This window comes from Herbiconiux sp. VKM Ac-2851 (assembly GCF_013205105.1).
Taxonomy (GTDB): domain Bacteria; phylum Actinomycetota; class Actinomycetes; order Actinomycetales; family Microbacteriaceae; genus Herbiconiux; species Herbiconiux flava.
Genome location: NZ_JABMLJ010000002.1, coordinates 1,296,471 through 1,342,178 on the forward strand (window position 1 = coordinate 1,296,471; position 45,708 = coordinate 1,342,178).

Genomic DNA, 45,708 nt, shown 5'->3' on the forward strand with positions numbered 1-45,708 from the left:
CGACGCGTCGGCCGACCCGGAGACGATCGCGGCGAGCATCCGCACCCGCGTCGCGCCCCTGCTCTGACCCCAACTCACACGACAGCCTCGGTCACCGGCACGCTGCCCGAGCGCAACGGCCGCGACCGCCGAGCGGCGCACTGTCAGGGGCGGCCGATAGATTGGACCCATGACCGTCTGGAGCGACCTCACCGGCCAGTCGGCCGCCATCGAGGTGTTCCGCGCGGCCGCTGAGAGCTCCCTGCGCCCGCGCACCCAACCCCAGGGCGAGCAGCACAAGCAGGGCGAGCAGGCCATGGATGCTCGGGGCCCCGCCGACTCCATGACGCACTCCTGGCTCATCACCGGCCCGCCCGGCTCGGGCCGCTCGAACCTCGCCTACGCCTTCGCCTCGGCGCTGCTCTGCCGCTTCGGCGGCTGCGGAGTCTGCCCCGACTGCACCCAGGTCGCCGCCCGCACCCACCCCGACCTGGCCGTGCTCGCCACCGAGCGCGTCATCATCTCGATCGACGAGGTGCGCAAGCTCGTCTCGTCGTCGCAGTTCTCGCCCTCGGTCGCCCGCTACCGGGTCGTCGTCATCGAAGACGCCGACCGCATGCAGGAGCGCACCTCGAACGTGCTGCTGAAGGCGCTGGAGGAGCCGCCCGAGCGCACGGTGTGGATCCTGTGCGCCCCGAGCGAGGCCGACCTGCTGCCCACGATCCGCTCCCGCGTGCGCTCGGTCCGCCTGCGCGTGCCGAGCACCGACGACGTGGCGAGCCTGCTGCAGCGCCGCGACGGCGTCGACGCCGCCACCGCCGAGCGGGCCGCCCGCGAGTCGCAGAGCCACATCGGCATGGCCCACCGCCTGGCCACCAACGACGACGCGCGGGCCCGCCGGGTCGAGACCCTCGACCTGGCCCTCGGCATCCGCTCGGTCGGCGACGCCGTGCGCGGGGCCGCCCGTCTGCTCGAGATCGCCGGTGCCGACGCGCAGGCCATCACCGAGGAGCGCGACGCCGAGGAGCGTGCGAGCGCCCTGCGCTCGCTCGGCGTCGAGCCCGGTCAGGCCGTGCCGCTCGCCCTGCGCGGTCAGATGAAGGCCCTCGAAGACGACCAGAAGCGGCGTGCGACGCGAAGCCTCCGCGACGGCATCGACCGCATCCTCACCGACCTCCTGTCGCTCTACCGCGACATCGTGCTCGTGCAGCTCGGCGCACCCGAGAGCGTCGAGCTCGTGAACGAGGCCATCGCCGATCGCGTGCGCGAGGTCGCCGCCGGTGTCGAGCCCACCCAGACCCTCGCGGCGATGGACGCCATCGCCGACGCACGCCGTCGCATCGCCGCGAACGTCGCTCCCGCCCTCTCCCTCGAGGCCATGCTCATCACGCTGGCCGAGGCCGGCCGCACCGCCGCACGAAAGGTCTCCCCGTGAGTCGTCCCCGCCCCGCCCGCCGAGCGTCCCGGCGCGTCACCGCGTTCGTGGCCGTCGCCACGGCCGCCGTCCTCGCCCTCTCGGGCTGCGCGACCTGGTTCACCGGCGACTACGCGAACGGCGGCACCGGCGCCGGCGCAGGCGGCGGCACAGGCGGCACCAGCACCTCGACGCCGACCGCCGAGGACGTGCCCGCCGAACTCCAGCCCTTCTACGGCCAGATCCTCGAGTGGGAGTCCTGCAGCGGCTCGTTCCAGTGCGCCACGGCGAAGGCCCCGCTCGACTGGTCGAACCCCGGGGGAGACACGGTCGACCTCGCGCTGATCAAGAAGCCGACGTCCGGCACCAAGCAGGGCAGCCTGTTCGTGAACCCCGGCGGCCCGGGTGGCTCGGCCTACGACTTCGTCGAGCAGTCGGCCGACTACGCGGCGCACCCCACGCTGCAGAGCGCCTACGACCTGATCGGCTACGACCCGCGCGGCACCGGCCACTCCGACGCCGTGAAGTGCCTCACCGACGAGGAGCGCGACGCGTACCTGTACGACCTCATCCCGGGTGAGCGCGGCTCCGACGAGTGGCTCGCGGCCTACACCGCCGCGGCGAAGGACTTCGCCGACAAGTGCGCCGAGAACACCGGCCCGCTGCTGGAGTTCATCGACACCGACAGCACCACCCGCGACCTCGACATGCTGCGCGCGGTCGTCGGCGACCCGAAGCTGAACTACCTCGGCTACTCCTACGGCACCTTCCTCGGCGCCGAGTACGCCGAGAACTTCCCCTCCAAGGTGGGGCGCATGGTGCTCGACGGCGCCGAAGACCCGTCCTCGAGCGGCTTCGACATCAGCATCTCGCAGGCGGCCGGCTTCGAGCAGGCCCTGAAGAACTACCTCACCGACTGCGCCGGGCGAAGCGACTGCTGGTTCCAGGGGTCGGCCGATCAGGCGCTGACGGGCATCCAGAAGCTGCTCGCGAAGGTCGACCAGAGCCCGATCCGGGCGAGCGACGGCCGCGAGCTGGGTGCCTCGAACCTCCTCACCGCGGTCTTCTACCCGCTCTACAACCAGGAGAACTGGTCCTACCTCGACACGCTCTTCCAGACGGTCGGCGACGGCCAGGCCGACTTCGCCTTCCAGCTCGCCGACGCCTACAACAGCCGCAACGCCGACGGCACCTACGCCGACAATCTGATCGAGTCGTTCAACGCCATCAGCTGCGCCGACTACCCGGCCACCACCGACCCGGCCGTCATCGCCGAGCAGAACGAGAAGATCGTCGAGGCCTCCCCGACGGTCGGCCCGTACTGGACCTACAGCGACATCTCCTGCTCGCAGTGGCCCTACCCGAGCCGCCGCGTCCCGGCGCCGGTCACCGCGGCGGGCTCCGGCCCGATCCTCGTGGTCGGCACCACGGGCGACCCGGCGACGCCGTACAAGTGGGCCGAGGCGCTGGCCGGCCAGCTCGAGAACGGCCACCTGGTCACCTTCCAGGGCGAGGGCCACACGGCCTACAACTCCTCGACCTGTGTGGCGGATGCGGTGGACGCCTACTTCCTCGAGGGCACCGTTCCGGCCACCGACCCCGACTGCACGAACTGATGCACTCCGACTCAGCCACCGACGTGGTGCCCGGCACCGGTGCCGGGCCATCACGCGGTGCCGCCGCCGCCGATGCCGACCTCGGCCTCCGGGAGCGAAAGCGCCGCGCCACGCGCCGCAGCATCCAGGTTGCGGCCCTCCGGCTGATCGCCGACAGCGGCCTCGACCAGGTGACCGTCGACGACATCAGCCGCGAGGCCGGCGTCTCGCCCCGCACCTTCTTCAACTACTTCCCGTCGAAGGAGGCCTCGCTCACCGGCGACCTCCCCATCCTGCTCAGCGACGAGGTGGCGGCCCGCTTCGAAGACGCGGGGCCGGGCGGCGATCCGCTGCGCGACCTCGTCGACATCATGGCCGAGCAGGCCGCGAGCGACGGCACGCTCGACCCCGAGCTGCATCAACTGCGGCGATCGGTCATCCACGAGTATCCGCAGATCTCGGCGATGCGCATGGACCGCATCCGCTCGTTCGAGCTCGAGATCGCCGACTCGGTCACCCGTCGACTGCAGGCGGATGCGCGCAAGCGCGGCCTCGACGACGACGACCCCGAGCTTCCCGAGCGAGGGCGGCTCACCGGTGTCGTCATGCTCTCCCTGGCCCGCGCCGCCTGGGTGGCGTGGCTCGAGCACCCCGACGATGTCTCGCTGCCCGACCAGCTGCAGCGCAGCTACGGCCAGCTGCGCTCGGTCGTGGGCGGGGCATCCGGCGACTGACCGGCCGGCGCGGCCGACCTGCACGCGAGCCCTCCCGGGATCGGCTATGCTTTGTTGCTGTGCCGCGCGCGAAAGCCGCGGCCAGGCCGCCTTAGCTCAGTCGGCAGAGCGATTCACTCGTAATGAATAGGTCCCGGGTTCGATTCCCGGAGGCGGCCCTCGCACCACCCTCGACTGCTGAAGCCCGAAAGCCCAGAGCGCAGAAGGCGAAAGCTCAGAAGCCCGGACATCCGGGCTTCTGCTCGTTGCGGGGCGGGCGGGCTCGATGAAGGAGACGACGATGTCGAAGACGGTTCGCTGGGGCATCCTGGGCACGGGCGGCATCGCCCGCGCGTTCGCCACCGATCTGAACGCCGTGGGCCTCACCATCGCGGCCGTCGGCTCGCGCAGCCAGGAGTCAGCCGACCGCTTCGCGGCGGAGTTCGGCATCCCGACGGCGTACCCGAGCTACGAGGCGCTCGTCGCCGATCCCGACATCGACGTGATCTACATCGCGACGCCCCACACCTTCCACGCCGAAAACGCGCTGCTCGCGATCGGCGCGGGCAAGAACGTGCTGGTCGAGAAGGCGTTCACGATCAACGCCGCCCAGGCGAGGCAGATCCAGCAGGCCGCCGAGACCGCCGGCGTCGCCGTGCTCGAGGCGATGTGGACGCGGTTCCTCCCGCACATGGTGCGCCTGCGCGAGATCATCGCCGCCGGCACCCTCGGCGAGGTGCGCACGGTGCTGGCCGACCACGGACAGCGCCTGCCGTCCGACCCGTCGCACCGCATCAACGACCCGGCGCTCGGCGGCGGAGCGCTGCTCGACCTCGCGATCTACCCCGTGTCGTTCGCGATCGACCTGCTCGGCCTGCCGACCCGCATCCTGGCGAGCGCCACGCTCGGCGACACGGGCGTCGACCAGCAGACCGCGCTGATCTTCGAGCACGAGGGCGGCCGCCAGTCGGTCTCGCACAGCGCCATCGACACCGCCGGGCCCGTGCGCGCCTCCGTCATCGGCACCGAGGCCCGCGTCGACATCGACCGCACCTGGTACGCGCCGACCTCCTTCACCGTCACGAACTCCGAGGGCGAGGTGCTCGAGCGCTTCGAGCAGCCCGTCGCCTCGCGCGGCATGGAGTACCAGGCCCTCGAATTCGAGCGGATGCTCACGGCCGGCGAGCGCGAGAGCCCCCTCCTGCCCGTGGCCGAGTCGGTGGCCATCATGGCCGTGCTCGACGAGGTGCGGGCGCAGATCGGCCTGCACTACCCGGGCGAGTAGATCGCCGGCGGCCCTCTCCGCCGCGTCGATCGACCCGACGAGTGCGCTCGCAGCGGCGTCCATCGACCCGACGGGTGCCACCCTTCCGGGGGTAGCATGACCAGATGGCCGAGCCCGACGACCCGATGACGCGCCGCGCGGCGCCGGTTGGCGCGCACCGCCCCGTGCCGCTGCCGGCGCATCGCGCCGCGCCCGGCACGCGGCCGGCGGGGCTGCGAAGCCACCCGCGCGCCTGGGGCTCCGCCGCGGCCGTCGCCGCCATCGTGCTGCTCGGCGGCGCGGCGTTCGGCGCCGGAGCAGCCGTGGGATCAGCGGGCGGAGCAGCCCCGGCCGACGCGATCGCGGCGCCTACGGCATCCGTCACCGAAACCCCCACGAGCACCCCGACCCCCACCGCGGCCCCGCGCCCCACCCCGCAGGCCGTCGCGGCCCCCGCCCCGGTGCGCACCTGCTCGGTCGCCGGCCTCGACACCGACCCGCGACTCGGCACGATGCTCGCCGCCGTGCGCAACGCCGCCACGGGCGAGCTGCTCTTCGACCGCGCCGCCACCACCCCCGCCCGCACGGCCAGCGTGATGAAGGTTCTCTCCAGCGCCGCCGCCCTCGCCGTGCTCGGCCCCGACCACCGGGTGCCCACCACGGTCGTGCGCGGATCCGAGCCCGGCCAGGTCGTGCTCGTCGGCGGCGGCGACATCACGCTCGCCAGCCAGGGCGAGAACATCTACCCCGGTGCCGCGAGCCTGCCCGACCTCGCCGCGCAGACGCAGGCCGCGTGGGACGCCGACCCCGCCACCGCCGGCACCCCGATCACGAGCATCGTGCTCGACGCCAGCGTCTTCAGCGGCGACCGCTGGCAGCCGAGCTGGAACCGCAAGGAGCTCTACGACGGCTACTCCTCCGAGGTGACCGGCCTGCAGGTCGACGGCGACCGCGCCGAGCCCTCGGCGAACGTCTCGACCCGCAGCGAGAACGCGGTGCAGAGCGCCGGGCAGGCCTTCGCGATCGCCCTCGGGGCGACGGATGCGCAGCTGACCGAAGGCGTCGCCCCCGCCGGTGCGGCGCAGCTCGGGCAGGTGCTCTCGGCACCGGTCGCGACGATGGTGCCCGACGCCCTGCTGCGCTCGGACAACACCGAGGCCGAGATGCTCGCCCGCCTCGTCGCGGTCGAGCTGGGCGTCGGCAACGACTTCGCTGCGCTCGACACCGCCGTTCCCCAGGCCCTCGCCACCTACGGGCTCGACACCTCCGCGCTCACCATCGTCGACGGCTCGGGGCTGAGCGACGACAACGGGGTGCCGCCGCAGTTCCTCACCGAGCTGTTCGTCAAGATCCAGAACCGGGAGGGCAACCTCGGCGTGCTGCGCGACGGCCTGCCCATCGGCGGGGTCAGCGGCACGCTCGCCGGCCGCTACGGCGACTCCCCGGCCGCCGGTCACGTGATCGCCAAGACCGGCTGGATCGACACCGGCTACACCCTCTCCGGCATCGTCGAGGCGGCCGACGGCACCGTGCTGACGTTCGCCGTCTTCGCGCTCGACGACGTCGGCGACAGCGCCAAGGCCGCCATCGACGCACTCGTCACCGGCTTCTACGAGTGCGGGAACGGGCTCGCGAACGGGTGAGCCGCGCGTGAAGGCCGGGGTCGGCGGGCGGATGCTCGAGCGGCACCGACCCGCGACCGCGCCGCCGCGCATCCGCCCCTAAAATAGCCGTGACACCGACGCTCAGGAGGCGACCGACGATGGCCAAGGCGCTGTTCATCATCGACGTGCAGAACGACTTCATCGAGGGCGGTGCGCTCGCGGTCGAGGGCGGCACAGCTGTGGCGGAGGGCATCTCGCGGATGCTCGCACGGAACCCCGACGCCTACGAGTTCGTCATCGCCTCGCGCGACTGGCACGACCCCGACAACGACAACGGCGGCCACTTCGCCACCGGCGCCGAGCCCGACTTCGTCAGCACCTGGCCCGTGCACTGCGTCGCCGGAACCCACGGCGCCGAGTACCACGACGAGCTCACCACCCGCGCGATCGACCACCACGTGCGGAAGGGCATGGGCGAGCCGGCCTACTCGATCTACGAGGGCACGACCGAGGAGGGCGGCACGGTGCACGAGCTGCTCGACAAGAACGGTGTCACCGAGATCGACATCGCGGGCCTCGCGACCGACTACTGCGTGCGCGCCTCGGCGCTAGACGCGATCGAGCACGGGCGCAAGGTGCGCATCATCACCGACCTCGTGGCGGGGGTCTCGCCCGAGGCCTCGCGGGCGGCCATCGCCGAGCTGGCGCACGCGGGCGCCGACCTCATCACCTCGGCCCACGTCGCGAAGTAACGGGGCGGATGCGCGGCGGCACCGTCGCGGACGAGGCGCCTGAGGCGGCGAGCAGTGCCCAGAGCTCGGCGCGGGCGGGGAAGGTGTCGAGCGCGAGGCCGAGGGCGGCGCCCAGGGTCTCGATGCGCAGGCGCAGGCTGTGGCGGTGCAGGCCGAGCTCGCGGGCGGCCGGGTCCCAGTGGCCGTTGTGCCGCAGCCAGACGTCGGCGGCGTGGAGCTGCTCGCGGCCCTCGGCGGTGCGGCGGAGCGGTGCGAGGCGCGCTCGTGCGAGCTCGCGGGCCGTCGCGGTGCCCGGAGCCGACCCCGCCCCGAGGAGCCCGAGCAGGCCGTCACCCGTGAGCTCGTCGAACCCGGTCGAACGGCCCGGCTCGGCGCGGTCCAGGGCTCGGAGGGCCTGGGCGACGAGGGCGTCGAGCTCGTCCCAGCCGCCGGGTGCCGAGGCGCCGGCGGGCGCGAGGGCCTCGTCGAGCATCCGGCGCTCGGTCACCGCCGCCTCGGCGTCGACCAGGAGGATCAGATGCGTGCCGCGCGCCACCGCGAAGCGCGCGCCGGCCGGGGAGCTGCGGCGCTCGAGGCGGTCGCGGAACGCCGGCGTCAGGGAGGTGAGCGGCACCGCGACGACAGTCAGCGGCTCGGACGGCAGCTCGATCCGCAGCACCTCGGCCGCCCGGCGCACGGCGTCGACCCGTCCTTCGCGCAGGAGCTCGAACAGCTGCTGGAGGATCGAGCGGTGCCCCGCCCGTAGATCGTCGGCGTGCTCGAGCGCGAGCTCGGCCAGCGCGGCGAGGGTGCTGACCACCGACTCGGCGGGCGCGTCGAGCGGTTCGCCCCGGGCCACGGCGACCGCTCCGGGGTGCCGCCCCGATGCCCCCAGGGTCTGAACGAGCAGCGTCCCACCCCCGAGCGGCTCCCGGATGCGCGCCCGGCGCCCCCGCGCGAGCACCTCCGCGGCGACCTCCGCCGCCGACCGCTTCGCGTCCCGCCCGCCGTCCTGAGCGGCGTCCCGCCTGCCGGCTCCACCGGCGAGCTCGCGGGGTGTGCGGCCGGCGTGCTCGAGCACGCCCGCGTCGGCGTCGAAGACCCAGATCTCAGCCGCGAGGGCCTCGGCCGCCGCCGCGACCGCCGCACTCAAGCCGCCGCGGCCCACCGCGCGGGTCAAGGCGTCCTGCGCCGCGAGCGCCCACTCCACGCGCTCGCGGGCGGCCGCCGCCTCGCGGTCGGCGATCGCCCGGGCGACGGCGATGAACGGCGTGCGGTACGGGATCTCCACCAGCGGCAGCCCCGATGCCGTGCACGCGGCGACGAGCTCGGGCGGGGTGCCGGCCCGCACCACCTCGGTGCCGAACCCCAGCGCGACCACGCCCGCCGCGACCAGCCGGTCGACGTACGAGCGGTAGTCCGCCGCGTCGTAGCCGTCGAACTGCCGCCCCGTCGTCAGCAGCAGGTGCCCGGGCGAGAGGAACGGCGTGGGGTCGTCGAGATCCGACCCGTGGGCCCACTCGACCGCGCGCGCCGCCCAGCTGTCGCCGGTCGCCATCGCGGCCGCGTCGACCGTCCGAGGCGATCCGTGGGCAGGAACGAGCAGCGTCAGCCCCAGCTCCGGCAGCGCCACGATCTCGTCGAGGAAGGTCGCCATGCCGTCAGTGTAGCCGCCACTCCGGCAGGCCCAGGTCGTAACGATGCCAGAACGGCAGCCGCGCATCCGCCCCCCGAGGATTAGCGTCGGAGCACGCCGTCGAGAGGACCCGCCATGACCGTCACCGCCGAACCCGAGACCGTCCGCGGCGGCCCCGGACTGCGCCAGCAGCGTGAGCTCGTCACCGCCATCCCCGGCCCGCGCTCGCAGGAGTTGCTCGCCCGCAAGTCGGCGGCCGTGCCGAAGGGCGTCGGCCTGACCCTGCCGATCTTCGTCGAGGCCGCCGGCGGGGGAGTGCTGCGCGACGTCGACGGCAACACCCTGATCGACTTCGGCTCGGGCATCGCCGTGACCGGCGTCGGCAACAGCGCCCCCGCGGTGGTCGACGCGGTCACCGCCCAGGTCGCGCAGTTCACCCACACCTGCTTCACCATCACCGGCTACGAGGGCTACGTCGAGGTGGCCGAGGCGCTCAATCGCCTCACTCCGGGTGACTTCGACAAGCGCACCGCGCTGTTCAACTCCGGTGCCGAGGCCGTCGAGAACGCCGTGAAGATCGGCCGGCACTTCACCGGCAAGCAGGCCGTCGTGGCCTTCGACCACGGGTACCACGGCCGCACCAACCTCACCATGGCGCTGACCGCCAAGTCGATGCCCTACAAGAGCGGCTTCGGGCCGTTCGCCCCCGAGGTCTACCGGGCGCCGATGTCCTACCCGTATCGGGATGCGCTGCTGATGGGCGAGGCACAGGCGAACGACGGTGCCGCCGCCGCCCGCCGCGCCATCCTGCAGATCGAGAAGCAGATCGGCGCCGCGAACCTGGCCGCGCTCATCATCGAGCCGATCCAGGGCGAGGGCGGCTTCGTCGTCCCGGCCGAGGGTTTCCTGCCGACCCTGCTCGCCTGGGCGCGCGAGAACGGCGTCGTCTTCATCGCCGACGAGGTGCAGACCGGGTTCGCCCGCACCGGCGACTTCTTCGCCTGCGAGCACGAGGGCCTCGAGCCCGACCTGATCGTCACCGCGAAGGGCATCGCCGGCGGCCTGCCGCTCAGCGCGGTCACCGGCCGCGCCGAGATCATGGACTCCGCCCACGCCGGCGGCCTCGGCGGCACCTACGGCGGCAACCCCATCGCCTGCGCGGCGGCGATCGCGACCATCCGCAGCTTCGAGGAGGACGGCCTCGTCGAACGCGCCCGCGCCATCGGCGAGCAGTTCCTCGCGCGACTGACCGAGCTGAAGAGAGCGGATGCGCGGGTCGGCGACATCCGCGGCCGCGGCGCCATGGTGGCCCTCGAACTGGTCGACCCCACCACCGGCGACCCCGACGCCGCGCTCACGGCCGCCGTCGCCGCGAAGGCCCACGCCGCCGGAGTGGTGCTGCTCACCTGCGGCACCTTCGGCAACGTCATCCGCTTCCTGCCGCCGCTGACCATCGACGACGCGCTGATCGCCGACGGCCTCGACGTGGTGGCGACGGCCCTGGCGGAGACCGCCAGCTGACCCCGACCGCGCCGCACGCGCATCCGGCCGCCCCGCGCCCCGCCGAACCCCGACCACCACCCCCACCCCCGGGCGAACCCCGCCCACCGAGAGCATGATGTACACGACGAACCACGAGGGAGACCACCAGTGACCACCGAGAACGAACTCCTCGCCGGAGTGCCCGACCGCCTCTTCATCGGCGGCCACTGGGTGGCCGGCAGCACCGGCGCCACGCTCGACGTCAACGACCCGGCCACCGGCAAGGTCATCAAGACGATCGCCGACGCCACCCCCGAAGACGGCATCGCCGCCCTCGACGCGGCCGTCGCGATCGCCGACGAGTGGGCGGCCACCGCTCCCCGCCAGCGTGGCGAGATCCTCCGCGGAGCCTTCGACCTGCTGCAGCAGCGCAAGGACGACGTCGCCCTCCTGATGACGCTCGAGATGGGCAAGCCGCTCGCCGAGGCGAAGGGCGAGGTCGCCTACGGTGGCGAGTTCCTGCGCTGGTTCAGCGAGGAGGCCGTGCGCATCACGGGCCGCTACGGCTCGAACCCCGAGGGCACCGGCCAGATGATCGTCTCGCAGCGCCCGGTCGGCCCCTGCTACCTGATCACGCCCTGGAACTTCCCGCTCGCGATGGCCACCAGGAAGATCGCGCCTGCGCTCGCGGCCGGCTGCACCGTCGTGGTCAAGCCCGCGGCCCTCACACCGCTGACCACCCTCTACGTGGCCCGCCTGCTCGAGGAGGCCGGACTCCCCGGCGGCGTGCTCAACGTCGTCACCACCACGCGATCGAGCGCCGTCTCCGAGCCGATCATCGCCGACCCGCGCCTGCGCAAGCTGAGTTTCACGGGCTCGACCCCGGTGGGCCGCACGCTGATGAAGCAGGCCTCCGAGAACGTGCTGCGCACCTCGATGGAGCTCGGCGGCAACGCCCCGTTCGTGATCTTCGGCGACGCCGACCTCGACAAGGCGGTGGACGGCGCGATGGCGGCGAAGTTCCGCAACATCGGCCAGGCCTGCACCGCCGCGAACCGCTTCATCGTGCACTCCAGCGTCGCCGCCGAGTTCGCCCGCAAGATGAGCGAGAAGGTCGGCGCCCTGCGCATCGGCCGCGGCACCGAGGAGGGTGTCGGCATCGGCCCGCTGATCGACGACAAGGCGGTCGACAAAGCCGACGAGCTGGTGCAGGACGCCGTCGGCCGCGGCGCCACCCTCGTGGCCGGCGGCCACCGCGTCGACGGCCCGGGCAGCTTCTACGAGCCCACCGTCGTCACGAAGGTGCCGCTCGACAGCGAGATCCTGCGCGAGGAGATCTTCGGCCCGGTCGTCAGCGTGATCGAGTTCGACGACGAGGACGAGGCGGTGCGCCTCGCGAACGACACCGAGTACGGCCTCGTCTCGTACGTCTTCACCGAGAGCCTCGCGCGCGGCCAGCGGATGATCGACAAGCTCGACACCGGCATGATGGGCCTGAACGTCGGCGTGCTCTCGAACGCCGCCGCCCCCTTCGGCGGCGTCAAGCAGTCGGGTCTCGGCCGCGAGGGCGGGCTCGAGGGCATCCACGAGTACCTCGCGCCGAAGTACACGCTCATCCCGAACAGCTGACGCGCAGCGAGCACCGCACCGCGAGCAGCGCACCGCCCAGCGCCCACCGCACCGCGGGAGGCGTGGCCCAGGCTCATAGCCACGCCACAGCCTCCCGCGGGCCCGGCCCCAGGATGCGCGCGTAGCGTCACGCCGCGTGAGCCCCCGACCCGACGGCACCCGCGACCTCAGCACCCGAGGCCTCCGCGCCCGCCTCCTCCGCCCCTGGCCCCTCGGCCTCGCCGCCCTCACCGGGGCCACCGCGGTCGTCACCCTCTGGGCCCTCCAGGCCGGACAGCGCAGCGAGTACTACGCCGCCATCGCCCTCTCGATGAGCCGCAGCTGGTCGAACTTCCTCTTCGGTGCCTTCGACCCCGCGGGCACGGTCACGCTCGACAAGATCCCCGGCTCGTTCTGGGTGCCGGCCCTCTTCGTCAAGGCCTTCGGCTTCTCGACCTGGTCGGTGAACGCCCCGAACGCGCTCGCCACGGTGGCGGCCGTGGTCGTGGTCGCGATCACGGCGAAGCGGATGCTCGGCCCCACCGCCGGCCTCGTCGCCGGTGCCGTGGTGGCCTCGACCCCCATCGTGGCCGCCGTGGGCCGCAGCAACCAGCCCGAGTCGTTCTTCGTGCTGGCGCTCGCACTCACGGCGTGGGCGGCGACGCGGGCGGTGCAGCGCGCATCCGGAGCCTGGCTCGTCGTCGCCGGCGGATTCACCGCCCTCGGCTTCCAGTTCTACATGCTCGAGTCGTGGGCGGTCTGGCCGGCGCTCGCCGCGGGCTGGCTCTGCACCCGCACGCCCTGGCTGACGAAGCTCTGGCAGCTCGCGGTGGCAGGCGTCGTCAGCCTCGCCCTGTCGCTGGTCTGGATCGTCGTGGTGAGCCTGGTGCCGGCCTCCGACCGCCCGTACATCGGCGGCACGGGCGGCAACGACCCGTTCGAGATGGTCTTCGGCTACAACGGACTCGGGCGCTTCTCGGCCACCTCCGACTCGGCCGCCTACCGCTCGTTCACCCCGCCGTTCTCCGGCGACCCCGGGCTGCTGAGGCTGTTCAACGCCGAGGTCGCGCCGCAGGTGGCCTGGCTCATCCCGGCGGCGCTGGTGGCCGTGGTGGTGCTCTGGCGGCTCGAACCCGCCCGCCGCGCGCTGACCGTGCTGCTCGGCGCGTGGCTCGTCACCTTCCTCGCGATGTTCTCGGCGGTCGCCGGGATGCACCAGTTCTACACCGCCGCCCTCGCCGTGCCGATCGCCCTGCTCGTGGGCTGGGCGTTCGCCGCGGGCCGCCGCTCGGGCCGCCTGTGGCCGCCGATCGCGCTCGTCGTGGCCGCCTCGGCGACCGCGCTCGGTGTCGCTCTCTATCAGCCCGGCTACCTCTATCCCGTGGCGATCGCGCAGGTGGTGCTCGCGGCCGTTGTCATCGTGCTGCTGGTCGTGCGCCACCGGCGGCTGCGCCGGGTTCCGGATGCGCGCTGGCTCGCCGCCCTCACGGCCGCCGCCCTGGTGCTGACCCCGGCGGCGTGGTCGATCGACGCGATGAACCACGAGAACTCGATCAACCCGATCGCGGGCGCGGGCTCCTCGTTCGGCGGCGCCCGCGGCGGCGGCAGCACGGGCGGCGGTCCGTCCGGCGGCGGCACCCGCGGCTCAGGCACGGCACCCGCCCCGCGCGGCGCCCCCGCCGCGCTCGGCCTTGGCGGAGCATCCGTCGACCCCACCGTGCTCGCCTGGCTCGCCGAGCACCAGGACGGTGCCCGCTACCTCGTCGCGACCTTCGGCGCCCAGTCCGCCGCCCCGATCGTCACCGCCACCGACGGCGCCTCGGTGCTGCCCGTCGGCGGCTTCAACGGCCTCGACCCCGTGCCGACCCTCGCCGCCTTCCAGGCGATGATCGCCGACGGTGAGCTCCGCTACGTGCTCGGCACCACCGCGCTCGGCGGCCGCGGAGCCACGGCCCCCGGCACCACCCCCACCGTCTCGGCGACCATCGAGCAGTGGGTTGAGTCGAGCTGCACCCCCGTCACGGGCCTCGACATCAACGACCTCGTCGACTGCGCCCCTTGACACCCTGACCCGGACCTGGTTGGTTAGTTACATGAGTAATGAACCAACGAGGGAGAACGGCCGTGGATGACTCGCGGCCGATCTTCGTGCAGATCGCGGAGCTGATCGAGAACGACGTCGTCTCCGGTGCCCTGCCCGAGGAGTCCCAGGTTCCGTCGACCAACGAGTTCGCCGCCTTCCACCGGATCAATCCGGCGACGGCGGGCAAGGGAGTGAACCTCCTGGTCGACAAGGGGATCTTGTACAAGAAGAGGGGAATCGGGATGTTCGTCGCCCACGGGGCCCGTGACCGGCTGCTGGCCGATCGCCGCAATCAGTTCCAGAACGAGTACGTGCGACCGCTCGTCGCCGAGGCCGAGAAGCTCGGCATCACCGGCGAGCAGCTCGTGCAGATGATCGCAGAGGGGAGCGGTTCATGACCGCCGTCATCGAGGCCCGAGGCCTCAGCAAGCACTACCGCACCGTCGACGCCGTCGACGACGTGAGCTTCTCGATCGAGGAGAACACGATCACCGGCCTGCTCGGCCGCAACGGAGCCGGCAAGACCACGCTGATGCAGCTGCTCACGGGCCAGGAGTTCGCGACCCGCGGCAGCATCCGCGTCTTCGGGGAGTCGCCGGTCGAGAACGCCGGCGTGCTGCAGCGGCTCAGCTTCATCAAGGAGAGCCAGAAGTACCCCGACGACTTCAAGCCGAAGCACGTCTTCGCCACGGCGCCGTGGTTCTTCCCGAATTGGGACGCCGAGTTCGCGGCCCGCCTGATCGACGACTTCCGGCTGCCGCTGAACCGCCGCATCAAGAAGCTCTCCCGCGGTCAGCTCTCCGCCGTCGGCGTGATCGTCGGCCTCGCCGGCCGCGCACCGATCACCTTCTTCGACGAGCCCTACCTGGGGCTGGATGCGGTGGCCCGGCAGATCTTCTACGACCGCCTGCTCGAGGACTACGCCGAGCATCCCCGCACCGTCGTGCTCTCGACGCACCTGATCGACGAGGTCGCGAACCTGCTCGAGCACGTGATCGTGATCGATCAGGGCCGCATCCTGCTCGACGACGACGCGGAGTCGCTGCGCGGCTCGGCCACCACCGTGGTCGGCACCCGGGCGGCGGTCGACTCCTTCGTGGGCGGCCGCGAGGTGCTGCACCGCGACTCCCTCGGAGGCCTCGCCTCCGTCACCGTCGGCCGGCTCGACCCGGCCGAACGCCGCGAGGCGGCCGAGCTCGGACTCGAGCTCGGCCCCGTCTCGCTCCAGCAGCTGGTCGTGCAGAAGACCGGCGCCACCGCCCAGACGACCGGAATCGAGCAGAGCGCATGAGCACCGTCGACACCCCCACCCGCCCCGCCCCGACGGCCGAGCCCGCGGGCAGCGGCAGCCGCATCGTCCCGATCGCCCGACTCCACGTCGTCAACCGGGTGCAGATCTTCCTCGTCCCCGCGATGATCCTGCTGTTCATCCTGCTGGTGAACATCGTGATCTGGTGGCTGATCGCGCGATCGGTCACCGATCCCGTCGACCGGGCCGACGCGCTCGACGGCCTGCAGTGGAGCGGCGCCTCGTTCTACGTCTTCGTCTACGCGGTCGTGATCGGGGCGCAGGCCGTGGGCTTCGTCTTCCCCTACGCGCTCGGCATGAGCGTCACCCGCCGCGACTTCTGGCTCGGCTCCGCGCTCGCCTTCGTGGGCCTCGCGGCGCTGTACGGCGCCTTCATGACGGTGTTCGCGGTGATCGAGCAGGTGACCGGCGGCTGGGGCCTCGGCGGGCGCATGTTCACCGTGCTCTACTTCGGCGGCGAGGACGCGAGCTGGTACCAGCGGTTCGGGCTGTTCTTCGCGGCGTTCCTGTTCTGCTTCTTCGTCGGGGCGGTCGTCGCGACCATCTACCAGCGCTGGCGGGTGAACGGGATGCTCGTGTTCTTCGCCGCCCTCACCCTGCTGCTGCTCGGCAGCGCCGCGCTGATCACGCTCACCGAGAGCTGGCCGGCGGTCGGATCCTGGTTCGCCGCGACCGGCGCCGGCGGGGTGGTGGCCTGGAGCCTCCTGGTCACGGCGGTCTCGGCCGTGGTGGGGTTCCTGCTCATCCGCCGGTCGACGCCCCGGGGCTGACGCGGGCGAGAACAACGGATGCCCGTGCCGGAACTCCCGGCACGGGCAACCGTGTGTCTGTCGCCGCGTCGCTCAGACGAGCAGCTGGTGCTTCGCGAGCTCGCGGTAGAGCGGCGTCGACGCCACCAGCTCGGAGTGGGTGCCGACCCCGACGACCCGCCCGTGGTCGACGACGACGATCTGGTCGGAGTCGACGACCGTCGAGAGCCGGTGCGCGATCACGATCAGCGTGCGGTTCTCGGCCACCGCGTCGATGGCCTCGCGGAGCATCTGCTCGTTCATGCCGTCGAGCGAGGAGGTCGACTCGTCCAGGAGCAGCACCGGGGGAGCGGCGAGCAGGGCCCGGGCGATCGCCAGGCGCTGGCGCTCGCCGCCGGACAACATCACGCCGTCCTCGCCGACGGCCGCGTCGAGGCCCTCGGGCGAGCGGTCGAGCACCTCGCCGAGGTTCACCTCGTGCAGCACCCGGATGCACTGCTCGTCGGTGGCGCCGGGGGTGGCGAGCAGCAGGTTCTGGCGCAGGGTGCCGGCGAGCACCGGGGCGTCCTGCTCGACGTAGCCGATCTGGGAGCGCAGCTCGACGCGGTCGAGGCGGCGCACGTCGACCCCGCCGAAGCGCACGGCGCCGGCGGTGGGGTCGTAGAAGCGCTCGATCAGGGCGAGCATGGTCGACTTGCCGGCACCCGAGGGGCCGACGATCGCCGTGCGGCCGCCGCGCGGGGCGGCGAAGCTCACGCCGTGCAGCACGCTGTCGGTGCCGTAGCCGAAGTGCACGTCGTCGAACTCGATGGCCGGGGCGCCGGGGCTCGCCGAGCCGGGGGCGGCCTTCGCGGCGAGGGCTGCGTCGTCCTGGCCCTCGATCGGCAGGTCGATGACCTCCTGGATGCGGCCGAGCGCGCCGAGAGCCTGGTTCACCGAGTTGATCGCACCGAAGGCCTGGCCGAGCGGCATGATCATCATGAACAGGAACAGGATGAACGACACCAGGCTCGCGATGGTGATCGCTCCTGAGGCCACGCGGAAGCCGCCGACGCCGAGCACGACGAGCAGCGACACCTGCAGCGCGATGCCGGCGATGGGCACCACGAGGGCCGAGATCTTCGCGACCTTGACGCCCATCTCCCAGGCGCCCCGCGCATCCGCCTCGACGGCTTCGGTCTCGCGCTCGGTGGCGTTCGAGGCGCGCACCGTGCGGATGGCGCTGATCGAGCGCTCGACGGCCGCGGCCAGGTCGCCGACCTTCTCCTGCTGGCGACGGCTGGCGACCCGCACCTTGCCCGAGATGGCGACCACGGTGACCACCGAGACGGCGATCACGAGCACCGTGAGGCCGAGCAGCACGGGGTCGATGATCAGCATGGCGATCAGGGCGCCGACGAAGATCAGCGAGCCGCCGATCGCGTCGACGAGGCCCTGGGTGATCACGGCGTAGAGCAGCGTGGTGTCGGAGCCGACGCGGGAGACCAGGTCGCCCGTGCGCCGGGTGTCGAACTCGCTGATCGGCAGCCGGAGCATCCGGTGCACCAGCTGACGGCGGGCCGAGAGCACGACGCTCGTGCCGGTGCGCTGCAGCAGGTAGTGCTGGAAGCCGCTGATCAGGCCCGAGACCACGACCAGGGCCACCAGGGCCCAGACCAGCATGTCGAGCGCGCGGCCCTCCTGCACGACCGTGATGACCTGGCTGACGAGCAGCGGCTGGGCGAGGCTGGCCGCCGCCCCCACGATGCTCAGCACCACGACGACGCCGAGCACCTTCTTGTGCTCGAACAGGTAGGGCAGCAGCTGGCTGAACCGGGCGCGGGGCCCGTCGTCGGCGGCGCCCCCGCGGGAACGGCCGAAGCCGCGCCCACGGGGGCTCGAGGAGGAGGTGCGGGTCATGCTCTACTTTCTCAGGTGAGGCGGGTGTCGAACTCCACGTCGCGGGTCTCCCGGCTGATGATCAGCGCGCCGAGGGTGATCAGCGCCATCAGCGAGAGGTAGTTGCCCACCAGGGCGGGCGAGCCGTCGGCTGCCTGCCAGAGCGCCACCGCGATGAAGGGGGCGACGGCCGCGCCGAGGATCGATGCGACGTTGTAGCTGATGGCCGAGCCGGTGTACCGCACATTGGCGGGGAAGAGCTCGGGCAGCTGCGAGCCCATCGGCCCGAAGGTCAGCCCCATCAGGGTGAATCCGACGATCAGCAGGGTCATCACGCCGACGAAGCCGCCCGCGAACAGGGGCACGAACAGCAGGCCGAAGGCGGCGATGCCGATCGTGGTCCAGATCAGCGTCATGCGGCGACCGAAGCGCTCGGCCAGGGGGCCGGAGACCAGGGTGAAGATGCCGAAGAACACGCAGCCGACGACGAGCATGATCAGGAAGTCGTTGCGGCTGTAGCCGAGCCCGGGCACGAAGCTCGAGGCGTCGAACGGCTTGCCGGCGGCGTCGGCCGCGGCCTGGGCGTTCTCGACCGAGGAGGCCGTGGTGCCGAAGGTCAGCGTGAACGTGGTCATCAGGTAGAACAGCACGTAGGTGGCCAGCATGATGAACGTGCCGAGGATGAGCGGGCGCCAGCTGGTCTTGAAGACGCGGGCGAGCGGCAGCTTGGCCACCTCGCCCTTCTCGACCACGCGGGTGAAGGCGGGGGTCTCGACGAGCTTGAACCGCACGTAGAGGCCGATGATCACGAGCACGGCGCTGGCGAGGAACGGCACGCGCCAGCCCCAGGCGAGGAACGCCTCGGTCGAGAGCGTGGTGCTCAGGATGAGGAAGACCACGTTCGCGATGATGAAGCCGATCGGCGCACCCAGCTGCGGGAAGGTGCCGTAGATCGCGCGGCGGCCCTTCGGCGCGTTCTCGGTCGCGAGGAGCGCTGCGCCCGACCACTCGCCGCCGAGGCCGAGTCCCTGGCAGAAGCGGAACAGCACGAGGAAGCCCGGTGCGAGGATCTCCCAGCCCGGGGTCTGGCCGGTCGGCAGCGCGCCGATCAGCACGGTCGCGATGCCCATGGTGAGAAGGGACGCCACGAGGGTGCGCTTGCGGCCGATGCGGTCGCCGAAGTGGCCGAAGACGATCGAGCCGACGGGGCGGGCCACGAACGCGACGCCGAAGACCGCGAAGGAGGACAGCAGGGAGATGGTGGGATCGGAGTTCGCGAAGAACAGCGTCGGGAACACCAGCACGGCGGCGGTGGCGTAGACGTAGAAGTCGTAGAACTCGATCGACGTGCCGATGAGGCTCGCCAGGATGACGCGGCCCCGGGTGTTCTGGGGAGTCGTGGGCGGCGCGTCGACGGTGGTGGATGACATGGAGGTCTCTCAAAGAGCGGGTGGAGGGCATCCCGGCTGAGAGCGCCGATCGGGCGCGTGGTGGTGACCAGCTGGGGGAGGCGGAGGCAGAGGGCGAGGTTCGCTCGCGATGAGCCATTTTACGCCCCCGTAGGATGCTCAGGTACGTCTGACGAAGGAGGCCCTGATGGGCGTGGTGGTCGTTCTCGGTTCGCTGAACATCGATTCGACGGTGACGGTCGAGCGGCACCCCCGGCCGGGAGAGACACTGCTCGGCGGCGACCTCGTGAAGCACTTCGGCGGGAAGGGCGCGAACCAGGCCGTCGCCGCGGCTCGCGCGGGCGCCAAGGTCGGCTTCGTGGGGCGGGTCGGCGACGACGCCGACGGCGACGCGTACCTCCGGCGACTGGCCCAGTACCAGATCGACACGACCCACATCGGGCGCACGGCGGGGGTGTCGACGGGGCACGCCGCGATCGCCGTGGCCGCAGACGGTGAGAACACGATCATCGTCTCGCCGGGCGCCAACGCGCGCGTGACCACCAACGACCTCGCCCCGCTGCGCTCGCTCGCGCCCGGTGACGTGCTGCTCATCTCGCTCGAGGTCTCGCTCGAGGTGGTCGCCGAGGCGACCCGTATCGCGGCCGCGCACGGCGCCCGCGTCGTGCTGAACCTCGCGCCCTACGCCGCGTTGCCGGCCGACGTGCTCGACCTCGCCGACCCGGTCGTGGTGAACGAGCACGAGAACGAGCAGCTCGGTGCCGACGGTCTCGCCCCGCGGTCGGTGCTCGTCACCCTCGGCTCGCGCGGATCGCGGTGGGGTGCGGCCGAGGTGCCGGCCGGTGCGGTGACGACCGTGGTCGACACCACCGGCGCCGGCGACTGCTACTGCGGCACGCTGGCGGCGGCGCTCGCCGCGGGCTTCAGCGACGCCGACGCGATGCAGGCGGCGTCGACGGCGGCCGCCGCGTCGGTGGGGTGGGTGGGCGCGCAGCCGTGACGCCGGCCGCCCGCTAGCCGCGCAGCGCGGGCCCGCCTCCCGCCGCGCTCCGCCGCGCTAGCCGCGCAGCGCGCGCAGCGTCAGCGCCGTCGCGATGGCGGCCTCGGCCGCCTCGGCGCCCTTGTCCTCCTTCGACCCGGGCAGCCCGGCCCGGTCGAGCCCCTGCTGCTCGGTGTCGAGCGTCAGCACGCCGAAGCCCACGGGCTTCCCGGTCAGGATGCTCACCTGCGTCAGCCCCGAGGTGGCCGCGTCCGAGACGTACTCGAAGTGCGGGGTGCCGCCGCGGATGATCACGCCGAGCGCCACCACCGCGTCGGCCCCGGCCTCCAGCGCCGCCTTCGACACCACCGGCAGCTCGAAGCTCCCGGCCACCCGCAGCTCCGAGACCTCGACGTTCGCCTTCTCGAGCGTCGAGCGGGCACCGGCGAGCAGGCCGTCGGTGATGACGGTGTGCCAGGTTCCGGCGACGATGGTGATCTTCAGCCCCGTCCCGTCGAGGTCGCTCATCTTCTGGGGTGCTCCGGCTCCGCTCATGGCGTGCGTCCTTTCAAGGGTGGTCGGTCGATCGGTCGGTCGGTCGGGAGGAGGTCAGTGCGCGCCGGGCAGCACGTGCCCCATGCGGTCGCGTTTGGTGTCGAGGTACTGCCGGTTGAAGTCCCCGGCGCCGACGATCAGCGGTTCGCGGTCGGCGACCTCGATGCCGTGCGCCTCGAGCTGGGCGACCTTGTCGGGGTTGTTGGTGAGCAGACGGATGCGCGGCGCCCCCAGATCGTTCAGGATCGCCACCGCGGCGCCGTAGTCCCGCGCATCCGCGGGCAGACCGAGCGCCACGTTCGCGTCGAGCGTGTCGAGCCCGTCCTCCTGCAGCCGGTACGCGCGCAGCTTGTTGATCAGCCCGATGCCCCGGCCCTCGTGCCCGCGCAGGTAGATCACCACGCCGCCGTCGGCCGCGATGCGGTCGAGCGCCGCGTCGAGCTGGGGCCCGCACTCGCACTTCAGCGAGCCGAACGCCTCGCCGGTCAGGCACTCGGAGTGCACCCGCACGATCGGCCCGCGCGGGTCGGCGGCGAGGTCGCCGGAGAGGATGGCGACGTGGTCGGCGCCGGTCACCAGATCGCGGTAGGCCCGCATCCGCAGTGCGCCGTGCGTGGTGGGCACGGTGGTCTCGACCTCGAACTGCACCCGCGGGGCGGCGTCGGAGCCGGCGGCGGCCAGGTCGACGGCGGCGGCCTCCGCGATCGTGAGGGGCGGAGCATCCGGAACCGCGTCTGCGGTGTCGAGCCCGTTCAGGTGCTCGATCATCAGCGCGATGGTCGTGATGGGCAGGCCCTCGCGGCGGGCAACCTCGCGCAGCTCGTCGAGCTTCATCGCCGAGCCGTCGTGCGACATCATCTCGCCGATGACGCCGACCGGAGCGAGCCCGGCGAGCAGCATCAGGTCGACCGCCGCCTCGGTGTGCCCGGGGCGCTGCCGCACACCGCCCGGCACCGCCCTAAGGGGAACCACGTGCCCGGGGCGGATGAAGCTCGCGGGCGTCGACGCGGAATCGGCCAGGAGGTTGAGCGTGCGGGAGCGGTCGTGCGCGTCGATCCCGGTGGTGATGCCCGAGGCGGCGTCGACGGTGATCGTGTAGGCGGTGCGCCGGGTGTCCTCGTTGTTGACGACCATGAGGGGCAGCGCGAGCTCGTCGGCGCGGCTGTCGGGCATCGGCGCGCAGAGGTAGCCGGAGGTGTTCCGCACCATCCAGGCGATACACTCGGGTGAGGCCAGGGCGGCCGACATGATCGCGTCGCCCTCGTTCTCGCGGTCGGCGGCATCGGAGACGAGCACCGGCTTGCCGGCGCGGAGGGCGTCGAGCACCTCGCTCATGGGGGAGAAGACGGGGGTCATGACGGGCTCCCGTCGGTGCCGACCGACGACTCGGGTGCCGTCGGTGAGCCGAGGGCGACGAGCCGCTGCACGTGCCGGGCGAGCACGTCGGTCTCGAGGTTGACCCGGTCTCCCGGGGCCAGCGTGCCGAGCGTGGTGGCGGCGAGCGTCTCGGGGATGAGCGAGACCTCGAACCAGTACGGCGCCCCCGCCTCGGCCGGCGACACGTCGGACACGGTCAGCGAGACCCCCGACACCGAGATCGATCCCTTGTCGACCACGAGGGCGGCGAGCTCGTCGGGCAGCGAGAACCGCAGCACGCTCCAGGACTCGCCGGGCGTCACGCTCAGCACCTCGGCCGTGCCGTCGACGTGGCCCTGCACGATGTGGCCGCCCAGCCGGTCACCGACCCGGGCCGCGCGCTCGAGGTTGACCCGGCTGCCGGGGGCGAGCTCGCCGAGGGTCGACATGCGCAGGGTCTGCGCCATCACGTCGGCGCGGAAGGTCTCGGGCGTCTGATCGATCACGGTCAGGCAGACTCCCGAGACCGCGATGGAGTCGCCGTGCCGGGCGTCGCTCACGGCGAGCGGGGCGCGCACCGTGATCACGGCGGCGTCGGCGGTGTGCTCGAGGGCGACGATCTCGCCCAGCTCCTCGATGATTCCGGTGAACATCGCTTTACTCCTTCGTGGCGGCCGGGGCGGTCGCCGAGGTGTCGGTGGGGGCGGGGGCCGCGGTGCCGCCGGGGCGGGTGGTGGCCGGGGCCGCGGTGGGCTCGGGGGCGGTGGGGGCGGGACGGGCGACGATCCTCAGGTCGTCGCCGAGGCGCTCCACCCCGGTGACGCTGAGGCGGCGCTGCTCGTCGATGCTGCCCACCCCCAGCTCGCCGAGCGCGGTCAACGGCCCGCCGATCAGCGTCGGCGCGAGGTACACCACGAGCTCGTCGGCGAGCCCGGCAGCGAGGAACGCGCTGGCCAGCGTGGGCCCGCCCTCCACGAACACCGAGCGCACCTCGTCGTCGTAGAGCGCGGCGAGCACAGCCTCGAGGTCGCGGCCGTCGAACTGGCGAAGGGCCAGCGGATGCGCGTGCAGCCGCGCCCCGTCGGGTACCGCTCGCCGCCCGAGCACGACGGGTGCCGGCTGATGAGGCAGCAGGCCGCCGTCGACCCGCGCGGTCAGCTCCGGATCGTCGGCGAGCACCGTGCCGATGCCCACCACGATCGCGTCGGCGTCGGCTCGGCGCCGGTGCACGTCGGCCCGGGCCTCCGGCCCGGTGATCCAGCGGCTGGAGCCGTCGGCGGCGGCCGCGCGGCCGTCCAGGCTCGAGGCCCATTTGACGGTGACGAAGGGGCGGTGGTGGCGCACGGCCGTGAGCCAGGGACGGATCGCCTCCTCGACGGAGGCCGCCTCGACTCCGGCGACGACCTCGAGGCCCGCCTCGCGCATCCGCTCGCCCCCGCCCGAGGACGCCCGGCCCGGATCGGCCGCCCCGTAGACGACGCGGGCGACGCCGGCCTCGATCAGGGCGATGCTGCAGGGGCCGGTGCGGCCGTGGTGGTCGCAGGGCTCGAGGGTGACGACGGCGGTCGCGCCCCGGGCGGCCCCGGGCCCGTGCGCCTCGGCGGCGGAGGCCAGGGCCGCGACCTCGGCGTGCGGGGTGCCGGCGCCGCGGTGCCAACCCTCGCCGAGCACCTCGCCCGTGGGGGAGAGCAGCACGCAGCCGACCTGCGGGTTCACCCCGTGACGGGGGCCGCGGAGCGACAGCTCGAGGGCGCGGTGCAGCGCGGTGACCTCGGCGTCTGCCGTGGTGTCGCTCGCGTTCTTCATCCGGTCCTCGTCTTCCGACGGTCTCCGGGGATGGCAGCGCAAGCGCCGGTGGGCCGCCCATCGCGGAACCACCCGTGCGCCTCTCATCCGGACTAGACGGGGTCGTTCGACCACGCCATCACCGTCGGTTCCGGAATTCCACCGGATCAACCTCGGTCGCTGCGAGCAGCGTCTGAGGTTCGCGGACTGTCACCGCCGGTTCAGAATCTCACTGACCCCGGAGCACGTTACGTATCCAGTTATACCCTCTCCGCCGGTGAGCCCGCCGAATCCTCGTCATCGGGCGACGCGAGGGCAGTGGGAGGACGCGTCAGCGGGCGGCGTCGGCGCGGAGCGGCAGCGGCGCGGGAGCGCGCCCGACGGCGTTCGCGAGGCCCCACACGGTGACCTTCGTCAGCGCCTCCACGACGATCCCCGTCGACATCTTCGACACGCCCTCGGCGCGCTCGATGAAGGTGATCGGGAACTCGCCGACCCGGGCGCCCGAGCGCTCGAACTGCCACGCCATCTCGATCTGGAAGCAGTAGCCCTGCGAGGCCACGCGGCTGAAGTCGACCGCGCGCAGGGCCTCCGCGCGGAACCCGCGGTAGCCGCTCGTCAGGTCGTGCAGCCGCGAGCGCAGCATCACCCGGGAGTAGAAGGTGCCGGCGCGGGAGATGAGCTTGCGGTGCAGGGGCCAGTTGACGATGGTGCCCCCCGGGATCCAGCGGGTGCCGATGCCCATGTCGGCGCCGCCCTCGAGCAGGCCGATCAGGCGCGGGAGCTCCTCGGGCTGATGCGAGCCGTCGGCGTCCATCTCGACGACGTAGTCGTAGTCGCGCTCGAGCGCCCAGGCGAAGCCGGCCCCGTAGGCGGCACCGAGGCCGTTCTTCTCGGTGCGGTGCAGCACGTGCACCCGCTCGTCGGCGGCGGCGAGCTCGTCGGCGAGTCGGCCGGTGCCGTCGGGGGAATTGTCGTCGACGATCAGCACGTGCGTCCCGGCCGTCGTGAGATGGATGCGATCGATCACGCTGGCGATCGAGGCGATCTCGTTGTAGGTCGGTATCACGACGATCGTCTTCGCCACTGTTCCTTCAATCCGTCAGGCGTCCCCTTCTCGGGAGCGTTCAGAACCCTATCGTCGCTTTCCGTTCATTTTCCCCAGCTACGCTCAGCATTGGCCTCGAAGATACACAAAGTTCTCTTTTGCGTACTTCTTCGCGCCATGAACGTCAGGAATGGTAGATCACCCATGAGCAGTGCCCCCGCGTCGCCGTCGCGACTCCGCGTCCTCTTCTTCGAGGTCGTCCGGTTCGGCATGGTCGGGGGCCTCGGCTTCATCGTCGACCTGGCGGTGTTCAACCTCCTCGTCGTGACGGTGCTGGCTCCGGCGCAGCTGCACGAGGGCCCGCTGATCGCCAAGCTCATCTCGGCGTCGCTCGCCATCGTGGTCAACTGGCTCGGCAACCGGTACTGGACGTTCCGGCACCGCCGCCGCTCCGACATGCTGCGCGAGAGCATCGAGTTCTTCGTCGTCAGCGTGATCGGCACGGGCATCGGCCTCGCCTGCCTGTGGTTCTCGCACTACGTCCTCGGCTTCACCTCGCTGCTGGCCGACAACATCTCGGGAAACGTGATCGGGCTCGCGCTCGGCTCGCTGTTCCGCTTCGTGCTCTACCGCGTCTGGGTGTTCGGCGAGCACCGTCCGCGGGCGCCCCGGGTCACGCTGCCTCGCGTCGAGACCGCCGAGCAGGTCGGCACCACCGCTTCCTAGCGGCTGTCCGCCGAGCTGTTCGAGCGGGCGTCCGGATGCCCGTCTACGCTTGACGGGTGACGTCCGACCAGCCCCGTCCCGGCCGCTGGGCCGCTGACCAGCCGCGTCCCGGCCGAGGAGCCGCCGACGAGCCCCGTCCCGGCCGCTGGGCCGCGGTGGCCCGGGCCTCACTCGCCCCGGCCAGGGCCTTCCAGGCGCCGTCCCGCACCCCGCTGCTGCAGGTGCTGAAGACGGCGGTGGCAGCGGTCGTCGCCTGGGCCGTCTGCTCGTTCGTCTCGAGCGGGCAGCCGCCGCTGTTCGGCGCGATCGCCGCCATCATCGTCGTGCAGCCGAGCGTCAACCAGTCGCTGAGCCGGGCGATCGAGCGCTCGATCGGTGTGATCGCGGGCGTCGTGGTCGCCTACCTCGTGTCGCTGGTGTTCGGGGCGCCGAGCTGGCTGATCCTGCTGGCAATCGTGCTCTCGCTGCTCGTCGGCTGGGCACTGCGGTTCCCGCAGTCCTCGACGGTGCAGATCCCGATCAGCGCGATGCTGGTGCTCTCGATCGGCGCCCAGACCCCGGGCTACGCGTTCGAGCGCATCATCGAGACGGTCATCGGCGCGCTGATCGGCGTCGCGGTGAACTGGCTCGTGGTGCCCCCGGTGGCCCTGAAACCGGCGCGCGAGGCGGTCACCGGTCTCGGCCGGGAGATCGCCGCCACCATGGACAGCCTGGCGACCGTGCTGAGCGCCCCCACCGACGAGGCCTTCCGCACCGGGATGCTCGTCGAGGCACGCCTGCTCCGCCCCATGCAGGCGAAGGCGCAGAAAGCGGTCGACGCCGCCGAGGAGAGCCTGCGCTTCAACCCGCGCCGCACGGCGAACCGGGAGCTGCTGCGGGAGAACGCGGAGCTGCTGACGACGCTCGGCATCGTCACGAACCGGGTGCTCGGCATGGCGCGCGCGCTCACCGACCACTTCGACCGCACCCTGCCCGACGAGCCGAACGCCGGCGCGATCGCCGAGGAGCTGCGCCGGGCCGCCCACGACCTGCGGCTCGTGCTCGACGACGCCGCCGCACCGGGAGCGCCGCGCGACGCCTCCTCCGAACCGGACCAGGCGCCCGTCGACCTCGAGCCGGCACTCACCGCGCCGCTCCGGGCCATCGTGCCCGACCCGCAGCACTGGATCCTGATCGGCTCCCTGCTAGAAGACCTCCGCCGCGTGCGCGAGGAGATCGTCGGAGCCTCGGCCGACCTCCGCTGAGCCTGCCTTGCGGCGAGACCCGACCAGGCGGCATCAGCCCGGCGCGTGTCAGCCGGGCTCCGGCTTCAGCTGCGACGACGCGGCAGGAACCCCACCCGGTCGTACACCGTCGCCAGCGTCGCCGACGCGACCTCGTCGGCCCGGTCGGCGTTCGCCGCGAGGATGCGGTCGAGCTCGGCCGGGTCGTCCATCAGCTCGAGGGTGCGCGCCCGGATCGGCTCCACCGTCGCCACCACGATCTCGGCCAGCGCCTTCTTCAGCGTGCCGTACCCGCCCCCGGCGAACTCCTCGACGACCGAGTCGATCGACCGGTGGTCGAGGATGGCGAAGATCGTCAGCAGGTTCGCCAGCCCCGGCTTCTCGGCCTGGTCGTAGCGCACCTCGCCGTCGGCGTCGGTGACGGCCCGCATGATCTTCTTCACCGAGACCTTCGGGTCGTCCAGCAGCCAGATCAGCCCGGCGGCCGACTCGGCCGACTTCGACATCTTCGAGCCCGGGTTCTGCAGGTCGTAGACCTTCGCCGACTCCTTCAGGATGTACGGCTTCGGCACGGTGAAGGTCTCGCCGAAGCGCGAGTTGAACCGCGACGCCAGGTCGCGCGTGAGTTCGACGTGCTGGCGCTGGTCTTCGCCGACCGGCACGTCGACCGCCTGGTAGAGCAGGATGTCGCCGGCCTGCAGGATGGGGTAGGTGAACAGGCCGACCGAGGCCGAGTCCTGGCCCTGCTTCACCGCCTTGTCCTTGAACTGCGTCATGCGCGCGGCCTCGCCGAAACCGGTGATGGTGTTCAGCACCCAGGCGAGCTCGGCGTGCGCCGGCACGTGCGACTGCACGAACAGGGTCGAGCGCTCGGGGTCGATGCCCGCGGCGATGTACTGGGCGGCGGTGCGGCGCGAGTTCTCGCGCAGCCGCACTGGATCCTGTGGCACGGTGATCGCGTGCAGGTCGGCGAGGAAGAAGAAGGCGTCGTGCGTCTCCTGCAGCGCCTTCCAGCTCAGCAGTGCACCGATGTAGTTGCCCAGGTGGAGCGAATCGGCGGAGGGCTGCATGCCCGACAGCAGTCGGGGCTTCGGGGTGGAATCGGTCATGGTCCTGTCAAGCGTGAGGGGAGTGGCGTGAGGGAAGGGGTGCGTCACAACGCGTAGTCGACGACGACCGGGGCGTGATCGCTCCACCGCTCGGCGTGCGTGGGCGCCCGGTCGATGGTCAGCGCGGTCGCCGTGGCCGCGAGCTCGGGCGTGGCCAGCTGGTAGTCGATGCGCCAGCCCGTGTCGTTGTCGAAGGCGCGGCCGCGCTGCGACCACCAGGTGTACGGCCCCTCGACCTCGCCTGCGAAGCGGCGGCCGAGGTCGACCCAGCCGAGTCCGGCGCCCGCGTTGTAGTCGGGGTCGTCCTCGGCTCCCACGAAGCGGTCGAAGTAGGCCCGCTCCTCGGGCAGGAAGCCGGCCCGCTTCACGTTGCCCTTCCAGTTGCGGATGTCGAGGGTGCGGTGACCGACGTTGAGGTCGCCGACGACGACGGCCAGCGGATTGTGTTCCTGCAGCGCGGGCAGGTGCTCGAGCATCCCGTCGAGGAACTTGTACTTCTCGACCTGCTTCTCGGTGCCGGCCTCGCCCGAGTGCACGTAGGCCGAGACGACGGTGACGACCTTGTCGCCCCACTCGTAGTCGGCCTCCAGCCAGCGCCCGGCGCTGTCGAAGTCGTCGGCCCCGAAGGTGACGCGGTGGATGTTCGCCCGGTCGCGGCTCGCGATGGCGACGCCCGCCCGGCCCTTCGCCGTGGCGGGGTCGTGCACGATGTTCCAGTCGGGCCCGAGGAGCTTCTCGAGGTCGCTCGTCTCGGCCCGCACCTCCTGCAGCGCGAGGATGTCGACGTCGCGACCGTCGAGCCAGGCGCCCATGCCGTTGCGGAAGGCGGCGCGCACGCCGTTGACGTTGACCGAGGCGAGTCGGAGGGGCTTCGTGGGCATGCTCCTACTGTACCGGCGGCCTCCGACAGCGCCCCGACGGCAACCGAAGCAAGGGCCCCCTCAGCGCTTCTCGACCAGCTTCACGGCCTCGGCGTGGTCGAGCTCGTCGAGCCGCTCGATCCGCTTGCGCACCCGGCGCCGGGCCAGCCCGTGCACCGTCTCGAGCTGGTTCTGCAGCCGCTCCCGCTCGGCCGACACGAGGGTGTCCCGCGCCTCGGCGACCCGCTTCTGACGCTCGACCTCGAGCTGCTCGGGCGTCAGGGCCCGCGGGTCGATCCCGGCGTCCTCCATGCCGACGGCGATCCAGGTGGCCGCGATCAGGATGACGCGGCAGACCAGGTTCAGGAAGATCATGATGCCGATGATCACGGCGAACGAGGCCAGCAGCGGGTTGCTGGTGGCACCGCCCAGCAGCTGGCTGCCGAGGATCTTCAGCACCCCGAGGGCGGCCCCGCCGATGGCCGCTCCGGCGAGCAGGCGCCGCAGCGGGATCTTGACCCCCGACAGCACCCGGAACGCCGCCGCCAGCACGAGGCTGTCGAAGACGAACACCACGAGCACCCCGACGAGCCAGCCGGCGACGGCCGCGAACTGCGAGCGGGTGTCGATACCGAGCAGGTCGAACGCGAGCGAGAGCCCCTGGTTGCTGATCAGGCTGACGGCCGAGGAGAGGATGATCGCGATGCCGAAGGCCAGGGCGAGCCCGAAGTCCTTCAGCTTCAGCAGCACCGGGTTGGTCGTCGGCGGGTCGAGCTTGAACAGCCGGCGGATCGAGTCGCGGGTCGACGCCAGCCAGCCGACCGCGGTCAGGATGAGGCCGACCAGGGCGATGGCGCCGGTCCAGCCCAGGATGCGCGCCTCGGAGAGCGCCTTCGGATCGATGGCGCCGTCTTTCCCGATCAGGCCGGGGATGGCGTTGCTCAGCTGCGCGACCACCGCATCCATCAGGTCCTGGTTGCCCGCCAGCACGATCCCGAAGATCGAGAAGCCGACCCAGATGCCGGCGAAGATCGCGAAGACGGCCTGGAACGACATCCCCGAGGCCATGATCTCGCCGCCCGACGAGCCGAACCGCAGGAAGACCCGCACGGGCTTCAGCGCCATGACCTTGGCGATCAGCGCGGCGATCCCGGTGGGAGGGGTGTTCTGAACGGGCTTCTCGTCGATCTCGACCGCCGGCTTGCCCACGGTGTCGGTCTTCGTGGTCGCCCGGTCGTCCTTGACAGCGGTGTTCGCCGCTTCGCCCGCACGCTTCTCGCTCATGCGCTCAGCCTGACACGACGGCAGCGAAGCCGCCCGCCGCGCACTCCGAACGCAGCGAAGCCGCCCGCCCCGGAGGACGAACGGCTTCGACGGCTGCGGTAGAGCAGGCCCTACGGCTTGCCCCGCATGATCGCCTGCTTGACCTCGGCGATCGCCTGCGTCACCTGGATGCCGCGCGGGCACGCGTCGGTGCAGTTGAAGGTCGTGCGGCAGCGCCACACGCCCTCCTTGTCGTTCAGGATGTCGAGACGGGTCGAGGCCGCCTCGTCGCGCGAGTCGAAGATGAAGCGGTGCGCGTTCACGATGGCGGCCGGGCCGAAGTACTGCCCGTCGGTCCAGAACACCGGGCACGACGAGGTGCACGCGGCGCAGAGGATGCACTTGGTCGTGTCGTCGAAGCGGGCACGGTCGGCGACCGACTGGATGCGCTCCTTGTCCTTCGGCGGCTCCGTGGCCGACTGCAGGAACGGCTGCACCTCGCGGTAGGAGGCGAAGAACGGCTCCATGTCGACGATCAGGTCCTTCTCGAGCGGCAGGCCCTTGATGGCCTCCACGTAGATGGGCTTGGTGATGTCGAGGTCCTTGATCAGCGTCTTGCAGGCCAGGCGGTTGCGGCCGTTGATGCGCATCGCATCCGAGCCGCAGATGCCGTGGGCGCAGGAGCGGCGGAAGGTCAGCGACCCGTCCTGCTCCCACTTGATCTTGTGCAGCGCATCGAGGATGCGGTCGGTCGCGAACATCTGCACGTCGAAGTCCTGCCAGCGCGGCTCGTCGTCGACGTCGGGGTCGAAGCGGCGGATGATCAGGGTGACGGTGAAGGCCTCGATCGGCGCCTCGGGCGCGGGGCCCGATGCGGGTGCGTCGGCTACGAGTGTCATCAGTACTTCCTCTCCATCGGCTGGTAGCGCGTCACGACGACGGGCTTCCAGTCGAGCCGGATGTGGTCGGCGGCGTCGCTAGAGAGGGGGTCTCCCGAGAGGTACGCCATGGTGTGCTTCATGTAGGTCTCGTCGTCGCGCTTGGGGTAGTCGTCCCGCATGTGCCCGCCGCGGCTCTCCTGGCGGTTGCGCGCCGAGTACACGACGACCTCGGCCAGGTCGAGCAGGAAGCCGAGCTCGATCGCCTCGAGCAGGTCGGTGTTGAACCGCTTGCCCTTGTCCTGCACCTGGATGTTCCGGTAGCGGTCGCGCAGGCGATGGATGGTCGCCGTCACGGAGGCCAGCGACTCGTCGGTGCGGAACACCTGAGCGTTCTTGTCCATCTCGTCCTGCAGCTCCTTGCGGATGGCCGAGATGCGCTCGGTGCCCGTTCCGGACCGCAGCGACGCGACGAGGTCGACGATCGCCCGGGCGGGGTCGTCGGGCAAGGGCGTGAAGTCGACGGTCTGCACGTAGTCCGCCGCGTTGTTGCCCGAGCGCTTGCCGAACACGTTGATGTCGAGCAGCGAGTTGGTGCCGAGACGGTTCGAGCCGTGCACCGAGACGCAGGCGCACTCGCCGGCGGCGTAGAGCCCGGGCACGACGGTGTCGTTGTCGCTCAGCACCTCGGCCTTGATGTTCGTCGGGATGCCGCCCATCGCGTAGTGGGCCGTCGGCATCACGGGCACCGGCTCGACGACGGGGTCGACACCGAGGTAGGTGCGGGCGAACTCGGTGATGTCGGGCAGCTTCGTCTCGAGCACCTCGGCGCCGAGGTGGGTGCAGTCCAGCAGCACGTAGTCCTTGTGCGGGCCGGCGCCGCGGCCCTCGGCCACCTCCTGCACCATGCACCGGGCGACGATGTCGCGGGGCGCCAGGTCTTTGATGGTGGGGGCGTAGCGCTCCATGAACCGCTCGCCCGAGGCGTTGCGGAGGATCGCTCCCTCGCCTCGCGCTCCCTCGGTGAGCAGGATGCCGAGTCCGGCGAGGCCCGTGGGGTGGAACTGGAAGAACTCCATGTCCTCCAGCGGCAGGCCCTTCCGCCAGATGATGCCGACGCCGTCACCGGTGAGGGTGTGGGCGTTCGAGGTCGTCTTGTAGATCTTGCCGAAGCCGCCGGTGGCGAAGATGACGGCCTTCGCCTGGAACACGTGGATCTCACCGGTCGAGAGCTCGAAGGCCACGACGCCCGAGGGCTTGTCGACCCCGTCGACCTTCGTCATCACCAGGTCGAGCACGTAGTACTCGTTGAAGAAGTTGATGCCGAGCTTGACGCAGTTCTGGAACAGCGTCTGCAGGATCATGTGGCCGGTGCGGTCGGCCGCGTAGCAGGCCCGGCGAACGGGAGCCTTGCCGTGGTCGCGGGTGTGGCCGCCGAAGCGCCGCTGGTCGATCTTGCCCTCGGGGGTGCGGTTGAACGGCAGGCCCATGTTCTCGAGGTCGATGACCGCGTCGATGGCCTCCTTCGCGAGGATCTCGGCGGCATCCTGATCGACCAGGTAGTCACCGCCCTTGACGGTGTCGAAGGTGTGCCACTCCCAGTTGTCCTCCTCGACGTTCGCGAGGGCGGCGGCCATGCCGCCCTGCGCCGCACCCGTGTGGGAGCGCGTCGGGTAGAGCTTCGAGATCACGGCCGTCTTGGCCTTGGGGCCGGCCTCGATGGCCGCCCGCATGCCGGCGCCGCCGGCGCCGACGATCACGATGTCGAACTGGTGGTAGTGCACGCCGTCCACGACGGCACCGTCTTCGTACTGGGTCACGGAGGAGCTCATTCCGGGGTCGGAGGGGTTATCGGGTCGCGCAGAACGACGGCAGCAGGTCCGCCGGCGAGCCGACGGGGCACGGGTCGAAGGTGTAGATCACCAGGGTGCCGAGCACGATCATGGCCACGACGGCCACGAGGATCGCACCGAGCAGCACCTTGCGGGTGACGGCCTTGGTCGCGTAGTCGTTCACGATCGTGCGCATGCCGTTGCCGCCGTGGATCATGGCGAGCCAGAGCATCAGCGTGTCCCAGACCTGCCAGAACGGATCACTCCACTTGCCGCCGACGAAGGCGAAGTCGATCGCCTTGATGCCGTCGCCCACGAGGAGGTTCACGAACAGGTGGCCGAAGATCAGCACCAGGAGCACGACGCCCGAGGCGCGCATGTAGATCCAGCCCCACTTCTCCCAGTTCACGCCGCGGCTGCGGCGGACGGTGTGCGGGGCGCGGGGGGACTCGATGGTCGTGGCCATCAGGCACCTCCGACGTGGCTGAAGACGTTGATCAGATGGCGCGGCGCGAAGCCGAGCATCGTGACGACCCAGAGGCCCATCACGACCCAGAACATCACGCGCTGGTACTTCGCGCCCTTGGACCACAGGTCGATCAGGATGATCCGGATGCCGTTGAACGCGTGGTACACGATGGCGGCGACGAGCGCCGTCTCGCCCAGGCCCATGATCGGGTTCTGGTAGGTCGAGATGACCGCGTTGTAGGCCTCGGGGGAGATCCTCACCATCGAGGTGTCCAGGATGTGCACGAGTAGGAAGAAGAAAATCGCGACGCCCGTGATGCGGTGCAGCACCCAGGACCACATGCCTTCACGGCCGCGGTAGAGAGTGCCGGCCGGCCGCTTCGGTGTCATCGTCCCTGCCGTATTTATGGCCACGGACTAACCCTCCTTGGCTTCAGTCGGGGCCGGGACCGCCCGCTCGCGAATGCTGCGGAACCGGCCGTCGACCTCTCACAGTCTATGCGCGTTTCGGCGGTAACGGGTATTAGGTGGGCCTTAGTTGTATACAGGGCCCGGCGGATGCGCGTCCCGCACCAGTACGCGGAGAAACGCCCCGCGAATACCCCCATGTATTCAGGCGTGTGAGCCGACGCGAGTGCGCTTCGCGACCACCTTGGCACCCATCACGGAGCGGTAGTGCCCGAGCAGCTCGTCGCAGACCGACGCCCACGAGGTGCCGATCACCGCGCGACGGCCGGCCTCGCCCATCCGGCGCCGGAGCGCCGGGTCGGCCACCAGCGACTCCACGCGCATCCGCAGATCGCGCGGCTCGTCGGGGTCGAAGAGGTAGCCGTCCTCGCCGTGCCGCACGAGGTCGATCGGGCCGCCGGCCGCCGGGGCGACCACCGGGAGTCCTGCGGCGTGCGCCTCCTGCAGGGTCTGGCCGAAGGTCTCCTCGGTGCCGGTGTGCACGAAGGCGTCGAAGGCGGCGTACGCGTCGGCGAGGTCGGCACCCGAGAGCCGGCCGAGGAAGGTCGCGGGCATCCCGTGCAGCAGGTGGCGGATGCGCTGGTCGCTCGGCCCGTCTCCGACGATCGCGAGGTGCAGGCCTGGCATCCCGCGCAGGGCGGCGAGGCGCTCGAGACCCTTCTCGGGCGCGATGCGGCCGACGTAGCCCACGACCGCGTCCTGACCGCCGCGGGAGAGCAGGGCCGAGAGGGCCTGCGCGGTGGGGCGCATCCGGTTGTTCGGGTGATAGCGCTCGAGGTCGACGCCCCGGCCCCACCGGGCGAGCCGGGGGACGCCCGCCCGCTCCAGGTCGTGCTGCGAGGCGCTCGAGGGCACGAGCGTGCGGTCGGCGCCGTCGTGGATCCACTTCACCACCCGCCAGGCGAGCTTGGACGCCGAGCCCAGCCGGTTGCGCCGCGCGTAGCCCGCGACGTCCGTCTGGAAGACGGCGACCGAGGGGATGCCCAGCCGGTTCGCCGAGGCGATGCCCTGGGCGCCGAGCAGGAACGGGGAGGCCGCGTGCAGCACGTCGGGCTCGAAGCCGGCGATCAGCCGGGCGACCTGGACGCTCGGCATCCCCACCGGGAACTGCCGGTAGGCCACCGCGGGCACCTCGTGCACGCGGAAGCCCTTGTAATGGGAGGGGGAGCCGGCGGCCGGCGCGATGACGATCGCGTCGTGGCCGTTCGCCGCGAGGTGGTCGAGCACCTTGCAGACGCTGTTCGTGACTCCGTTGACGGTGGGGAGAAAGCTCTCGCTGATGATCGCAACTCGCATGACATGCCTCCGCAGTGCCGTGGGGCCGACCGGCCACGTCGCCGACGCTACGGACGGCAGGTGGACCGCCGGTGTCGCGGCAGTGGCCTCCCCGTGGCCCCGGGGTGAGCATCCGATGGCCCCTCTCGGCCGCTGTATAGGCTGTGCCTCATGAACTCTTCGTCACCGGCGCTCGACCGGCTCTACAGCGTGATCCCCGCCGGCGGGATCGGCTCACGGCTCTGGCCCCTGTCGCGGGCGGACGCCCCCAAGTTCCTGCACGACCTGAGCGGCTCGGGCCAGAGCCTCCTGCGCGACACCTGGGACCGCCTGGCCCCGCTCTCGGGGGAGCAGCGCATCATGGTCGTCACCGGCCGTGCGCACCGCGCCGCCGTCGAGGAGCAGCTGCCGACCCTGGAGGACAGCAACGTGGTGCTCGAGTCGGAGCCGCGTGACTCGACCGCCGCCATCTGCCTCGCCGCCGCCATCCTCGAGAAGCGGGAGCCGGGCGTGATCATCGGCTCGTTCGCCGCCGACCACGTCATCACGAACCCCCAGCGCTTCCGCGCCGCCGTCGCGCAGGCCGTGCAGGTGGCCGACGCCGGCTACATCGCCACCATCGGCATCACCCCCACCGACCCGGCCGTCGGCTTCGGCTACATCCGCTGCCTCGGCTCGCTCGAGATCGAGGGGGCGCCGGCCGCGCTCAAGGTCGACCACTTCGTCGAGAAGCCCGACCTGCCGACGGCCAAGCGCTACCTGAAGGCGGGCAACTACCTCTGGAACGCGGGCATGTTCATCGCCAGGGCAGACAAGCTGCTCGAGCACCTCGGCGCCTCCGAGCCCGAGCTGCTCGCGGGCGTGCTCGAGCTGGCCGAGGCGTGGGACACCCCGCGCCGGGGCGAGGTCGTCGACCGGGTCTGGCCGACGCTGAAGAAGATCGCCATCGACTACTCGGTCGCCGAGCCGGCCGCAGCCGCGGGGGCGCTCGCCGTCATCCCGAGCGACTTCGACTGGGACGACGTGGGCGACTTCGCCTCGATCGCCAAGCTGCACAGCTCGGGCCGCGGCACCGACCTCGCCATCCTCGGCAAGAACGCCCGCGTGCTGGCCGACTCGTCCAGCGGCATCGTGGTGTCGCAGTCCAAGCGCGTGATCAGCCTGATCGGCGTGCGCGACATCGTCGTCGTCGACACCCCGGATGCGCTGCTGGTCACCACCAGCGAGCACGCCCAGCGGGTCAAGTCGGTCGTCGACGCGCTCCGGGCCGGCGGCTCCGGCGACGTGCTCTGACCTTCCCCCCACCCGGTGCCCTAGGAGTCCGACCATGAGAACCACAGCCCTCGTCCGCACCGGCGTCGTCGCCGGCGTGCTCGCCCTCGCCCTCGCCGGCTGCGCCGAGGCGCCGTCCTCGACCGGCGGCGGCACCTCGACCGCCGCGTCGAGCGACTACTGCGCCCGCATGGTCACGAACTCGGGCGGCCTCGACGACCGCTCCTTCAACCAGTCCAGCTGGGAGGGCCTCGAGAAGGCCCAGCAGGAGTACGGCATCGACGCCCAGGTGCTCGTCTCCACCGGCGAGACCGATCTCGCGCCCAACGTGACCCAGGCGGTGCAGAGCGGATGCGCGTTCGTGCTCACCGTGGGCTACGAGCTCGCCGACGCCACCCTCGCCGAGGCCGGCGGCAGCCCCGACACCCACTTCGCCATCGTCGACGAGACCGTCGACGCCCCGAACGTCAAGCCGATCCTGTTCGACACCGCACAGGCGTCCTACCTGGCGGGCTACCTCGCCGCCGGCGTCTCGAAGACCGGCAAGGTCGCGACCTTCGGCGGCGGAAACCAGCCGCCGGTCACCCTGTTCATGGACGGCTTCGTCGACGGCGTCGCGAAGTACAACGAGGTGCACGGCACGCAGGTGCAGGCGCTCGGCTGGGACAAGGCCTCGCAGGACGGCGTCTTCACCGGCGACTTCGAGGACATCAACAAGGGCAAGACCGTCACGCAGGGCTTCATCGACCAGGGCGCCGACGTGATCCTCCCCGTGGCCGGCCAGGTCGGCGAGGGGGCCGCCTCGGCCGCCTCGGAGGCGGGCGGCGTCTCGCTCATCTGGGTCGACAACGACGGCTACGACACCCTGCCGGCCGAGTACAAGCCGATCCTGCTCACCAGCGTGCTGAAGAACACCGGCGACGCCGTGGTCGAGATCGTCGGCGACGACATCGACGGCGACTTCAGCCCGGAGCCCTTCGTCGGCACGCTCGAGAACGGGGGAGTGGCGCTCGCGCCCTTCCACGACCTGGAGTCGTCGGTGCCCGCCGAGCTGGCCGCCGAGATCGACGATCTGAAAGCCCAGATCGTGGCCGGAACCGTGGTCGTCGACTCCCCGTCGGCCCCCTGACCTGCGGTCGGCGCCGCCGCTGCGTTGCACCGGCGACCCCTGGACATTTCGGGGACATTACGGCGTGATCGCGGCTTTGTAACGCTTGCGCCCCGAACACGCGGTTGCCCCTGTCGGCGCTCGTAACTTTCGGTAACGTGTAGTCCCACACAGGCCCTGCGCGTCTTGGCAGGGCAGCATCTTGGAGGACATCTTGAGCATCAACCTGCGCCGCGCCGGAGTGGCCGGCTTCGCCACGCTGGGCGTGGCAGCCCTTCTCGCCGGCTGCGCGTCCGCTCCGTCGGACACCGCATCGACGTCGGGCGGCGACGCCGCCAGCGACTTCATCCCCTGCATGGTCTCCGACTCGGGCGGGTTCGACGACAAGTCGTTCAACCAGGCCGGCTACGAGGGCATCACCGAGGCGGCCGACAAGCTCGGCGTCGAGCCCGTCACCGTCGAGTCCGCGGCCGACACCGACTTCGCGCCGAACATCGACAACCTCATCTCGCAGGACTGCAACCTGATCATCTCGGTCGGCTTCCTCCTCGCCGACGCCACCAAGGCCGCCGCCGAGGCGAACCCCGACACCCAGTTCTCGATCATCGACGACTCCTCGATCGACGCCGACAACGTCAAGCCGATCGTCTTCGACACCGCGCAGGCCGCGTTCCTCGCGGGCTACGCCTCGGCGAGCTACTCGAAGACCGGCACCGTCGGCACCTTCGGTGGCCTGCAGATCCCGTCGGTCACCATCTTCATGGACGGCTTCGTCGACGGCGTCAACTACTACAACGAGCAGAAGGGCACCTCCGTCAAGGCCATCGGCTGGGACGTCGCGGGCCAGACCGGCTCGTTCACCGGTGGCTTCGCCGCCGGTGTCGAGGCCAAGACGGCGGCGCAGGGTCTGATCGACCAGAACGCCGACGTCATCCTCCCCGTGGGTGGCCCGATCTTCCTCTCCGCCGGTGAGGCGATCCGCGACTCCGGCAAGGAGGTCGCCCTGGTGGGTGTCGACTCCGACAACTACGAGACGGCTCCCGACCTGAAGGACCTCTTCCTCACCTCGGTGCTGAAGGGCGTCAAGGCGGGTGTGGTCGACGTGGTCGACACCGCCGCCGCGGGCGACTTCGACGCCACCCCGTTCGTGGGAACGCTCGAGAACCAGGGCGTGGACATCGCTCCGTTCCACGACTTCGAGAGCAAGGTCTCGCCTGACCTGCAGGGTGAGCTCGACACCATCAAGGAGAGCATCATCAACGGCTCCATCGAGGTCGAGTCGCCCTCGACCCCGGCGTCGGCCGAGTAGCTCCTCCGCGTTCTCCGAACGCGACCCGGTCGGGGGGACCAGCACGCTGGTCCCCCCGACCGCTCCACTTAACGGATGCCCTTCTTATCGGATCCCCTCGGGGAGCGGATGCCCTTCGGGGAGTAGGTAGATTGATTCCATGAAGCTCGAACTCCGGGGCATCACGAAACGTTTCGGTGCCCTCACTGCCAACGACCACATCGACCTGACGGTCGAGCCGGGCGAGATCCACTGCCTCCTCGGCGAGAACGGCGCCGGCAAGTCCACCCTGATGAACGTGCTCTACGGCCTCTACCAGGCCGACGAGGGCGAGATCGTGCTCGACGACGTGGTCCAGCACTTCTCAGGCCCGGGCGACGCGATGGGCGCCGGCATCGGCATGGTGCACCAGCACTTCATGCTCATCCCCGTCTTCACCGTCGCCGAGAACGTCATGCTCGGCCACGAGCAGACCGGTTTCGCCGGCCGGCTCGACCTCGCCGCCGCCCGCAAGCGCGTGCGCGAGATCAGCGACCGCTTCGGCTTCGACGTCGATCCGGATGCGCTGGTCGACGACCTGCCCGTCGGCGTGCAGCAGCGCGTCGAGATCATCAAGGCGCTCTCCCGCGACGCGAAGGTGCTCGTGTTCGACGAGCCCACCGCCGTGCTCACCCCGCAGGAGACCGACGAGCTGATGCAGATCATGCGTCTGCTGAAAGAGCGCGGCACCTCCATCGTCTTCATCACCCACAAGCTGCGCGAGGTGCGCGAGGTCGCCGACCGCATCACGGTCATCCGCCTCGGCAAGGTCGTCGGCGAGGCCTCACCCACCGCGACGAACGCCGAGCTCGCCTCGCTGATGGTCGGCCGCGCGGTCGAGCTCACCGTGCACAAAGACCCCGCGACCCCCGGCGCGCCGGCGCTCGTGGTCGAGAACCTCTCGGTGGTCGACCCCCGGGGCCAGGTCGTCGTCGACAAGGTCTCCTTCGACGTCAAGGCGGGCGAGATCCTCGCCATCGCCGGCGTGCAGGGCAACGGCCAGACCGAGCTGACCGAGGCGCTCCTCGGCCTGCAAGACAGGGTGACCGGCGACGTCTCCCTCGACGGCCGGAGCCTCCGCGGCATGAGCGTCCGCAAGGTGCTCGACTCCGGCGTCGGCTTCGTGCCGGAGGACCGCAAGGAGGACGGGCTCGTCGGCGAGTTCACCATCGCCGAGAACCTCATGCTCGACCGCTCGGAGGGCGAGCCCTTCGTCAAGGCGGGCGGACTGCAGCTGAATTACCTGCGCACCTTCGCGGAGGAGAAGTCGAAGGAGTTCGACGTGCGCTCGCAGGGCATCGACACCGAGGTCGGACGGCTCTCCGGCGGAAACCAGCAGAAGGTGGTGCTCGCCCGCGAGCTCAGCCGCGACCTGCGCCTGTTCGTCGCCGCTCAGCCCACCCGCGGCATCGACGTCGGCTCGATCGAGTTCGTGCACAAGCGCATCGTCGCCACCCGCGACGAGGGCATCCCCGTCATCGTCGTCTCGACCGAGCTCGACGAGGTCGTCGCGCTCGCCGACCGCATCGCCGTGATGTACCGTGGCTCGATCGTCGGCATCGTGCCGGGCACCACCTCGCGTGACGTGCTCGGCCTCATGATGGCGGGCGAGGTCCCCGCCGACATCACCGTGGAAGGAACCGCCGCGTGAGCGACACCACCCTGTCCAAGCCCGTACCGGCGGCGGAGCCGCCCTCGCGCTGGCGCACCACCTTCAACGAGATCATCGGCGGCAGCGTGATGATCTCGATCCTCGCGGTGGTGCTGGCGATGATCGCGGGCGGCATCCTGATCGCCGTCACCGACGAGAACGTGCAGAAGGCCGCGGGGTACTTCTTCGCCCGGCCCGGCGACACCTTCGCCGAGATCTGGAAGGCCGTCTCCGGCGCCTACGTCTCGCTGTTCCAGGGGGCGGTGTTCAACCCCAAGCGCGACGACTTCGTGCAGCAGATCAAGCCGATCACCGAGACGCTCACCTTCGCCACCCCGCTGATCGCGGCCGGCCTCGGCGTCGGCCTCGCCTTCCGCGTCGGCATGTTCAACATCGGTGGACGCGGGCAGATGCTCATCGCCGCCGCCTGCGCCGGCTGGGTGGGCTTCACCCTGCACCTGCCGTGGGGCCTGCACATGATCGTCGCGGTGATCGCCGGCCTGATCGGCGGCGGCATCTGGGCCGGCATCGCCGGTCTGCTCAAGGCCCGCACCGGAGCGCACGAGGTGATCATCACGATCATGCTCAACTACGTCGCGTTCTACCTGGTCTCCTATCTGCTGCGCACCCCCGTGCTCCAGGCGCCCGGCTCGAACAACCCGAAGTCGCCGCCGATCGACAGCACGGCGGTGTTCCCCGATCTCCTCGGCCCGCAGTTCAACCTGCACTTCGGCTTCATCCTCGTGATCGTCGCCACCGTCTTCGTCTGGTGGCTGCTGAACCGGTCGTCGCTCGGCTTCCAGTTCCGCGCCGTGGGCATCAACCCGAACGCGGCGCGCGTGGCCGGCATCAACGTCAAGAACATGTACGTCTACGCCATGGTCATCTCCGGCGGGCTGATCGGCCTCGCCGGCGTCTCGCAGGTGCTCGGCACGGTGACCACCGGCTTCAGCTCCGGCATCGACGCGGGCATCGGCTTCGACGCCATCACCGTGGCGCTGCTCGGGCGGTCCAAGCCCTGGGGCATCTTCGTGGCCGGCATCCTGTTCGGAGCGTTCAAGGCCGGCGGCTTCGCCATGCAGGCCTCGGAGGGCATCCCGATCGACATCGTGCTCGTCGTGCAGTCGCTGATCGTGCTGTTCATCGCGGCTCCGCCGCTGATCCGCACGGTGTTCCGTCTGCCCGACCCGTCCAAGCCCAAGACGCCGAAGGCTCCCAAGGCCCCGGCGGTTCCGAACCGTGAGGCGGTGACGGCCAAGTGAGCGAGCACGTCTCGACCAACAACCTGGCTTCGACGGCGGGAGCCCCGCCCACCGAGCACAACCACCCCGACACCTCGGGCAAGGCCCTGAACACGGTGCAGGTGAAGAGCTGGAAGGCGCCGATCGCGTTCGGCATCTTCGCCCTCGGCGCGCTGATCCTGTTCGTGGCGTTCGGCCGCGACGGCTCCTCCACGTTCCGGCTCTCGACCGACTCCGACCTGATCCAGCTGCCCGAGGTCGTGCTGCCCACCCGGGCGACCGGTCTCGTCATCTCGATCGCGCTGGTGCTGCTGGCGGCACTGTCCGCCTGGTTCGTGGCGACCGGCCGGAGGGTGCGCCTCTGGCTGATGGTCGTGTTCGCGGTGCTGTTCCTGATCGCCTTCCTCACCTGGGCCGCTGCGGGGCAGACCATCCCGGTGCCCGGCCTCCTGATCGGAACGGTCTCGCTCAGCGTGCCGCTGATCTTCGGAGCCCTCGGCGGCGTCATCTCCGAGCGTGTCGGTGTCGTCAACGTCGCGATCGAGGGCCAGCTGCTCGCCGGCGCCTTCGTCTCGGCGGTCGTGGCCTCGGTCACCGGCAACCCGTTCATCGGCCTGGTGGGCGCGGTGATCGCCGGAACCCTGGTGTCGTTCGTGCTCGCGGCATTCTCGATCAAGTACCTGGTCGACCAGGTGATCGTGGGCGTCGTGCTGAACGTGCTGGTCACGGGTCTGACGAGCTTCCTGTACTCGCAGGTGCTGACGGCCGACCCCGATCTGCTGAACTCCCCGCCGCGCTTCGACCGGCTGCCGATCCCGCTGCTGTCCGAGATCCCGGTGCTCGGCCCGACCCTGTTCCGGCAGACCATCGTGGTGTACCTGATGTACGTCGCGGTCGCGCTGGTGTTCTACAGCCTGTTCAAGACCAAGTGGGGTCTGCGGGTGCGGGCCGTGGGCGAGCATCCTCAGGCCGCCGACACCGTGGGCATCAAGGTCAACCGCACGCGCTTCTGGAACGTGTCGCTGGCCGGTGCGATCGCCGGCCTCGGCGGGGCGTACTTCACGCTCGGCTCGGTGGGCGCGTTCAACAAGGAGATGACGGCGGGCGCGGGCTTCATCGCCCTCGCGGCGGTGATCTTCGGCCGGTGGGACCCGATCCGGGCGACCCTCGCGGCGCTGCTGTTCGGCTTCGCGTCGAACCTGCAGAACGTGCTCGGCATCATCGGCTCGCCGGTGCCGTCGGAGTTCATGCTGATGCTGCCGTACGTGGTCACGATCTTCGCGGTCGCCGGCCTGGTCGGGCGGGTGCGGGGGCCGGCGGCCTCCGGCAAGCCGTACGTCAGCTCGTGACATCGATGGTCGTGAGTTCGTTGCTCGTGAGGAGATTCTGATGACGGATGCCCGTACCGAGATCGATTGGGACGCCCTGCGCGCCGTCGCCCTCGAGGCGATGGAGAAGGCCTACGTGCCGTACTCGAAGTTCCCCGTCGGTGTCGCCGCGATCGTCGACGACGGCCGGGTGATCTCGGGCTGCAACGTCGAGAACGCCTCCTACGGACTGACGCTCTGCGCCGAGTGCACCCTGGTCTCGACGCTGCACATGACGGGCGGCGGCAAGCTCGTCGCCTTCACCTGCGTCGACGGGCACGGCGGTGCGCTGATGCCGTGCGGCCGCTGCCGCCAGCTGCTCTTCGAGCACTCGGCCGAGGGGATGCTCCTCGAGACGGTCTCGGGCATCAAGACGATCGACGAGGTCATCCCCGACGCCTTCGGGCCGCGCACCCTCGTCGAGTACCGCGAGGAATCGCTCGCCGAGTAGCGCTTCCCGCGCCCACGCGGCGCGCCGAGCATCCGAGTAAGGACACACCATGGCCACCGAAGCCCACGACGTCGTCGACCTGATCCGCACGAAGCGCGACCGGGGAACGCTCTCCACCGCGCAGATCGACTGGCTGATCGACGCGTACACCCGCGGCTACGTGGCCGACGAGCAGATGTCGGCGCTGGCGATGGCGATCCTGCTGAACGGTATGTCGCGCGACGAGATCCGCGACCTGACCCTGGCGATGATCGCCTCGGGGGAGCGGATGGACTTCGCCGGGCTCGGCAAGCCCACGGTCGACAAGCACTCGACCGGGGGAGTGGGCGACAAGATCACCCTTCCGCTGATGCCGCTGGTCGCGAGCTTCGGAGTGGCGGTGCCGCAGCTCTCGGGGCGCGGGCTCGGACACACGGGGGGAACGCTCGACAAGCTCGAGTCGATCCCGGGGTGGCGGGCATCGCTGTCGAACGAGGAGATGTTCGATCAGCTGCGCGACGTCGGCGGCGTCATCTGTGCCGCGGGGTCGGGGCTCGCCCCGGCGGACAAGAAGCTCTACGCCCTGCGGGACATCACGGGCACGGTCGAAGCGATCCCGCTGATCGCCTCGTCGATCATGTCGAAGAAGATCGCCGAGGGCACGGACTCGCTCGTGCTCGACGTGAAGTTCGGCTCCGGCGCCTTCATGCAGGACATCGCGCGTTCCCGGGAACTCGCTCAGACCATGGTCGACCTCGGCAACGACGCCGGGGTGCGCACCACCGCACTGCTCACGAACATGAACGTGCCGCTCGGTCTCGCGATCGGCAACGCCAACGAGGTGCGCGAGTCGGTCGAGGTGCTCGCCGGGGGAGGACCGGCCGACGTGGTCGAGCTCACCCTCGCCCTGGCGTCCGAGATGCTCCGGCTCGCCGGTCAGCCCGACGCCGATGTGGCCGAGGCGCTCCGCGACGGCCGGGCCATGGACACCTGGAACCGGGTGATCCGCGCCCAGGGCGGAGACCCGACCGCACCGCTGCCCGTCGCCCGCGAGACCACGACGGTCACCGCTCCCCGCTCGGGTGTGATGCTGCGTCAGGATGCCCTGCCGTTCGGCATCGCCGCGTGGCGCCTCGGCGCCGGCCGGGCCCGGGCTCAGGATGCGGTGCAGCACGCCGCCGGGATCGACCTCCTGGTGAAGCCGGGTGACACGGTCGTCGCGGGCCAGCCGATCTTCACGCTCTCGGCCGACGAGCCGTCCCGGTTCGACCGCGCCCTCGAGTCGCTCGACGGCGCGTGGGAGATCGGCGATGCGTCCGACTACGTAGTCGGCGACCCGCTGGTGGCGGAGCGCATCGGCTGATCCGCGTGTTTCCGCGGGAGTACGGTCCGACACGCCCGGGCGTTCACCGGGATTTGGCCTCCGCGAAACATCGCCGTAATGTTCTTACTCGTCACCCCACAGGTGCGGAAAGCGGAAGAGCTTACCGGCCTCAAGCGGGACATCAATCCTCCATCTGAGACTGGTCTTGAAGACCACGAAACAGGAGCGTAGGATTAAACCCCTTCCACGAGCAAGCGGCGCGTCGATTTGACAGCCTCGCTTCTGGTGCTAGGGTAGAGAAGTTGCCTGGAGCGGCGGCCTGAAGGGGCCTGGTTCTGGTGCATCCGATCCTTGAGAACTCAACAGCGTGCACAATGTCAAATGCCAAAAACCCCGACAACTTCGGTTGTAGGGATTCCTTTGGAAAACATTTAAACAACAAAGCAAGTCAGTAATGATTTGTTCTGTCAGTTTCAAACTCGTGTGACCAGGGCCTATTCCGGCCGGGTTGCACAAACTAATGTGCCGGTCACTTCGGTGGTCGTGCAATAAAACATTTACGGAGAGTTTGATCCTGGCTCAGGACGAACGCTGGCGGCGTGCTTAACACATGCAAGTCGAACGGTGAAGGGAGAGCTTGCTCTTCTGGATCAGTGGCGAACGGGTGAGTAACACGTGAGTAACCTGCCCTTGACTCTGGGATAAGCGT

Annotated in this window: 40 protein-coding genes, 1 tRNA gene, 1 rRNA gene and 1 riboswitch (1 of these 43 cut by a window edge); of the genes, 26 read left to right on the forward strand and 16 right to left on the reverse strand. The window is 70.8% G+C overall.

Features of this window, described 5'->3' with window-relative positions; translation table 11 throughout:
* From tmk to HQQ85_RS12745, 8 genes are all read left to right on the forward strand, one after another.
* Positions 1–67 carry the 3' end of a dTMP kinase gene (gene tmk, locus HQQ85_RS12710; RefSeq protein WP_173182819.1) on the forward strand. 551 nt of this gene lie to the left of the window's left edge, so the window shows 67 of its 618 coding nt (coding positions 552–618); its start codon lies off the left edge, out of view; the stop codon is at positions 65–67.
* A gap of 102 nt (positions 68–169) precedes the next feature.
* Entirely contained in the window at positions 170–1,414 is a 1,245-nt protein-coding gene (locus HQQ85_RS12715) for a DNA polymerase III subunit delta' (RefSeq protein ID WP_173182820.1), read from the forward strand.
* Entirely contained in the window at positions 1,411–3,009 is a 1,599-nt protein-coding gene (locus HQQ85_RS12720; protein ID WP_173182821.1) for an alpha/beta hydrolase, read from the forward strand. Before HQQ85_RS12715 ends, HQQ85_RS12720 begins: the two co-directional genes overlap by 4 nt.
* The gene (locus HQQ85_RS12725) at positions 3,009–3,722 is read left to right on the forward strand and encodes a TetR family transcriptional regulator (RefSeq protein ID WP_173182822.1); all 714 of its coding nucleotides are present in this window, start codon (positions 3,009–3,011) and stop codon (positions 3,720–3,722) included. The genes HQQ85_RS12720 and HQQ85_RS12725 overlap by 1 nt, the downstream gene beginning before the upstream one ends.
* 85 nt (positions 3,723–3,807) lie before the next feature.
* Positions 3,808–3,880: transfer RNA gene (locus HQQ85_RS12730), tRNA-Thr, on the forward strand.
* Positions 3,881–4,002: 122 nt separating this feature from the next.
* Complete coding sequence (locus HQQ85_RS12735; RefSeq protein ID WP_254069322.1) at positions 4,003–4,986, forward strand: Gfo/Idh/MocA family protein; 984 nt, start codon at positions 4,003–4,005, stop codon at positions 4,984–4,986.
* Between the two features lie 104 nt (positions 4,987–5,090).
* The gene (locus tag HQQ85_RS12740) at positions 5,091–6,608 is read left to right on the forward strand and encodes a D-alanyl-D-alanine carboxypeptidase/D-alanyl-D-alanine-endopeptidase (RefSeq protein ID WP_254069323.1); all 1,518 of its coding nucleotides are present in this window, start codon (positions 5,091–5,093) and stop codon (positions 6,606–6,608) included.
* Between the two features lie 119 nt (positions 6,609–6,727).
* The gene (locus HQQ85_RS12745) at positions 6,728–7,321 is read left to right on the forward strand and encodes an isochorismatase family protein (RefSeq protein WP_173182824.1); all 594 of its coding nucleotides are present in this window, start codon (positions 6,728–6,730) and stop codon (positions 7,319–7,321) included.
* Here HQQ85_RS12745 and HQQ85_RS12750 read toward each other — a convergent pair.
* On the reverse strand, positions 7,296–8,957 hold the full coding sequence (locus HQQ85_RS12750) for a PucR family transcriptional regulator (RefSeq protein WP_173182825.1): 1,662 nt from the start codon (positions 8,955–8,957) through the stop codon (positions 7,296–7,298). The genes HQQ85_RS12745 and HQQ85_RS12750 overlap by 26 nt on opposite strands.
* A 114-nt stretch (positions 8,958–9,071) precedes the next feature.
* Between HQQ85_RS12750 and gabT the strand changes: the two genes are divergently transcribed.
* The 6 genes from gabT (at position 9,072) to HQQ85_RS12780 (ending at position 16,188) form a co-directional block, all read left to right on the forward strand.
* Positions 9,072–10,457 (forward strand): 4-aminobutyrate--2-oxoglutarate transaminase, encoded by a 1,386-nt coding sequence (gene gabT / locus HQQ85_RS12755; RefSeq protein ID WP_173182826.1) that lies wholly within the window; start codon positions 9,072–9,074, stop codon positions 10,455–10,457.
* Positions 10,458–10,586: 129 nt separating this feature from the next.
* On the forward strand, positions 10,587–12,047 hold the full coding sequence (locus tag HQQ85_RS12760) for an NAD-dependent succinate-semialdehyde dehydrogenase (protein ID WP_173182827.1): 1,461 nt from the start codon (positions 10,587–10,589) through the stop codon (positions 12,045–12,047).
* Between the two features lie 136 nt (positions 12,048–12,183).
* The gene (locus HQQ85_RS12765; protein ID WP_371741878.1) at positions 12,184–14,088 is read left to right on the forward strand and encodes an ArnT family glycosyltransferase; all 1,905 of its coding nucleotides are present in this window, start codon (positions 12,184–12,186) and stop codon (positions 14,086–14,088) included.
* Positions 14,089–14,126: 38 nt separating this feature from the next.
* Positions 14,127–14,507, forward strand: coding sequence for a GntR family transcriptional regulator (locus HQQ85_RS12770; RefSeq protein WP_173182828.1), 381 nt, complete (start codon positions 14,127–14,129; stop codon positions 14,505–14,507).
* Positions 14,504–15,400, forward strand: a complete 897-nt coding sequence (locus HQQ85_RS12775; RefSeq protein WP_173182829.1) for an ABC transporter ATP-binding protein — start codon at positions 14,504–14,506, stop codon at positions 15,398–15,400. The genes HQQ85_RS12770 and HQQ85_RS12775 overlap by 4 nt, the downstream gene beginning before the upstream one ends.
* Positions 15,397–16,188 carry a hypothetical protein gene (locus HQQ85_RS12780; RefSeq protein WP_173182830.1) on the forward strand — a complete coding sequence of 264 codons (792 nt, stop codon included), beginning with the start codon at positions 15,397–15,399 and terminating at the stop codon, positions 16,186–16,188. Before HQQ85_RS12775 ends, HQQ85_RS12780 begins: the two co-directional genes overlap by 4 nt.
* A gap of 72 nt (positions 16,189–16,260) precedes the next feature.
* On the opposite strand, the gene HQQ85_RS12785 is transcribed toward HQQ85_RS12780, so the two are convergent.
* Positions 16,261–18,066 carry an ABC transporter ATP-binding protein gene (locus tag HQQ85_RS12785; protein ID WP_173182831.1) on the reverse strand — a complete coding sequence of 602 codons (1,806 nt, stop codon included), beginning with the start codon at positions 18,064–18,066 and terminating at the stop codon, positions 16,261–16,263.
* 11 nt (positions 18,067–18,077) lie between these two features.
* Positions 18,078–19,475 (reverse strand): MFS transporter, encoded by a 1,398-nt coding sequence (locus HQQ85_RS12790; protein ID WP_173182832.1) that lies wholly within the window; start codon positions 19,473–19,475, stop codon positions 18,078–18,080.
* Positions 19,476–19,641: 166 nt separating this feature from the next.
* Here HQQ85_RS12790 and HQQ85_RS12795 point away from each other — a divergent pair, with 166 nt between their 5' ends.
* Complete coding sequence (locus tag HQQ85_RS12795) at positions 19,642–20,454, forward strand: ribokinase (protein WP_173182833.1); 813 nt, start codon at positions 19,642–19,644, stop codon at positions 20,452–20,454.
* 57 nt (positions 20,455–20,511) lie between these two features.
* Here the strand turns inward: HQQ85_RS12795 and ribH are convergent, their stop codons facing one another.
* The 5 genes from ribH to HQQ85_RS12820 form a co-directional block, all read right to left on the reverse strand.
* Positions 20,512–20,988: a 6,7-dimethyl-8-ribityllumazine synthase gene (gene ribH, locus HQQ85_RS12800; protein WP_173182834.1), complete on the reverse strand. Its 477-nt coding sequence runs from the start codon at positions 20,986–20,988 to the stop codon at positions 20,512–20,514.
* A 54-nt stretch (positions 20,989–21,042) separates the two neighbouring features.
* On the reverse strand, positions 21,043–22,344 hold the full coding sequence (gene ribA, locus HQQ85_RS12805; protein ID WP_173182835.1) for a GTP cyclohydrolase II: 1,302 nt from the start codon (positions 22,342–22,344) through the stop codon (positions 21,043–21,045).
* Complete coding sequence (locus HQQ85_RS12810) at positions 22,341–22,997, reverse strand: riboflavin synthase (protein ID WP_173182836.1); 657 nt, start codon at positions 22,995–22,997, stop codon at positions 22,341–22,343. Before HQQ85_RS12810 ends, ribA begins: the two co-directional genes overlap by 4 nt.
* A gap of 4 nt (positions 22,998–23,001) precedes the next feature.
* Positions 23,002–24,150 (reverse strand): bifunctional diaminohydroxyphosphoribosylaminopyrimidine deaminase/5-amino-6-(5-phosphoribosylamino)uracil reductase RibD, encoded by a 1,149-nt coding sequence (gene ribD / locus HQQ85_RS12815; RefSeq protein WP_173182837.1) that lies wholly within the window; start codon positions 24,148–24,150, stop codon positions 23,002–23,004.
* A 71-nt stretch (positions 24,151–24,221) separates the two neighbouring features.
* Positions 24,222–24,379, reverse strand: a riboswitch (FMN riboswitch).
* Between the two features lie 81 nt (positions 24,380–24,460).
* Positions 24,461–25,216 (reverse strand): polyprenol monophosphomannose synthase, encoded by a 756-nt coding sequence (locus HQQ85_RS12820; protein WP_371741879.1) that lies wholly within the window; start codon positions 25,214–25,216, stop codon positions 24,461–24,463.
* A gap of 165 nt (positions 25,217–25,381) precedes the next feature.
* Between HQQ85_RS12820 and HQQ85_RS12825 the strand changes: the two genes are divergently transcribed.
* Both HQQ85_RS12825 and HQQ85_RS12830 read left to right on the forward strand, forming a co-directional pair.
* Positions 25,382–25,903: a GtrA family protein gene (locus tag HQQ85_RS12825; RefSeq protein ID WP_173182838.1), complete on the forward strand. Its 522-nt coding sequence runs from the start codon at positions 25,382–25,384 to the stop codon at positions 25,901–25,903.
* 56 nt (positions 25,904–25,959) lie between these two features.
* The gene (locus tag HQQ85_RS12830; RefSeq protein WP_371741880.1) at positions 25,960–27,147 is read left to right on the forward strand and encodes an aromatic acid exporter family protein; all 1,188 of its coding nucleotides are present in this window, start codon (positions 25,960–25,962) and stop codon (positions 27,145–27,147) included.
* A gap of 65 nt (positions 27,148–27,212) precedes the next feature.
* Here HQQ85_RS12830 and trpS read toward each other — a convergent pair whose 3' ends face one another.
* From trpS to HQQ85_RS12870, 8 genes are all read right to left on the reverse strand, one after another.
* Entirely contained in the window at positions 27,213–28,235 is a 1,023-nt protein-coding gene (trpS, locus tag HQQ85_RS12835) for a tryptophan--tRNA ligase (protein WP_173182839.1), read from the reverse strand.
* Positions 28,236–28,279: 44 nt separating this feature from the next.
* Positions 28,280–29,116 (reverse strand): exodeoxyribonuclease III, encoded by an 837-nt coding sequence (locus tag HQQ85_RS12840; protein ID WP_173182840.1) that lies wholly within the window; start codon positions 29,114–29,116, stop codon positions 28,280–28,282.
* A gap of 60 nt (positions 29,117–29,176) precedes the next feature.
* Entirely contained in the window at positions 29,177–30,379 is a 1,203-nt protein-coding gene (locus HQQ85_RS12845; protein ID WP_173182841.1) for a YihY/virulence factor BrkB family protein, read from the reverse strand.
* 110 nt (positions 30,380–30,489) lie between these two features.
* A complete protein-coding gene (locus HQQ85_RS12850) occupies positions 30,490–31,257 on the reverse strand; it encodes a succinate dehydrogenase iron-sulfur subunit (protein ID WP_173182842.1) in 768 nt (255 codons plus the stop codon).
* On the reverse strand, positions 31,257–33,068 hold the full coding sequence (gene sdhA, locus HQQ85_RS12855) for a succinate dehydrogenase flavoprotein subunit (RefSeq protein ID WP_173182843.1): 1,812 nt from the start codon (positions 33,066–33,068) through the stop codon (positions 31,257–31,259). Before sdhA ends, HQQ85_RS12850 begins: the two co-directional genes overlap by 1 nt.
* A gap of 16 nt (positions 33,069–33,084) precedes the next feature.
* Positions 33,085–33,534 carry a succinate dehydrogenase hydrophobic membrane anchor subunit gene (locus tag HQQ85_RS12860; protein ID WP_173182844.1) on the reverse strand — a complete coding sequence of 150 codons (450 nt, stop codon included), beginning with the start codon at positions 33,532–33,534 and terminating at the stop codon, positions 33,085–33,087.
* A complete protein-coding gene (gene sdhC / locus HQQ85_RS12865; protein ID WP_173182845.1) occupies positions 33,534–33,926 on the reverse strand; it encodes a succinate dehydrogenase, cytochrome b556 subunit in 393 nt (130 codons plus the stop codon). The genes HQQ85_RS12860 and sdhC overlap by 1 nt, the downstream gene beginning before the upstream one ends.
* Before the next feature lie 222 nt (positions 33,927–34,148).
* The gene (locus HQQ85_RS12870; RefSeq protein WP_173182846.1) at positions 34,149–35,300 is read right to left on the reverse strand and encodes a glycosyltransferase family 1 protein; all 1,152 of its coding nucleotides are present in this window, start codon (positions 35,298–35,300) and stop codon (positions 34,149–34,151) included.
* A gap of 150 nt (positions 35,301–35,450) precedes the next feature.
* Here HQQ85_RS12870 and HQQ85_RS12875 point away from each other — a divergent pair, with 150 nt between their 5' ends.
* The 9 genes from HQQ85_RS12875 to HQQ85_RS12915 all read left to right on the forward strand — a co-directional run.
* Positions 35,451–36,572 carry a mannose-1-phosphate guanylyltransferase gene (locus HQQ85_RS12875; protein WP_173182847.1) on the forward strand — a complete coding sequence of 374 codons (1,122 nt, stop codon included), beginning with the start codon at positions 35,451–35,453 and terminating at the stop codon, positions 36,570–36,572.
* A 34-nt stretch (positions 36,573–36,606) separates the two neighbouring features.
* Positions 36,607–37,680: a BMP family protein gene (locus HQQ85_RS12880; RefSeq protein ID WP_173182848.1), complete on the forward strand. Its 1,074-nt coding sequence runs from the start codon at positions 36,607–36,609 to the stop codon at positions 37,678–37,680.
* 193 nt (positions 37,681–37,873) lie between these two features.
* Entirely contained in the window at positions 37,874–38,968 is a 1,095-nt protein-coding gene (locus tag HQQ85_RS12885; protein ID WP_173182849.1) for a BMP family protein, read from the forward strand.
* Between the two features lie 139 nt (positions 38,969–39,107).
* Entirely contained in the window at positions 39,108–40,637 is a 1,530-nt protein-coding gene (locus HQQ85_RS12890) for an ABC transporter ATP-binding protein (RefSeq protein ID WP_173182850.1), read from the forward strand.
* Positions 40,634–41,899: an ABC transporter permease gene (locus tag HQQ85_RS12895; protein WP_371741881.1), complete on the forward strand. Its 1,266-nt coding sequence runs from the start codon at positions 40,634–40,636 to the stop codon at positions 41,897–41,899. Before HQQ85_RS12890 ends, HQQ85_RS12895 begins: the two co-directional genes overlap by 4 nt.
* A gap of 86 nt (positions 41,900–41,985) precedes the next feature.
* Complete coding sequence (locus tag HQQ85_RS12900) at positions 41,986–43,227, forward strand: ABC transporter permease (protein WP_173182970.1); 1,242 nt, start codon at positions 41,986–41,988, stop codon at positions 43,225–43,227.
* Between the two features lie 40 nt (positions 43,228–43,267).
* Positions 43,268–43,696 (forward strand): cytidine deaminase, encoded by a 429-nt coding sequence (locus HQQ85_RS12905; protein WP_173182851.1) that lies wholly within the window; start codon positions 43,268–43,270, stop codon positions 43,694–43,696.
* Positions 43,697–43,745: 49 nt separating this feature from the next.
* Positions 43,746–45,038 carry a thymidine phosphorylase gene (locus tag HQQ85_RS12910; RefSeq protein ID WP_173182852.1) on the forward strand — a complete coding sequence of 431 codons (1,293 nt, stop codon included), beginning with the start codon at positions 43,746–43,748 and terminating at the stop codon, positions 45,036–45,038.
* A 517-nt stretch (positions 45,039–45,555) separates the two neighbouring features.
* Positions 45,556–45,708: ribosomal RNA gene (locus HQQ85_RS12915) — 16S ribosomal RNA — on the forward strand; the annotation flags it as partial.

Excerpts from the sequence above, each read along its gene's own strand:
- HQQ85_RS12715 (WP_173182820.1), top strand. The coding sequence starts at position 170 with ATGACCGTCTGGAGCGACCTCACCGGCCAGTCGGCCGCCATCGAGGTG.
- HQQ85_RS12725 (WP_173182822.1), top strand. The coding sequence starts at position 3,009 with ATGCACTCCGACTCAGCCACCGACGTGGTGCCCGGCACCGGTGCCGGG.
- HQQ85_RS12735 (WP_254069322.1), top strand. The coding sequence starts at position 4,003 with ATGTCGAAGACGGTTCGCTGGGGCATCCTGGGCACGGGCGGCATCGCC.
- HQQ85_RS12740 (WP_254069323.1), top strand. The coding sequence starts at position 5,091 with ATGGCCGAGCCCGACGACCCGATGACGCGCCGCGCGGCGCCGGTTGGC.
- HQQ85_RS12745 (WP_173182824.1), top strand. The coding sequence starts at position 6,728 with ATGGCCAAGGCGCTGTTCATCATCGACGTGCAGAACGACTTCATCGAG.
- HQQ85_RS12750 (WP_173182825.1), bottom strand. The coding sequence starts at position 8,957 with ATGGCGACCTTCCTCGACGAGATCGTGGCGCTGCCGGAGCTGGGGCTG.
- gabT (WP_173182826.1), top strand. The coding sequence starts at position 9,072 with ATGACCGTCACCGCCGAACCCGAGACCGTCCGCGGCGGCCCCGGACTG.
- HQQ85_RS12770 (WP_173182828.1), top strand. The coding sequence starts at position 14,127 with ATGAACCAACGAGGGAGAACGGCCGTGGATGACTCGCGGCCGATCTTC.
- HQQ85_RS12775 (WP_173182829.1), top strand. The coding sequence starts at position 14,504 with ATGACCGCCGTCATCGAGGCCCGAGGCCTCAGCAAGCACTACCGCACC.
- HQQ85_RS12780 (WP_173182830.1), top strand. The coding sequence starts at position 15,397 with ATGAGCACCGTCGACACCCCCACCCGCCCCGCCCCGACGGCCGAGCCC.
- HQQ85_RS12785 (WP_173182831.1), bottom strand. The coding sequence starts at position 18,066 with ATGACCCGCACCTCCTCCTCGAGCCCCCGTGGGCGCGGCTTCGGCCGT.
- HQQ85_RS12790 (WP_173182832.1), bottom strand. The coding sequence starts at position 19,475 with ATGTCATCCACCACCGTCGACGCGCCGCCCACGACTCCCCAGAACACC.
- HQQ85_RS12795 (WP_173182833.1), top strand. The coding sequence starts at position 19,642 with ATGGGCGTGGTGGTCGTTCTCGGTTCGCTGAACATCGATTCGACGGTG.
- ribH (WP_173182834.1), bottom strand. The coding sequence starts at position 20,988 with ATGAGCGGAGCCGGAGCACCCCAGAAGATGAGCGACCTCGACGGGACG.
- ribA (WP_173182835.1), bottom strand. The coding sequence starts at position 22,344 with ATGACCCCCGTCTTCTCCCCCATGAGCGAGGTGCTCGACGCCCTCCGC.
- HQQ85_RS12810 (WP_173182836.1), bottom strand. The coding sequence starts at position 22,997 with ATGTTCACCGGAATCATCGAGGAGCTGGGCGAGATCGTCGCCCTCGAG.
- ribD (WP_173182837.1), bottom strand. The coding sequence starts at position 24,150 with ATGAAGAACGCGAGCGACACCACGGCAGACGCCGAGGTCACCGCGCTG.
- HQQ85_RS12825 (WP_173182838.1), top strand. The coding sequence starts at position 25,382 with ATGAGCAGTGCCCCCGCGTCGCCGTCGCGACTCCGCGTCCTCTTCTTC.
- trpS (WP_173182839.1), bottom strand. The coding sequence starts at position 28,235 with ATGACCGATTCCACCCCGAAGCCCCGACTGCTGTCGGGCATGCAGCCC.
- HQQ85_RS12840 (WP_173182840.1), bottom strand. The coding sequence starts at position 29,116 with ATGCCCACGAAGCCCCTCCGACTCGCCTCGGTCAACGTCAACGGCGTG.
- HQQ85_RS12845 (WP_173182841.1), bottom strand. The coding sequence starts at position 30,379 with ATGAGCGAGAAGCGTGCGGGCGAAGCGGCGAACACCGCTGTCAAGGAC.
- HQQ85_RS12850 (WP_173182842.1), bottom strand. The coding sequence starts at position 31,257 with ATGACACTCGTAGCCGACGCACCCGCATCGGGCCCCGCGCCCGAGGCG.
- sdhA (WP_173182843.1), bottom strand. The coding sequence starts at position 33,068 with ATGAGCTCCTCCGTGACCCAGTACGAAGACGGTGCCGTCGTGGACGGC.
- HQQ85_RS12860 (WP_173182844.1), bottom strand. The coding sequence starts at position 33,534 with ATGGCCACGACCATCGAGTCCCCCCGCGCCCCGCACACCGTCCGCCGC.
- sdhC (WP_173182845.1), bottom strand. The coding sequence starts at position 33,926 with ATGACACCGAAGCGGCCGGCCGGCACTCTCTACCGCGGCCGTGAAGGC.
- HQQ85_RS12870 (WP_173182846.1), bottom strand. The coding sequence starts at position 35,300 with ATGCGAGTTGCGATCATCAGCGAGAGCTTTCTCCCCACCGTCAACGGA.
- HQQ85_RS12875 (WP_173182847.1), top strand. The coding sequence starts at position 35,451 with ATGAACTCTTCGTCACCGGCGCTCGACCGGCTCTACAGCGTGATCCCC.
- HQQ85_RS12880 (WP_173182848.1), top strand. The coding sequence starts at position 36,607 with ATGAGAACCACAGCCCTCGTCCGCACCGGCGTCGTCGCCGGCGTGCTC.
- HQQ85_RS12890 (WP_173182850.1), top strand. The coding sequence starts at position 39,108 with ATGAAGCTCGAACTCCGGGGCATCACGAAACGTTTCGGTGCCCTCACT.
- HQQ85_RS12905 (WP_173182851.1), top strand. The coding sequence starts at position 43,268 with ATGACGGATGCCCGTACCGAGATCGATTGGGACGCCCTGCGCGCCGTC.
- HQQ85_RS12910 (WP_173182852.1), top strand. The coding sequence starts at position 43,746 with ATGGCCACCGAAGCCCACGACGTCGTCGACCTGATCCGCACGAAGCGC.